Source organism: Mesorhizobium sp. CO1-1-11 (genome assembly GCF_020164995.1).
Taxonomy (GTDB): Bacteria; Pseudomonadota; Alphaproteobacteria; order Rhizobiales; family Rhizobiaceae; genus Mesorhizobium; species Mesorhizobium australicum.
Genome location: NZ_JAIUHE010000012.1, coordinates 56,133 through 112,260 on the forward strand (window position 1 = coordinate 56,133; position 56,128 = coordinate 112,260).

Consider the following 56,128-nt stretch of genomic DNA (forward strand, 5'->3'; position numbering starts at 1 on the left):
TCGGTGGCTGCATGACTCAATTCTGAGTTGACACGACCACGCGCCGCGCCGTCTCGGAGGGATTTGATGTGACGCTCGTCCGAGATGGGCACACTACGGCGGATTTCGGTTCCCTCTTGGCCGAGCAGATCGTCGATCACCATAATCGGGTGCTTTCGGGGTTTCGACGCAGGCCTGAAGAAAGTAGGCCTTCTGCATGCAGATGAGATGCGCTTTTGACGATTTCGCGCTGATGTGTGGCCCCGACGCTCTGGAATTGAAACTCCATTGCGGTGCCGGCGGCAAACAGGACAGCAAGGATCACCCAGCGACTGCGCGCGGCTTCCCCAACAAATATTCGGAATTTATGCAGGCCTAATATTCTGGTTCAACCGGAAGAAGTTGGTCGGGTCGTACTGCTTCTTGATGGCGGCGAGACGCGCATAATTTCCGCCGTACGCTTCGCGTACGCGCTCGTCACCCTCATCACCAAGATTGTTGGAATAGACACCGCCGGTAGAGAATGGCCTGACGGCATTCCACAAATCGCGCGCCCAACGCATATTTGCCTCGTCATCGGCCGGATCGTCCCAGATGGCGACGGGAAAGCAGTCAAGCGCCGCATCGCGATTGCCGTAGGGTGAGTGCGATGCAGGCACGCGAGCGATCGCGCCGCCGACCTGCTGGAAAACCAGCAGGGAGTAGCGATTGGGAGCTCTTGCGTAAGTGTCCAGCAGCGCGTCAATCGCACCATCACTAATCTCCCGCAGGAACTGCGCTTTCCAGTAATAGCGTCGTCCGCGTGGAAAGAGGCTGTCGCCGGCCGATTGAATCTGAAGATAAGGAACGGCTTGAAGTCGGCTTTCGATGGGAGATCCGAACTTCATCAGCGGTGCGATGACGGGTTCGCCCGCTTCGGGTGATCCGATATAGCAAGCCGAGATGCTGAACGCGAAGTCGCCCGAGGGCAGCGTGACAAGTGCTGCGTCGACGCTCGCCTCGTCCGGAGCGTCACGGGAGAATTCGTGGTAAAACCGCATGGCCTCGCGCGCTTGATCGTAGGCGTACAGCACCGACCCCACCAGAAGAGCCGGGCCAAGCGCGTGTAGCCGGTATTCGAACGCCGTAACTATGCCGAAATTGCCGCCGCCGCCACGCAAGGCCCAGAACAGCTCGGGATGCTCGCCGGCGCTGGTTCGCAACAGTCGTCCGTCGGCCGTGACGATCTCAGCCGCGATCAAATTGTCGCAGCTCAGACCGTGCTTTCGTCCGAGCTTGCCGAAGCCTCCGCCAAGCGTGAGACCGGCAATACCGGTGTCGCTGTTGACACCCATGGTCGTCGCAAGACCGAAGGCTTGTGTGGCTGCGTCGAACTCGCCGAGGTTCACACCGGCTTCGGCTCTGGCGATGCGGCGCTCAGGATCGACGACAATCTTCTTCATGTGGGAAAGATCGATCACCATCCCATAGTCGCAGACGGACAACCCGGCGACGTTATGGCCGCCGCTGCGAATTGCGACGAGAAAGCCATGTGACCTGGCAAATGCCACGGCATGCACGACATCTTCAGGAGTAGCGCAATAGACGATTGCCGCAGGGCGTTTGTCGATGGCTCCGTTCCAAACCGCGCGCGCTTGGTCGTAGCCGGGGTCTCCCGGCAAGATCACATCGCCCAGTAGGCCCTTCCGTAGCTGTTCCATCGCCGTACTCGAAAGATGGGATGGTTCCAACAGCACATCGGTCTGTCGTGGCATCTCCATTCCGCCGCCCTCGTTCCAAGAGGATTAGGGTCGCACAGGGTCCACCCTTCTGCAAAAGCGAAATTCTTAGCTGCTAGATGAGGGGAATTCATCTAGACTGACGGCATGACAAACGGCCCGCCTCTACGCGCTTTACACGCCTTCGAGGCGGCCGCTCGGCACGGCAGCTTCAAGGCGGCAGCGGTGGAACTCGGCGTGGTGCCAACAGCGATCAGCCACCAAGTCCGCCTGTTGGAAGAGATATGCGGTCGCAAGCTGTTCCAGCGCCGACCGCGCCCGCTCGTGCTGACGAGCGCGGGAGCGCGACTGTTTCCTATCCTCCGCAACGGCTTTGATCTGCTCGCCGGCTCCCTTACCGCAGTCGCCGAGCCGGATCCTCAAGCACCATTGCGGGTGACAAGCCCGAATGCTTTCGCGAGCCGATGGCTGGTTCCTAGGCTCGAGAAGTGGCGAGAGGCCAACCCGGCGGCAGTGCCGCTGGAGATCATCGGGACGGACACAGTTCTCGACCTGCGCGCCGGCGCCGCGGATGTGGCGATCCGCTACACACGAAGCCCGCCTTTGGGCCTCGCGGCGCAAGAGATCTGCCGCGATTCCTTCTTTCCCGTTTGCAGCCCCCGTTTGCTGGCAGGCGATAAGCGGGAAAATAAGCGTGCCGCCGATCTCCTGCGTTATCCGTTGATCCATTTTGACTGGATGAACCGGGATCCGGAGGCTCCCACCTGGCGCCGATGGCTAGCGACGGCCCGTTCAATAGACCCGGAGCTAACTGCCGACAAAGCCTGGGATTTGAGTTTCCGCGAGGAACTGCATGCGATCGATGCGGTTGTGGCCGGGCAAGGAATAGCGATCTGTAGTGACGTCGTGGTCGGTCGTGAACTGGACAACGGCACGCTCGTCAAAGCGCATCCATTGTCCTTGCCGGGCTACAGTTTCTATGTCGTATGGATGCAGCACAGTCCGCGATCCGCCGTGATAGAGTCGTTTCTGGCGTGGATGAGAACCGTCGCATGATACTGGCGGACCGGGTGGGCAGCGCGACTTTGTGATCTGACCCGGGCGAGCAGCACCCATTGCCTGAGGGGCCCCGGGCAGAGCGGGGAGCCTATGCCTCAATCGCCGACATAAGGCGCGGGAAGCGAACCTTGCCTACGTTTGCCTGAGGAGGCTGGCACTCGCGGGGCGGTCCGCTTCGCGCCCTCATCTCGGACGTTCGGCAAACTTTACCTCGCTCGAAAGCGACGGTCTGCCCAACGCAACATGAGTGCGTTGCTCGATGATGGGCCTGATCCAGCAATGACCCCGCATGTCGGGTTCCAACATGGAGGTTCTCATGTCGATGATCATTGCCGTCGTCCTTTTTACTGCTCACATGCATCCAAATGCAGCGATGAGTTTCTCGGACCGACTGAATCCTAGAAAAAGCCGGCCTTTCTGAAACCGGAGAGGAAGAGCTCGAAGGATGACGGGTCTGCGAAGGGAAGGTGGGCAATGTAGCCAAGCGAGAGGTCCGGTTGCCGGCTCAGTGTGGCCTCGACTGCGACATGCGCGTTTTCCATCTCGCCCAGATGTGCGTAGGCCGCCGCAAGAAAGGCATGGATGAAGAACTGGTCGCCGGCCTTCCGATAGGCGTCGATGGCCTCGGCATATCGGCCGAGCAGGAACAGCGCGCTGCCCTTCACCTCCCAGAACCAGACCGGGGGCAATGGGTCGAGCAGTATGGCCCTTTCGAGGACCGCCAAGGACTGCTGCGGCTGGCCGCCGTAGTTGAGCCAGCTTGCATAGTCTCCGGCAATGTTGACGTCGTGCGGATTGAGCGTCCGGGCCTGCTGGAAATACAGTCCGGCATCCCCATGCTGGCGCATATGTACAAGCACGAGACCCATGCTCTGGTTGCAGATGCCGTCATTCCGGTCGAGCAGGAGCGCCGTGCGCGCAGACTGCAAGGCACTTTGCAGCGTACCAGGATCGCGGTCGTACCAGAAGCGCGCAACCAGGCACTGCGCCAGATAGGCATGACCTTGAGCAAAAGCCGGATCGAGTTCGGCGCTCCGGGCGAACATGGATTCGCCCTTGTCCATTTCATACTGATGGTAGTGCGCGCGACCCTGCAAGTAGTAGTCGTAGGCGGCCCAATCGGCCGGCGGCGTTCGCCGCGAGCGGGTAGTCGCATCTGCCTCGGCGGCGCCTTGGACAGTTGAAGCCACGAGGGCCGCCACCTCCTCCTGAACCGAAAAGATGTCCTCAAGGGCCCTGTCGTAGCGTTGAGCCCACAAATGGAAGCCGCTGGCGCCGTCGATCAGTTGCGCCGTAATCCGGATGCGGTCCCCCAGCCGTCGCACGCTGCCCTCGACGAGGCAGTGCGCGCCGAGTTGCCGGTGGACTTCCGCAGGGTCCGGCGCTGGCCCACGAAACTGAAAAGATGAATTGCGCGCGATCACCAAGAGCGACCGGTATCGAGCAAGTTCAGTGATGATATCTTCGGTGATGCCGTCGCTCAGATATTGTTGGTCCTGATCGCCGCTCAAATTGGCGAAGGGCAGCACCGCAATGGCGGGTTTACCGGATGGCGCGATCGGTCGCTGCGCTGAACCTTCCACGCGCTCGACAGGCGCGGTGAAGCGGTAGCCGACGCGAGGCACGGTGGCGATCCAATCGCCACCTTGGCCGGTAGGGCCGAGCGCCTTCCTCAGCGTCGCAATCTGGACGGTGAGATTGCTTTCCTCGACCGCCAGGCCCGGCCAGGCAGCTTCCATCAGCTCGGCCTTGGTCAGGATGTCGCCGGGCCGGGCCGCAAGCGCGGCGAGCAGCGTGATGCCGCGATGCCCGATGGAGATCGGTATGTCCTGCCGCAGGAGCGTCCCCTTCTCAGGGTCGAGCACGAACGGACCAAAGGTAAGGTGAACCCGTTGCATCGCGCCATATTAGACGTTTCGGAATTTTTCGGAACAGTTTCGGCCGCGCTTTAGTACGCAGCTCCGCTCATCCGCCACAGTAACGTCGTCGTTAGCAGCACCAAGAAAGGATGAGCCAAATGAGCACGCAGCTTTTTCTTACCTCAAGATTATGCCAGTCTTTCTGGAGCGAACAGCCGACGTGGACGACTGGACCGGCATCGGTCTGGGCGAGACTCATCGCCCTGCGCGGCCTGGTCGCGGTCTGGCGCGAGCGCATGTACTATCGCGAGGAGCTGAAGCGACTGGCCGAAGATGGGCCTCAGCGGATCGACGACGTCGGTCTTACCCTGGCTGCCGTCGAGGCGGATCTTCAAAAGCCGTTCTGGCAGGCGTGATTTGGATCCATAGCTGTGAACTATTATCTGCCTGACTAGCAAAGTACTTGGGACTTCAAACTCAGGGTGCCGCACTCGAAAGTGTAAGCTTATTACCGCTGCAAATGAGCCGCTGAGCAGCGGCTTTCGGGGAGTGCGGTGGGGCTTGGAGAATCCGCGATGGGGGTGATGGCGGCCATTTCGCTTGCATCGGCTAACGTCTGCTCCGCTATTATCGTCACATTGAAGGGCCCAGTCCGCACGCGACCCCGCCGCAGTTAGCTCCATCTAGTTACCCTCCCGGCCAGTCAAGGCCGAGGAGAAATGAGATGGGTCACTCTCACTATCATGCTGCAGCTCGTGACCGCCGCCTGGAAGGCGGGAAAGACCGTCGGAAGAAACGCCCTTTGACACTGAAGCAGATATGGTCAACCGCTTCTTCTTGGATCGAGAAGGGAGGGTTCGCGATTGCGCTCTTTTTGATCTAGCCGTCGACAGCAGGCTTCGTGGCTGTGATCTGGTTAAGATCAAGACGGGAGACTTCGAGCCCGATAAGCGCGGCGATGAGACCACATTCGACGGGCGCACCAGAACCGCCGCGGATGAACTTATCAATGTGCTTCTGCATGTTTCATTTCTAGTTTCTCCTCATGGCATAGGCATCGACATTTGCCGCTCCGTTAGGTTCGTCTACCTCTTACACTGCAGCGCTTTTCAGCAGCCGGATCTTTCGTCGATCGTAAGAAATTTAATGATCGCTTTGAGACTTCGGAAGCCTTCTTCTGAATTAAGCCTTCCTGCTCCGCACCCGAGACGCTCGGCGGCTCTTTGCTATTGACACAGTCAACTTGCGGCTGGTGCAAAGCAACAGGAGAGTGTCATGAATTCTTTCGTGAAAACCTTCGCCAACATTCTTGCGAGCAGCGCAGTCATGCTTTCATTGTCGCTTCCGGCAACGGCTGCTGGTGGCGTCGGTGCTGGTTCCTCGGTCGGCGGCGGCGGCATCAATGCCGGAGCTGGTGCATCGATCGGCGGCATCGGCGCTGGGGATGGCACGTCGATTGGCGGCGCTGGTGGCGTAAACGCGGGTGCTGGAGCCAAAGCCGGTGGCCCCAGCGGCGTCGGCTTAGTGCCAATGTTGGTGGGACGGGCGGCATCAACGCCGGGCGTGGCGCCAATGTCGGCGGCACAGGCGGTGTCGGCGCAGGCGTGGCCATTGGAAACGAAACGAATCCCAGCAATCCGTCGAACCCGAGCACCCTCTCGAGCGCCAACATTCGGGGTGCAGTGGCTCAGATGTCAGGCTCGCAGGTAACGCGCATGAAGAAGCGGTGCTCCGACGTCCTCAGCGATGAGGGGACTTATGACCGGGACCTGCGCCAGCTCTGCCTGGTGATAGCACGCCGCCGAGGCTGAAGGGGAACCAGCCGTGAGGTTTTGGCCGCACTCTCCTGGCCTCCGGCCGGTCGGAAAGCCCGCCGTCCAGGCGGGCTTTCTGTTGCCGTTTCACTGCGGCACATTTGGACGGGCACCGAAAATTGCGTTCTTATCCTCAATGTATGGAAGCCATCCGCCGGCACGGCGACCGTCAGAAGCCTTGCGGATGACAGAGACCGTTGTCTCGTTCCTAAGCCGCCTCGGCAGCGACGTTCACCGCTGACTCGGCGAGCTGCGTGAGGGTTTCGTCGGTGTCCTTTTCCTCGCCAAGGGTAAGCTCAAGAAGCTTAACCGCTTCGGCCATGCCGAGCTCGCTAGCCCAGGTGCGCATCGTACCATAGCGGGAGATCTCATAGTGTTCGACTGCCTGAGCCGCCGCAAGGAGACCAGCATCGAGAGCCGGAGAGCCCTTGTACTCGTCCATGATCTCGGCGCCTTCCTCCGTTATACCCATGATGGCGGCGCAGGTCTTGCCCTGGGGTTTCTTGCCGAGAGCGCCGAATATTTTTTCCAGTCGCGCTACGTGCTCCTGGGTCTGGCCGCGGTGCTTTTCGAAGGCTGCCTTAAGGTCAGGGCTTTGTGCCGCCTTGGCCATCTTGGGAAGTGTTGCCAGGATCTTCTTCTCGGCGAAATAAATGTCCTTCAAAGTGTCGATGAAGAGTTCGTTCAGGCCTTTCGTCGAGGCCTTTTTGGCGGTGCCATGACTGTCTCCCTTTTTTCACTGCCTCACAAAACGGGGGCGGACGAGAAACAAAATTGCGGCAATCCAGTTCCATCGGGATTAGACTAGCGTGCCGAACGGCTTTTGCCGGCTGCGCGCGCAGATCCGGGCATCAACTGCAAGGAGCCGAGTTGAATGCGCCTGGCGTTAGCCGGCGCCCGTTCGCGGGAGGGCATCTGGAGAGCCTTTGGGTGCGAAGCGCCATCACCAGCCAGGTGAACCCCGAGCGCGTAGATACCAACGCGAGCCATGCAGCCGATAGCGAACACAATCGCCGATCGGCCGGTTCACAACAGACCCCGGCCAGTCAAGTACAGACCGTCTCGCACCGCAATATCATGCCGCGTGCACCATGTAGCCTGTCCGACGCCCGATGAACCGCGCCTTCTGCCGGGTACGGCCCCCTCCGTACCCATTTAGGATGACCGGAGGTCCGGCTCGGTGGTACTCATTGAGGGACCGCTGGGGGAGAAATATTGTGCTATCGCGAATGCTTTGAGGTTATCCTCGCGAAGTTGGTGCGAACCTGTTAGCCCTAGTCGATGCATATCGCGCACGCTCAGCACGAACATGGTCCTTTCTTCGTCGCTATCGGCGCATCTGGATCGGATGGCCTCAGCGACATCAAAGACCTCCTTAGCAACCTGCCCAATGACCTGCAGGCCATCGTCCTCGTGGTCTTGCATCGGCCCAGCGATAAAGTGAGTCACCTGAGAGAGGTTTTGAGTAAGAGGTCACTAATGCCGGTTATGGTCGCCGATGAAGATGACGTCTTCCACGTCCGACGCTGCTACATCGGCCAGCCAGACGCGCACCTGTCATTAGCCGCTAGAAGCAATGTGAAACTTGTTGAGGGCGCTGGACACATACATCGCGGGCAGACCGTCGACATCCTCTTCAATTCTGTGGCCGTTCACGCCAAGACGTGCGCAATCGGCATCGTGTTATCGGGCTCGCTGAGTGATGGCTCACGTGGACTTGCCGCAATAGCCCACGCCGGCGGTGCAACGATGGTCCTTACCGAGGCCGGCGAGATCAAAGCCGGGATGCCGATGAACGCGGCAATGTATGATGGGCCGCTCGACTTCACCGGTTCTGCCGATCAGATCGCCGGTGAGGTCATCCGAAGAGTGCGGCGAGCTCAGCCCCAGCCACTAATTGTTTAGATCCAAGACGAGGGGCAATTGAACCTGATATTTCGGCTGGTTCGACGGTCGGCAGCTCGCGTGCTGCTGGTCAGGGTCCCCGAGACCCGGCCGGGCTCGCTTTCCCGCCAGTGAGGGGGGCCGACTGGCGATCGGCCAAGGCGGCCGGCGCGTATGCTGGGTTTGGACCAGCGCAGCGCACTCCGACGTCCTTCGCGCTGCTGGCCAAGGGCAAACTTGGTCGGCCCGCGCTTTTTTTTGAGGGCGCGGGCTTCCAGGTCGCAGGACGCGCTTGTTGGTTAAATCGAGCGCGGCATGCGATCCTGGGCATAGATGGAGCGTGCCAGCACGTCTAGGCGCTTCAGGGCCTCACTCGGTTGATCTGAAACAATCATGTCCTGATCTCTTGCGGCTTTGACAAAGGCTGCGAAAGCGATGGATTGCCGGCAGGTTCCTGCCTGAGCCTCCTCCAGCAAACGCAGTGCCTGTCGATAGGAATGCAAGTGCTTGTTCTTCCATGCGGCCGCATTCATTGCCGCTCGGGCTTCGACCACTGACTGGATGGCCGTCGCCGCTTGGAGGTTCGTAAACCTAATCTTCACAGGCAGGAAAGCACTCAAGTCAGACCCTCCTCCTTGACGGTGATAAGGCCTTCCAAACTTTTCAGGCTGAAATTGGTTGCAGTAGCCGCTCCTTTTGTGCAGAACGGGTCTTGCTCGTCGCGATCTGGTGATCGCAGCGGCGCGGCTTTTTTACTTGCGCCACGTGCCGGTGGTGCGTGCTTCGGGGCGGGTGAGCGACTTCCTGCGGGCCTGCATTCAACCCTTTTGCCTAGGCGATTTCCCACCGGCTCCCTGGCGCGTTCAATCAGCTTCGTATGGCTGTCGCGACGATCCTTGCCGTTTCCGAGGTCGGTCTGCGAATCTCGAATTCCTTGAACCCGGCATTTCGTAGCGCAGCAATTACGTCATCTGGGTCGCGCGGAGTAAAGATATCCGCCGGCATGTTCAGCCGGTCCATATGGACCTTGGGGAGGAAGCCCAACACGATGCGCCCGCCTGGCACCAAAACGCGCGCAAGCTCCGCTGATCCAGCTTCAAGGCTTTGCCAAAAGTATACCGTATGAACGCTTAGTGTCTTGTCGAATGTCGAATCCCGCAACGGCAGTTTTTCTACTGTACCGACGTGGAACTCGGCTCGTCCGGCGCTCACAGCATCGGCAAACCGGCGACGGGCGGTTTTTACCACGTCTTGAGAGCGATCAACACCGCAGACCAATGTTGCGCCACGGAGAAGGCGAGGCAGTGCTGTGCCGCCCCCGAACCCGACCTCTAAAACTCGATCTTCTGGCACCAACTGAAGTTGATCGAGAGCGTAGCTGTTCAGCCTTGCGTTGCCGCGATTCATTCCTGCGCGGACAAGCCAGCCGCCGATCCCCGACGGCCAAGAGAGCTGCTTAGCGATGAACCTTGGCGCCAATAGAGTCTACCCCCCGGTGACGATCATAGAACGGTTCGCCGGGGACGAGCAACCGTCGACGAGCTTCGGCAGGGCTTCGGTGCCGTGCAACGAACTGATTTAGAGGGCGCAGCAATGGCAGCTTCGATGCAGAACATTGGAAACTTACCGCCAGCCTCCAGGCATTCTCGAAGGCTTGAGGAATTGCGAGATTCTGCCGCTGAAATCCGGAAGCGACATGTCGACGTTAAAATTTCGGGACTTGAGGCTGCGAAAGAGCTCGACAATCTGGTTAAACATACTCGAGCTTCCTAGAACGGTTGCTCGATATCTAGCAACCGACCCTGCCACCGCTCACACTCCAGAACCTGCCCGCTACCAAGACCTCTCCGGTGGCGGGCCCTTTTTTGAGCCCCACAGAATTAGAACCGGTGTTGCCGTTGGCTTCTTGTGGGCTGCGGAACATCTGGCTGCGACCATGGTTCGGGAGCTGGCCGCACCACTCCCGCGGCCTTCCCAAGTGGCTTGCCCGCTGGCTTCGGTCAGCGGGCTCTTTCATGCCCGGAACATTGTCCCGTAGGGGAGGTTAACCATACGGTGGTCGATTCCCTCTGGGATGTAGCCACTCCATAAGGAGGCCCGTCGTCGGAGCGCGCGCGGCGGGCTTTCCTCATGCTGTTTCACTACGGCACGGATCCACGGCACCGAATTTGCATCCTATGCTCCGCCAAGGCCACCAACGCCCGAGCAGTCGCTTTTACTCATCTCCAGGGACGCCCGCCGCTGCCGTGAATGAGGCGGCGGGCAAATGAGGGCGGTCCGTTAACAGAAACATTAGTCATCGCTGATATCCCAATCAGGCAGTTGAGGTGACGAGCGGTCGGAAAGATACCCGGGGACATCAGCCGACGAGGCACGATGAATAAGCAGAACTACTCTGAACCGTTTGCCGAACACGCCGGGGCGACATCAGTCGATGTGGCCATTGTCGGCGCCGGACTGGCCGGCACCACCCTGGCAACGGTGTTAGGCAAAGCCGGGCGCAAGGTCGCGCTCATTGATCCGCACCGCGTACACCACGACGAGTTCCGGGCAGAGAAGACCCGCTTGGAGCAGATGCAGTTGTCGACAAGCTGGGGCTCGGCCCTGTCATAAAAACCCTGGTCACCCCGACAAACGAAATCCAGGTCTTCCGCTTCGGACAGCTCTTTGAGCGTAAGGAGAACGCCGAGTTCGGATTCTCCTACGGTCCGCTGGTGAACGGCCTGCGCGAGGCCCTGCCGCCACAGGTGCTTCTGATGGTCGGGAAGGTTGCGGAGGTCTCTACCGCGCCGGACTGGCAGCGCCTTGTGCTCACGGACGGCACCACTATCGCTGCCCGGTTGTTGGTGGTCGCTACCGGTTATAGCGAGGCGATACGGCGCGCCATCGGTGTGGAGCGCGTTGAGCTATCGAAGGCGCATTCACTGGCGATCGGGTTCGACCTTGCGGTCTCGCCCCAGCAATTCGGCCCTCGCTCGCTGACCTTCTATCCTCGGAGAGTTAGAGACCGCATTCCCTTTTTGACCGTGTTCCGAATAGGCAACCGGATGCGGGCAAACATGTTTGTCTACAGAACTGTTGCTGATCCGTGGACCCAAGCATTCCGCGCGAGTCCGCAACAAATGCTTCTCCAGTTGATGCCCGTGATTGCTGCTCATTGCGGCAACTTCGCTATCGCTAGCCCGGTCGAGCTGAGGCAGGTCAGCCTGACGGCCACGAGCGGACACCGGCGCAATGGTGTCGTCTTCATCGGCGACGCGTTCTCCACGACATGCCCGGCGCAAGGAGACGGCATCCATCGGGCGCTTACTGACGTCGATCGCCTGTGTTCGACGTACATTCCGCGCCTTGGTTGGCCACACCGGGGATGGGATCAGAAAAGATTTCTGCTTTTTACGATGACCCGATCAAGATTGCGGCGGACGAAAAGGCGATGCGTTCAAGCCTCTATGCCAAGGCGATCGCCACCGAGACGGCATTGGAATGGCGCATCCGCCGGCTGCGCAACAACACCGCTCGCAAACTGATGATCATCGGGCGCAAAACGCACCGTTTTGGACAGCGGCGGCCAGGGGCCGGTATTAGCGAGGTGACCTAAACCAGTCGGCAAGCCCCCTCGCGACCGCGCCGGCGGAGCGAGGCGTTCTGGCTTCTGGCTGGCGGCACTCGTGGTTAGCCGTTCTGCGCTTATCCTTTGCAGGCCGCTGCCACGACACATCAGCGGCATAGAATGGTTTCACCGGCTGATCCACGTCCGAGATTTTGCCGTTCGTGAGGTGCGTCTCGATCTTGCTGAGCGCCTTCCGAATGACATCGACCGCCTGCTGGTTGATGGCGAAATCGAAATTACCTTTCGCCGTCTCGAAAATCAGGACGCCGATCTTCGTTTCGTCGTCCCCCAGCATGCCCATGCCGATGCCTGTGGGCATATACGGTGGTCTATCTGCCATGGTTTCCTCTTTCAGAGATAGCGTTCGACGTCGCCTCGGTGCTCGAAACAGAACCAATGCGGCTGATGGCGATGCCGAGCAAAGCCGGACCCTCCGTGCTTCGCGCAACCCGTGTGCTCGCACAGGTGCCCTAGCACTCTGGCGCGCTCGCGCGGCACGGGCGTTATGCCGTCGGGAAGCCTGATTGGTTCGTCGCTCATCTGCGCAAAGATTCCATAAGGCCGCTGGACGGGCAAGGAATTTGTTCCTTTTCTGTTCTCATGGCGCACGACCCGATCGACACGCTGGGGAAGGCGACCCGGCACAACATGCTTGTGAACGGCGTTGACCCTCCGAAGCTGAAATTCGATTGCAACCGGTGCAAGCCCTCGGTCGAGATTACGCTCCTCGAGGTCCATCCCGACCACCTTCCCAAGAGGCTGATGATCTACAAGCCGATGAAGGTGGACGGCAAGATCACCCTGGTACACCGAAAGCTTTCGGGGATGAGCGAGCGCCTGAGGGTCCGTCTCGCGTATCATCGCGGCTGGCAGGTCGTCGACGGCAGCACCATCGTGGACACCTTTGCGACTAAGGAAGACGCGTTCTGCTGCCTGGTCGACCGCGGCGGTCGCGTACTTCTGGCGTGGCGGCGAACAATCCTAGGCGGTCAATCAAAGCCGTGTGATTTCTCAGCGGAATTCCAGACTGACAACGCCGGCCGTATTATGAAGGAATTCCAAGGGCCGTCGGCTGGCCGATGGTTCTGGTTTAGTGGCTCCTCGAGCGGGAGCGTTGAGACCAAGAATGAAGCCGTGTTCTGTGTTGAGCGCCTACACCCGCAAGGTCGCCGGGGCGGATTTGCCGCGCTAGATCCAGCCCATCGCCCAGGCACCCCACCATGACGGCGCCGGCGCGTTGGTCGACAACACGGCCGTCAAGGCCCTCGCCGCCGCGATCGAGGGCTACACCTTGGAAGCATCGCCCATCGTGTTGAAGCCGAGAAACAGCGACAGGTCGGCTACCGCATCATCGAGGTCGCCAACCGCGCAGCCGATGAGATTGCCGAGCTGCGCCGCGAGATCGGCGACTTGGCCAAGCAAGTGGCTCGGGGGAAGTGACGCCGCGCCCGTGTTCCGGTGAGACCTATCCCGACTGAGATGGTGCGGACGCGGCACCTCGCCTGAGCTTGACCCGACCGAGTAATGCCCCCATCACCCGCTCGAACCGCACCGCGCCCTCGTGGTGGCTACCATACTCTTGACGCTCGGAATATGTTCGCATGGTAAAATGCCGGTGAACGATGACCGCAACCGCCAGACGGCCGTCCGTTTATCTATGCTGGTTGATCCCAGCGCACTCCTGCACCTGCCCGCTACCAAGACCTCTCCGGTGGCGGGCCCTTTTTGGGCCCCCACCAGAACCATCAGAATATGAGCCGGTGTTCGCCGTAGGCTTATCGAGGATGCGTTGGGCCTCCTCACGGGTGAGGCCGCACTTCGATCTCGTCGCAATCGGTAGCTGTTAACAGGCTTTAGAACGTCTGTAATATTCTGCACTGCAAGACAGGGCAGAGCGATGATCCTATTTGGAGAACGGTGAGATGCGTTTTGAAGACAAGGTCGTAATCGTCACTGGGGGCAATTCCGGAATCGGACGTGGAATAGCGCGGTACTTCGCCAACGAAGGGGCCAGACTTGCTCTTGTCGGTCGTGACGGCACCAAGGGCTCGGAAGTGGAATCGGAGATCGCGTCTGCCGGGGGCAGAGCTAAGTTCTTTCAATGTGATCTGGCAAGCGAAGCGGCAGCGGCGGAAATGGTGGACAAGGTTGCTCAATGGGGCAGCCTGGACGTCGTCGTCAACAATGCCGGGGTCGGCTCCCGCAGGTCAGGCATCGAGGGTGATGAATCGCCGGGTCAGCGCTGGTCGAAGTTGCGCGGCCCCAATCTCGATTCGACCTACTTCGTCTCCTCCTACGCGCTTCCGGTGATGCGCGACTGCGGCGGTGGGTCGATCGTAAACATCTCGTCGACGGCCACACTGCACGGAAACTGGGGACTGTACGGTGTTGCGAAGGCGGGAGTGGAGGCGCTCACACGCTCGCTGGCGGTGGAAGGTGCGCTATTCGGAATTCGGGCAAATTGTGTCAGCCCCGGCTGGATAGCCACAGAGCTCGATGAAAAAGAACCTGCGTCGAGCACGAACTCCTCGGGCGAATGGGAAGTCCCGCCGGGTGTCTTCAACCGCATGGGAACCCCTAGCGAGATTGCTGCAGCGGTGGCCTTCCTCGCAAGTGATGAAGCATCCTTCATCACCGGCCAGACGCTTGTGGTCGATGGCGGATTGTCGATCCTCGATTACACGTCCTTGTCGCTGCTCAAGACGCGCGGTCCTGCGCTGTTTTCGGGAAAATTGGCAGACACGTCCAACCAGCAAGGACCAAACTAAGAAAGTTGAAACCGCCCATCACCCGTGCGGCGAAAGATGGATTGGTTTTGCCAGTCTCACGGTTGCGCTCTCCGCCACCACAGGCGCGTCGCCGCTGGCGTGACATGCGAGCCTAATGAGTTGATGGCGAGGACCCATGAACCCGGTGCTCCTGGCGCCGGCCGATTACATGCGCCGGCTTGGCCCAGACCCGCCTGCGTGAAGCCATTCAGCTCTGAACTGATGAAGATATCACCGATCGACAGCAAGGTCGGATCGCCGCGTCACAACACGCCCGACACCATCGACGAGATCGGCGTGGGGCCGAGCGATCTTTTCGATGTCTGATCAGTCGACCAATTCCAGTAAAAGATAGTTTCCTGGCACGGCATCGGCCGGCCAATCGGCGCAACACGCTTCAATCGCAGCCTTATTTGCCTGCATCCACAAGCTCGCCGCCTCATCCTCGTCTTCATCCGGCTCCATGTCATCGCGAAAACTGGCGTCGTCCCAGCCTTCCAGCGCGAACATTCCATCCGCTCCCTGTTCAGGCGATATCCCCGCCGCGGCAAAGACCGCGCTTGCTGCGTCGATGCCGCGCTGCTTCTCTTCCGGGGAAGCTCCTTTGATTTCCAGCCGAAGCCTCATGGCGCGCCTCCTGTGGCTATCTTGCCGACAGTGAACAAAATGGGAACGCTTGTGTCAAGAGACTCCTGATCAGAGAGGAATATGGTCCCTCTCCGAAAGCACTGTGCTCGGGCCTACCCCGCGGCGAGAGCTTCGCTGGAGATTTCTACGATTCCCCTCCAGGGGTGTCGTCACTGTCTACCGCGGGATCGACCTCAGACGCGGAATTCACGCGCATGGTGCAGACCAGTCCCGATTTCTGAAACTTCAGAGTGACGCGCCCTGACGTGCCGGACGCAAACACGCGCTCGAGGAGCTGCGTGCCGAAGCCCTTTCGCTCGACCGGTTCAACAGGCGGACCTCCCGTTCGCGCCATTCCAGATTGAGCCAGCGATGCTGTTTTTGCCCGAGGAGCCTCCACTGAATCGACACCGTGCCGGTCTCGTTCGACAGTGCTCCATACTTGAGCGCATTCGTCGTAAGCTCATGAAAAGCCAGAGCGGCCGAAAGAGCGACGTTCGGCGGTAGCCAGACCGACTCGCCGCTAATCTTGAAGCGGTCGATCGGCGCGTGTGAGCTGACCGATGTGGCAACCAGATCCTTGACGTCGGCGCCACTCCAGTTCTGCTGGATAAGCAGGTCGTTGGCCCGGGCCAGCGAGACGAGACGGCTGGAGAGCGTGCGTCCTGCTTCAGGCAAACTTGTGGCGTTGCGCAGTGTCTGGGAGGCAATGGACTGAACCACGGCAAGGATATTCTTCACGCGATGGTTCAGCTCGTTGGTCAACAATTTGAGCTGCTCCTCGCCGCGTTTGCGTTCTGTGATGTCGAGACTGATTTGTACGGCCCCTATGATGCGGCCACCGGGGTTGCGAATTGGACGTGCGCTGGAAAGTAGAAAGCGCTCCACACCTGACGGCAGCGTGTAGGCGAACTCTTCATGATCCGTCAGCTGCCCGCGCATGGCGCGGCTAAGAGGGCGGTCTTCGCGGCTCACTATGTGCCCGTCCTTGACGGCCACGGTCTCGATGACGAGGTCGGGTCTGCCGAAGGATTTGTGCGCGTCGGTTGGCAAGCCCATGAGTTCGGCCGCGAAGCGGTTGCGGATAACCTGAAGAGCCTTCGGATCATAGGTAAACCAGACTGCCGCCGGCGCTGTCTCCAACACCGCCTCCAACTCGTAGCGCCGTTCGGCGATCGCCCGCTCTGCATCCACCATCGCCTGGGCGATGCCAGCGAACTCCGTAACCGAGGTCGACAGGGGTTCGACGCTGCGACCATGACCCAGCGCTTCGGCCCGTGTCGCCAGTTCAGCGGTGGCCTGGGTAAATCTCTTGCCGACGAAATACCCCAGAGCAACGGAAACAACAAGCGAAAGAAGACCTATCCCGGAGATCGCGGCAAGCGAGCGCCAGAGCGGCGCCTGCGCTGCTGAAAGCGGCACGTTTGCGGTGTAGAACCAATCAGAGTGCGGAGACCTGTAGTAGCCTGCCAGCAGCGTCGCCCCTTCGAAGTTGCGGGACGTGAATGAGCCCGAGCGCCCAACTATCTTTTCCACGTATTCGGGCAATCCGGGCTTTCCGGTCCATTCGTCGTGCAACTTGGAACGGGCAACGTAATTTCCGTCGCGATCTCCCACACCCACCGTCCATCCTTCCGGGACGGCCCGCATCAAAACATCGCGGATCCGGGCAGTCGGTACAGAAAGTGCAAGAAGCAGGTCCTCCCCCTTAGGAGCGGGCACCCGAATGGCAACAGCCACGCGGTATTCGCCTGAGCTTTTGTCGGTGAAGACATCGCTGACGAAAACTCCGGAATGGTTGAGTTTCTCGCGGTCGACAGCTCCTATCGGTGCGACCGACGGCAAGGCGGCACCGTATCCGATTTCAGTGTTCATCAGCTGATTGCGGCCAAGATCACGCAGGATGATGGTCCGGTCCGTCCCGTGGACAAGATCGAGCGCCTCGCGGTGGAAGCCTTGCAGATCGCCACTGGCGAGCGCGGGGGATTTGGAAAGGCCGTCGAGGATGGTTTGGAGATTTGCCAGCTCGCCCTCTACAACAAGCGACACCTGGCGAGCCGTTTGCACGGCGTCCTGCTCAAAACGATATCGTTCCTGCAGTGCATATTGGCCTAGCAAATAGCCGGCAAACAGCCACACCGGGACAACTGCGGCGGCGATCAATCCAAGCAGATGCGATCGAACTGATCGACGAGGCAAGTCCATATCCCGTGCCGGCTCAGGAACGCTCAACCATAATCGGCGGACCAGGAACAGCAAGCGTTAGTTCAAGCGAATATAATGCTTCCGCTCGTCGCGGGAACCACAAGGATGGAAGCATCACGTGGTGCGGCATAGCGCCAGCGCTCCCCGCTCCAGCCACAGCCGTCCCCTTCGCGACCGCTGTGCGCGGTGGCGCACGCCATAAGGAGCCACGCCGCCGGCTACTGCCGTGGGCTACTCTTTGATCGCGCCGGTCATTGACGACACGTAGTGCTCGACGAAGAAGGAATAAAGGATCACCACCGGCAGCGAGCCGATCAGGGCGCCGGCCATGAGCGAACCCCATTCGTAAACGTCGGAGCGGACGAGCTCGGTCAGCACGCCCACCGGCACGGTTTTGTTCTCGGACGACTGGATGAAGGTGAGGGCGTAGATGAACTCATTCCACGACAGCGTGAAGGCGAAGATACCCGCGCTGATCAGCCCTGGCACCGACAGCGGCAGCACGATCTTGGTCAGCACTTGCCAGCGGCTGGCGCCATCGATGAGGGCGCACTCCTCCAGTTCGAAGGGAATGGAACGGAAATAGCCCATCAGCAACCAGGTGCAGAAGGGCACCAGGAAAGTCGGATAGGTCAGGATCAGGGCAAAGGGCGTGTCATAAAGCCCGAGATTGAACACCATCACCGACAGCGGAATGAACAGGATGGATGGTGGGACGAGATAGGCGAGGAACACGGCCAGCCCGACCTGGCGCGAGCCGGAAAAGCGCAGACGCTCGATCGCGTACGCAGCCAAGACTGCAGCGATCAGCGACAGCACGGTAGCGGCGACCGAAATAATCGTGGTGTTGAGTAGCCAGCCGGGGTAGGAGGTCTCGAAAAGCAGGTAGCGGATGTTCTGCAAGGTCGGGTGGACTACCCAGAACGGGCTCGATGTGTCGTAACTGGTCATTTCCGCGTTGGGTTTGATCGCGGTGATCGTCATCCAGTAGAAGGGAAAGAGCAGCACGATGACGAAAATGGCCAACGGGACATAGATCGTCACTACGCGACGCGGCATGCTTTGCAGATAGGTCATGCCACCTTCGTCGTCGCCGGCTGCATTTGCCTTGGGATCGATCAGAGCCATCTCAATCTCCGCCGCCTTGCTGCCACCTGCGTCGCTGCAGGCCGAAATAGCTGAACAGGATCGCGCCCAGCAGGAACGGGATCATCGCAACGGCGATGGCTGCGCCTTCGCCGAGCTGCCCGCCCGAAATGCCACGTTGGAAAGAAAGCGTCGCCATGAGATGTGTGGCGTTCACCGGGCCGCCGCGCGTCAGCACATAGATGAGCTGGAAATCGGTGAAGGTGAACAGCACCGAAAAGGTCATGGTGATGGCGATGATCGGCGTCAGCAGCGGCAAGGTGACATAGCGAAACAGCTGCCATCGACCGGCGCCGTCCAGCGTGGCGGCTTCGTAGAGTGATTGCGGGATCGTCTGCAGGCCGGCAAGCAGCGTTATGGCGACGAAGGGAATGCCGCGCCAGACATTAGCGGCGATCACCGAAGCGCGCGCGTTTTGCGGATCGCCAAGAAAGTTGATGTTGTGGTCGATGAGGCCCATTTGTTTGAGAGCCCAGGAGATGATCGAGAATTGCGAATCGTAGATCCACCAGAAGGCGATCGCCGACAGCACCGTCGGCACCACCCAGGGAAGAAGCACCACGGCGCGGAAAAAGGATTTGAACGGCAGGTTCTCATTCAGCAGCAACGCCAGCCAAAGGCCGAGGGCGAACTTCAGGATAGACGCGCTCACTGTGTAGAGAAGCGTGTTGAACACGGACAGCCAGAACACGCTGTCGTCCCAGAGGTATTCATAATTCTCCAGGCCGATGAAGACGCCCGGCCTGCCGATGCGGGCGTCGGTAAAGCCGAGCCAGACGCCGAGCCCCAGCGGATAGGTGAGAAAGACCAGCAGCAGCACCACTGTCGGCAGCATAAAGCCAAAGCTGAGCAGCCCACGGCTTTCGGCAATGCGCGACAAGAAGGAGGGGCGGGGCGGGGCGGCGGTTGTCACGGCCATGAAAAGGCTCCTGTGGCGGTATCGAGTGGCAAGCAGTCCTCCGACTTTCGTGGACTGCTGGCGCGCGGGCCCATTGGTCCGCGCTCTCTCCTTGTGGGCGCGTGCCTTTTGGCGGCACGTCGCGACGCCTGCTGGGGCGACCGGAAAAACAACAGGCGTCTTCCCCCCTCGAATGGAAGAAGACGTCCAGACTACACCCGGTAATACCTGTTGGCGCGCTTTTCGGCCTCTTCCATTGCCTCCTGCGGTGTCGCCCGACCAGTCACCGCCTTGGCGAACATGTCGACCAGCACGTAGTCGGCCATGGTCGCTGCGGACGCGTAGCCGAGCGGCCCTGCATAGCCGTTGTTGCGCAGCGTCGCTGACGCCTTGGCATAGGGCGCATAGTTTGGATCGGCCTTCCAGATCGGATTGTCGTCGTAGGCCTTCAAAGTCTGGCAGCAATAGCCGGAAGAGCCCTTGATCCATTCCGACATCTGCGGTTCCTCGAACATGAACTGCAGATAGGCCTTGGCCGCGTTCGGATAGGGCGTGTAATTGAAGATCACCGCCGAGGTGACTTGGTAAAGCTCTACCGCCTTGCCGATCGGACCGATCGGCAAGCTGGCCGTGCGGATGTCCTTGGCCATTTCAGCCAGCTTGGGATCCTTGTCCTTGTTGATCCGGGCTGTTTCATAGGCCGAGATACCGTTGGCGATGACCGACAGCTCGCCGGCCAGGAAGGCACGATTGTTGTTCACGTCGAGCCAGCTTTCGGTGCCAGGGATGAAGGTCTTGTAGAGGGCCTGGGCATATTTGATCGCCTTCAGCGTCTCGGGACTGTTGATCACCACCTTGCTGTTCTCGTCGACCATCTGGCCGCCATGGCTCCATAAGAGCCAGTGGGCGTAGTTGTTGCCGTCGCCGACGCCGTGGCCATGGGTGAAGCCGGCGGGGTGGCCTTTGGCTTGCAGAGCCTTGCACAATTCGAGGAAGCTGTCGGTGTCCTTCGGGAACTCGGAAAAGCCGGCCTCCTTGACCCAGCTCTCGCGGTGGACGATCGCGTTTCCTATGGTCGCCAGCGGCAGCCCGATGAACTTGCCGTCCTTGGTGGCGTAGCTCTTTGGGCCCTCGTGCCAGCCGCCATATTTCTTGCCCAGATAATCTCCGAGATCGGTCACATCGAGGAGCTTGTCGGGATATTGGAACGGATCGTCGAACCAGACGAACATCAGGTCGGGACCCGAGCCGACATTGGCGGCGACCGCCGCCTTGGGACGAATGTCCTCCCAGCTCTCCTTGTCGACGCGCACCTCGACACCGGTGGCGTCGGTGAATTTCTTCGTCTGCGCCAGCCAGGCGTTCTCATCGCCCTGGACGAATGGTGACCAGCGAAGGAGCCTGAGCTTGGCGCCCTTTTCGGGCGTGAATTTCGGCCCATCCTGGGCAAGAGCTGGCGTGCCAAGCAGCCGGCTACCGATTGCCCCGGCCGCCGCAGCACCGGCACTGGTGCGGATCACGTCTCTTCTGGTGTATCTCATGGCCATTTCCTCCTGTTTGATTGGCTGACCTCGGCATGTTCAAAGCCGGCGACCCGTATCTGCGTCAAAGAGATGGACCAGGCCTGGCTCGGCGGCGAGCCTGACAGTTTGGCCCGGCTGGAACGGGTGGCGCTCCCGAAAATTCGCGACGATCTCTTCGCCACCGGGCGCGCGGCCGATGATCTGCAACTCCGACCCGGTCGGTTCGATGACGGAGATGGTGACGGGAAAGCCTTGGTCGCAGAGGCGCAGATGCTCTGGCCGGATGCCAAGCACTACTGGACCTCCACTCAGGCCTTTCGGCGTCCGCGGCAAGTGTACGGCGACGCCGCCGCTGCCTTCAAAGCCACTGGCACCAATGCGCCCTGTCAGCATGTTCATGGCTGGAGAGCCGATGAACATCGCGACGAAAAGATTGTCCGGGCGGTCATAAAGATCGAGCGGGCGCCCGATCTGCTCCACATTGCCGTCATGCATGACGACGATCTTGTCGGCCATCGTCATCGCCTCGATCTGGTCGTGAGTGACATAGACAGTCGTGGTCTTCAGGCGCTGGTGGAGTTCCTTGATCTCAGCGCGCATCTGTACGCGCAGCTTGGCATCGAGATTGGAGAGGGGCTCGTCAAACAAGAACACCTGCGGGTCGCGAACGATCGCCCGGCCCATCGCCACGCGCTGCCGCTGCCCGCCCGAAAGCTGCCGGGGATAGCGCGACAGAAGCGGCGTGAGGTTGAGAATTTCCGCGGCACGTGCAACCTTGGCATCGCTCTCCTGCTTCGAGGCACGCTTCAACATCAGGGAGAACGCCATATTCTCTCGCACCGTCATATGTGGATAGAGCGCGTAGTTCTGGAACACCATGGCAATGTCGCGCTCCTTGGGGGCGACCGCGTTGACAACGCGCCCACCAATGGCGATCTCGCCGCGCGTGATGCCCTCTAGCCCCGCGATCATGCGCAACAGCGTCGACTTCCCACAGCCCGACGGGCCGACGAGCGTGACGAACTCGCCATCTTCTATGTCGATGCCGACGCCATGGAGAATCTCGGCGGCGCCGAAGGACTTATAGACATCGCGGATCGCAACGGACGCCATCGATTACCTCCCGGCGATGAGACGCCTGCAGGAAGACGTCCACTTACATACGCAGCCTCTGGTCTTGCCGCGCCCCTCCATCTGAAGTGGTAGCGCTACCAGCAGTGCGTGTAAAGCACGGCCAGATCTCCCCCGGACTGAGTGATCTAGATCGGGTTTCCAATATTTCGAGAGGCACTCGGTCGGCCGCTCGGGACAGCGCAGGATTCCATCGGACATCGCGGTCTCACCTTGTGCACTCCGATTCTCCAAGTATCGCGGAACGAGGCGGCGGCTAGGGGCGGCACCCTCAAAGCAATCGAATGGCCGCTGATGGTCGGCGACAAGTTGGTTCGGCCGGCGAGACTCCTAACGAGGGCGCTCGCGGTCGACTGCAGAGCCCGGTCGTCCTCATCCATGCCGCCCGTCGCGCCTCTCGTGATCGCCTTCGCCGCATTGGTCCGCATCGCCGCCGCTGTCCGGAGATGCCCGCCGGAGCGCTCGCGCGGTGGAATCGGGGCCGTCCAGCCTGATGCAAATTCTCGAGCCTTTCTCCAGCCGAACCAGTGGCAATGTGATTGTTTTCCAGCCCCCGAGCGCGGGACCGTTCCCTGTCGACGCGCGCGCTGTCGACGCCGGTGCGGGTGATCCATGCGCGACTTGGCCTTCGCAGTGCCGCAGCAAACCGCTTGCACGTCTAGAGCCGTGCCAACCGGCCGCCATCCACGTTGAGCGCCGCGCCGTTGACAAAGGCGGCGTCGTCTGAAGCCAGGAAAGCGGCGGCCGCGGCAATCTGCTCCGGCTTGCCGACATCTTCCGGGCTGATAGATTCGACGCCTGACTTGATGTTCGGATTTTCCCAGAGCATCGGTGTGTCGATGGCCCCAGGCAGGATAGCATTGGCGCGTATGCCACGCGCCCGGCCTTCGATCGCAGTGGACCGGGTGAGCGACAGTAGCGCCGCTTTCGCCGCTGCGTAGGGGGCGACATGCGGCGTCGTTTCAAGCGCGTGCACGCTCGAGATGTTCACGATCGACCCGCCATGGGTCATGTGCGCGAATGCCTCACGCGTGAAATGGACTGCCCCCAGCAAGTCAACACTCAGCACCTTCAGCCAGTCGGCGCTGGTGAACGCCTCGATGGGCTTGAACATTATCAGGCCGGCGTTGTTGACGACGATGTCCAACCTGCCAAATCGCGCGAGGGCCAGTCCACAGCACTGCCCGACGGCAATCTCGTCTGAAACGTCGCAAACCGAGACGGCGGTGTCCGGCGCGCCGGCTTTTCGGACTGCCTGTGCGGCCGCCTGCGCACTGCCTCCATCCAGGTCGGCGATGATAACGCGGGCGCCTTCGGCGCCTAAGCGGGTCGCGATGGCCAGCCCAATGCCGCTTGCGGCGCCAGTCACAATCGCGCTCTTGTCAGCCAGGCGCATCGGGTTTCACCTTGTCCTTGGAGGGTTCCAGCGGTTCGGCCCCAGCTTCGGCGATCCGGTCCACATGCAAAAGGCCCCCCGCATAGTCCTGCTGCGCGCGAACACTTGGGTCGTCCTGCTCGGACGGCAAAAAGATGGGCAAAGCGAGGCAGACACTTTGGGTGGCGAGCAGCTTGTTCCAGTTGGCGATGAGCGCCTTGTATGCGGTTCCCACCGCCCTGGGGTTGCGGTCCAGATCATAGAGGCCGACCGCATTGACCCTTCCGTTGTTCTCGCGCAGGGCGCTATCCCAGTCCACCTGATCGGTCAGCGAGTACCAAGTGAAGCCCACGATAGGTATACCATCGTTGCGGATCCTAAGCACGTTGGCCCACTCCTTCCACAACCAGTAAACGGCTTCGTCCCCGTTCGGCCCTTCGCGGATGTTTGTCTCTGTATGCATCACAGGCAGGCGGTAACGGTTGAAATACTGGCGCGTAATTTCGTCATAGCCGAACACCTCGCCGGAAGCCGACGTGGTTCCGTCCGCCCAAACCCGGTGCTCGTTGGTCTGGTAATAGTCAGTGCCCATCACGCAATGCCTGCGCAAATGGTTTTCCAGGAAAAAGCTGTACTCCTGCGCGGTCATCCCGTTTTCGAGCAGGTAGCGATAAGTGCGCGCGTCGACGTCATGCCCGTAATTGAGGTCGAGCGATAGGAAACGCTGGCTATTGAAGCGCTCCGCCTTGCCGATGGCCTCGGGGGAGTCGGCGTGGAAGTATTCCGAGGATTCACTTTGAATGAAGATAGCGTCGGGCCTCACTTGCAGGATTGCCCGCATCGCCACCACGTTGCCCTTCACGATATGCTTGAGGGCGGTGACGAAGGCCGTATCGGTGCTCAGTTGCTCGTTCCACCAACCCCAGCGCGCTGAAAAGGTGGCGCAGATGAACATCTCATTGACCGGCGTGTAGAGCTGGATCCAAGGAAAGCGGGTTGCGAAGTCGTGCGCGTAACGTTCAAACAGCCGCGGAAAATCCGGGTTCTGGAAATTGCCCACCCAGTCTGGAACGCCGAAATGGCAGAGGTCGACGATCGGAAGAACATCCCTGGCCTTCAGGTCAGCGAAGGTCTCATCGGCGAAGGTCCAGTCATAGTGTCCGTCGCCCAACCAGGTCTTGTGAATTGGAGGCCCGTAGCGGAGAAAGCGAAGATCCAGTTCCTGGAGCAGCTCGAAGTCGGTGCGCCATTGCTGGTAGAAGCGACATTTCTCCATTTCGTCGACCCGCTCCCGTCCTCCATTGATCGTGGGAGCGCTGTTTTCAATGCCGGTGGCAAAGACGAAATTGAACATCAAAGGTCCTGAGCAGCCAAGCTGCAGCAATTTCGTAACGTCCAGCTTGCAACGCAGTTCCGGGCCGGCAGGTCAGCACGACTTTCGGCGATACGCGACTACGGTACCGGACGGACGGCGGGTCTCGCCAGCTATATGCGACCTGCGTGTTCAGTTCCTGCCGTTCGAGCCCGGGTGAAGCGGATTGCCGCCGAAGGTGATTGCGTCACATATCCACGCGACGAGATCGCCAGGCGATGTGGGATTGCGATCGTTGATTTTTCCGCCTGGATGGACGGGCGCCAAGGGGAATGCCAAGCGAGGCAGGCATTTATAGGACCAATCTCCCGTTCGATCGAATGATGGCAACTGAGGAACCACCAGTTAGGTTCCAACTGATGCTTTGGCGCGCGCGGTGGTGTTTCGCTCGCTTCGCGCTTTTGCTCGGCACCGGAAATTTCGACAGGTGGAGATGCAATGCGGTGAGGCCGCAGTCTCGAGGTTCAGCGATGGGTCATGTGCAGAGCACGAGGGCGAATTGTCTCCTCGATGCGTTCAGCTCGATTGGACGATGGACTTCTTTTTTGCCGCACGAGACGCGCGGAAGGCGGGCCGAGGCCATCGTCACCCTCTTTCCGTTATGCCTTGTTTTGCTGTTCGCATCTCCCGCACACAGTCAGCGGGCGCCTGACGCCTCAGCGCCTCTCCCAGCCAGCGACAGTTCGTCCGATGCATTTACGGAACACGTCGATGTCGGCAAAGAGCCGGGCAAGGCACCGGCAAGGGCATTCGGATCCCACGCAGTTGGAGAGCTGGTGCCCAGCGAAGCACAGGCACCCGACGCAGAGGCACAAACGCCGCCAGGCGAAAATCAGGAGATGTTACGACGCGAATTGGCTGCCGCGCGAGCGGAGCTAGCCAAGCAAGCACAAGCTCTAAAAGAGCAGCAGCGAAAGGACGAAGCCCTTTCGCTCGATCTGCAGACGGCGCAACGGGCCATCGAAAGCTTCAGGGCCGAAGCCACTCTCTGGGGCGGTGACAAGCCCGCCGCCGGTGCAGCCCAGCCCTCCAAGGACGTCCCCGAGACTGCGGTGACGCAAGCTCTTGACGACGAACGGCACAAGGTTGAGCTCTTGGGACAAGAGCTCACAACGGCTCACCGAACCATCGAGGCCCTCAAGACAGCCGCAAATGCGGCCGCGGTCGAGCTGGCCAACGCCAATAACAACCGTGAGGCGGCCGAAGCAGGTCTACGGCAAACTGGAGAAGCGCTCGAGCTGGAACGCAACCGAGCCGATTCAGCTGCCCGTGACCTCGACGTCGTTCGCAAGGAGCGCGACGCTGCAAACCGGACCTCGGTAGGGTTAAGCGCGGCGCTGGAAGAAGAACGTGAACGGGCGACCGGTCTGGCTCTGAGCCTGAGTGCCGCGCGCGAGGCAATCGACGACCTCGCGACCAGGAACCGGCCTGCGGCTGCAGCGCACTCGCGAATGATCCATAAGCCGGCAGGTGTGGTTGCACGTGCACCACCCAGATCAGGTGTTGAACCGAGGCGCAAACCGGGCTCGCGAGAAAAACAGAAACAGGCTGCTGTCTTGGCCCCGCTCTCTCTTCCCCTCGCATTGCTGCCGACCCGACCACCGAAAGGGCTCGACCCGCGCCAGTGAACAGACCGTGGAGCCGAATATATGCCGAGGTCAACATAGCAATGAAACAGTACGTCGCCGCCGCCCTGATGATCGGGATTGAAATCGGACCTGCCTGCGCTCTCGACAAAGGGGTAGGCGCCAGCGTCGGCGGAATCGGAGTCGGCGCCGGAGTAAACGCCGGTTCGCAAGGCGCTTCGGTCGGGGTGGGAGCGAGGGTCGGCGATGCAGGGGGATCACATGTCGGAGCTTCGGTTGGCGCGGGCAAGGGAGCAGTCGGCGTTGGCGTTGGTGCCAGCGGCAATGTCGGCGACGCAGGCGCAAGCGTTTCGACCAGTATTGGTACGGGCGATGATCCGGCGGCCGACGACGGGTCGCCTACCGGCAGCGGCAGTCCAGCCACCACACCCGAAGGAACGGCTGGGCCCACCGCCGCTGCGGCCGCCAGGAGTGGTAAGCAATCGATTGTCTTGCCACCGATTCTTAAGCCATCCATATCTGCTGAAGGCCGCTTCACCGACGGCTATCCTGTCAAGCCTCAGAGACCCCTGAGATCGAAGCCCGGTATACCAGCTGCTGTTGTGCAAGCCTGCCGCTCCGCGATCACATCCGCCGCTACACCGCTTGGCGCCGTCCGCGTCAGGGCCTTAAGCGCAGGGTTGTTGCATCGACGTGGGGGTACACTCACGGCACCAATCAAGGTGCAAATAGATTATGCAGGGCAAGGGGGCGTCGAGGTTCGGCAGGCCGAGGTCGATTGTCGACTGGACATGGCGGGCAGGGTCACGGCGATAAAATGAGAACTGGTTGGCCACGTTCGAACGCCGCGCCGTTCGGCTGAATGGGAACTACCGCATTTTGCGATGCTTGTTGCAAAGCCAGTGAACATCGTGATTTCTAAGTGACCACCGGGGGCGGGCCATGGGGCATGTCAGGTACTTCATTTCAAAGACCGGTGACCAATGGCTGGTCCGGTTTGACGGCAAGGACTATCCCTATTCAGCGTATACGGAGGCCGTGCGTGCGGCTGTCAAGGCAGCCAGCAGTGTCTCGGCCACTGGCTACGGTGCCGAGGTATTGGTTCAAGGCGTCGACGGGAAGTGGCGAACGGAATGGCCCATTGATTGAGTCGGAGCGTCCTGCGCTGACGGCTGTGCTGCGCGTTGGCGCTCATCTGTTCGTGTTTGCGGCCGCGCCTTTGTGGCGACCTTTTGATCGGCTCACCTTCGATGGGAAGCTATAGGTCAAGCTGTCGACCAACATAGCTATCCTCCTGACACACGCCGGCGATGCTTGGTCTGCCCGGTAGGCTGCACAATTCAGCTGCGGCACAAGCGCCGTGTGCCTCGTCTCAACCAATATTTCGAAGAACCGATGCGCGGCTTTACTGCGGTAACCAGCCCGGTTCGAAAACATCACATTGGAAACCTTGTAGGAAGTCGGGCGTTATGGCTGACCTCTATCAAGTGAGCCCTCTATCAAGTGAGCAAAGAGTGCCTGACCACGCCAAATCATCGTCAGCCCTCCATGGCGATCCCCCGGCGGCGGCAGCCACCACCGCATGGGCGGATCGCAAGGAGTTGGCGTCGGCGGCGTTCGAGCGCACGCGCATGCCCATCGTCATCACCGATGCTCGGCAGGCTGACAATCCCATCGTGCTGGCCAACAGGGCCTTCCTGGATCTGACCGGCTTTACATCCGATGAAGTCCTGGGTCGAAATTGCCGCTTCCTACAAGGGGAGGGAACATCGCCTACGGCCGTTGCGGAAATTCGAGCGGCGATAGAGCGTCAACGCGAGGCGAATGTAGAGATACTGAACTTCCGCAAGGACGGTTCGCCGTTCTGGAACCAGCTCCATCTGAGCCCCATCAAGGACGATGAAGGCGGCCTCCTCTACTACTTCGCCTCGCAGATCGACGTAACCAAACATCGTATGATCCAGAGCCTGGAGGCGTCGGAGCACCGCCTCCTCATGGAGGTCGATCATCGCGCAAAGAACGTTCTAGCGGTTGTCGATGGTATCGTTCGGCTGAGCAAGGCAGACAGTGCACCGCTCTATGCAGCGGCCGTTCAACGCCGGGTCCAGGCTTTGGCGGTCGCGCACGCCCTATTGGCCGAGCGCGGCTGGCGCGATGTGCCGCTGGACGAAATCGTCTCCAGGCAGGTCGCCCATTTCGCGTCTGGCAGGACAGCAATGACTGGTCCTGAAGTTCTGATCCCAGCGGTGGTCGTTCAACCACTGGCTCTCGTCGCCCATGAATTGATCGTCAACGCCGCCACCCATGGAGCTCTCGCCCAGGATACGGGGCGGCTGCAGGTCAGCTGGCAGGCGGCCGGCCATCATGGCGGCTTTTACCTGCGGTGGGAAGAAAGCGGCAGACGTAAAGCTGGATCTCCGCCAGGGGAGCCCGGCTTCGGAACGACCATGGTCAATGCAATTGTCCAGAAGCAGCTTCAGGGTGAGATCCTGCGGGATTGGACATCGGACGGTTTGAAAATCAACATAAGCATCCCGGGCACGGCTGCCCTTTCGACAGCCAAGGGTGCCTGAGACGCTCGTTGATCTCAGCCCATTTTCCCATAGCGACATGGCAGGCCGGGCCCCGCTAGACGAACGTTTATCAACAAGTCTGGCCGTGAACTATTTCATCAAGCCGGCAGCGCGAAGGGCGCTTTCGATATGCTGACCAGGCAAAGCCGTTGGACCGCTGCGTGGTTCGAAGGGCGCGTGCGCGACCACCAAAGGGGAGTGTCCAACCGACGTTGCCGGTAAACGCGCATCTGGGGAGGGGCCCGCAGAGCCCGCATCTTCAAGTCCCCAGAATCGGGAGATGAGCGAGGTGGACGATATGCCAGTGTCGATCATAAAGGATCCAGCCTGACTCAATCCGTCCGCGGAGTCCACGGGTGTCCCGTGCGCCATGCCCGAGATCAGGTACGACTCGATGACTTCCTCATTTGCGGCGTTCTTCCAGACATCGCGGCGGTAGCCCTGATGCACCTGTGTCTCGCATTGCCCTCTACTTTGCCCGAACAATGTGAGCCACTGCCCGACGAGCTGATCGGAGTTGATCGGACTGACTGTTGTGTCGGCGCTTCCATGCCACACGGAGAGTTTCGGCCATGGTCCGCAGTGACCGGAAGCTTGCTGGACGGTCGTCGCCAATCGCCTTGCGGTGGGGGCGCCTTGACCTCGCATGCGGTCGAAAGCCTCCGCCAGGTTGTTGGCGCTGCCATAGGGTAGACCGGCTACGATGGCCCCGGCCGCAAAGACTTCAGGGTAAGTCGCCAGCATAGCGGCGGCCATTGCCCCGCCGGCGGAGAGTCCGGTGATAAAAATCCTGGTGCGGTCGATGTCGTGAGCGGTGACCACGGCCTCTATCATTTGGCGGATCGAAAGCGCCTCACCGGAGCCCCGTCGGGTGTCGGCCGGGACAAACCAGTTGAAACAAAGATTGGCATTGTTGCTGCGCTGCTGTTCTGGAAAGAGGACGGCAAAGCCCATGCGATCTGCCGTCCTCGACCAGCCGGCGCCGCGGTCATAGGATGCAGCCGACTGTGTACAGCCATGCAGGACAATCACCAGAGGGGCCTTCGCCGCAAGGTCCTTGGGGCGGTATGTCCAGGCCCGCAACTTTCCGGGGTTTGACCCGAACACCTGGAGTTCGGAAATGCGCTCGTTTTCGTCAGGACCATTCAAGACGCCATCCATCTGTTTTCGCCGAGCTGCCAAGCGTGCAATGGTATCGGCGAGACTTCTCATGTCGGTATCCTTTGGCGGGCGGGTCCAACAAGCGGAACGCCGTGTTTCCAGGTTGGTAGCTGCAGTGCAGCATAATTGCTTGCAACCACGATCCGCATGGGGTGGTGGGGGGCCTCTGCCTCCGCGAGATAAAAGCCCCGCGCCTTTCTCAAACCGTGCTGCGTCAGGCCTTCCACAAGTCCGGACAACTTTGCCTCAACGGGCCATCATCCGGGCTAGACATTGCGCCGAGGCCGCCGTCCGACGATCGCCAAAACGGCTTTGCCGCGCCGGCAATGATTCCGGCTTCGGTCGAAGCAAGTCGAAACGGGTTGACACGGGGCATGCCGTCTCGCCGTGGACGACGGCCAGAAGTGCCACGCGGGAGCGGAACATCAGAGCTTGCTAACGGTTCTACTTGGTGGATTTCCAATTGAGAGGACGATCGTGTCAGCCTTTGAATTCGTCTATTTTTCTGGTCTCACGGGGAATGATCTCCTGGGCGGTGTCGTCTCGTTGTTGGCGTGCTGTGTTCTCTACAACGTTATCGCGGAGGATCGCCCGCACCGGTGAGCCCGGACCGCAACAGGTGGATCCTAGATCGGCCGCTCTCCACATTCGAGGTCGCATGCGGATGATTTCTATTTCCCATCGTGGGACCCACTCCGTCAGCTCTCGTCGGCCGATGCCAGCACTTGCGGACTACCGCAGCCACCCGCCCGCAGTTTCTCTCCGCATTGAGGACCCCCCCGCTGCAGCCCGTGAGGAAGACTTACGAGGGACGCGTTCTGAGCAAACCTGCACGCCTGTCTGCCTTGTGAGCACGACATCTCCGGCCATGATCGTGACCAACCGGCTGACACAAACAAGACCGTGGCATTCCGCCAATCAAGCCCGCTGGCGGCCTGCGGAACTTTCCTGCGCGGAGCGAATTGAGCCACGGCGGCCGATTCCCTATCAGAATCCGCCGCTGACCAAAGACCCAATCTTGGTCGGCCCGCGACTCCTCAGGAAGGCGCGGGCCAATACTTTGGCACTTTGGCAGGATTCGGGTGCGCGGCCTCGGGGTGATTTGAGTACCATGTGAGACAGCGGCTCGCGGAAATCAAAGCTGGTCTTGCCCTTCGCAGAGACCCGCGAGCGAAGGGTAGGACTTCGCCAGGGCAGGGCAGTTGGCGCGTTGCCTCAGGGCTGCCGAGCAGGCGCGGAGCCCGGAGATCTGCCGTGCTCTCGCGAAAACAGAACCGTCATGAGATCAAGATTGTGTAGGACGAGGTGCGCTTGCAGGAACTTTTCGCACCCATTTCTGAACTACAAGACCGATATGCTCATTCTGGATGATGAACTAGCCGGCGGCGGCCGCAGGGCCGTCGGCGTCACAGGACAGGATGACGGTCACACGACCGAGCGCAGGCGCATGGATTAGGCGTGGCTGTCCGGGGAGGATCGCGACGATGATGAGTCCCGCTCCTCCTCGACGTTGAAAACGATGCTTGCTCGAAGGCAAGATCGCCGCCCTCGTCTCGTACGACGATCGCCAATTTGTGGTGATCACCGTCTGGAAGGGCGTCTTTGGTCATCTCCGCCAAAGCTTTGATCGCCTCATATTTGACCGCGGCAAGGTCTTGGCATTCCGTTCCCTCATCGTCAGGGAATATCGTTCCGTTGTCGTCGAAGTCGAAATAGTAGAGCGCCATCGCCGACCGAACTGGAGGGCTCGGCGTTTGTTCCTCGCTCTGGCCCTGATGATCCATTACAGGAGACAGCGTCAACCACTCTCGCACGCGTGAAAAGCGCAACACCAGCCCTCGGCGAGGCTCCGCGCCCATTACGCTCCAGTGCCTTCATTTGTGCGACTATGAGAAGCGGGTGCGCGGCCAAGTTCAGCCCAGTGCAATGCCTGTGCGGACAATCCCGAGCTTCAGTGTCGCGAAAGATGGTATCGTGCCAAATTGCCCGTAGCGGCGTCGAACTTCTCCGGCCAATCAGCTGGACCCCGTGTCTGGTTCGGTTTGGCCGACCGTGCGGATGCTCCGACTAACCGATCGAACATTCGACGTCCGCTGAAATATCCCCGAGATGAGGGCGATCGATGGCCGATTGACTGCGGGGCTGGCAAGCAGAGTTTCGTCGGCTCGGCGCCCAGAAGGAGAGTTGCCTGAAGACGCCGAGCCTAGCCAGCGAGATTAGCGGGGGGCCGCGTCCTCTCGCCGGCTAAGAGGTTATGCGCTCTCTTAGGCACTCGTGAAGCATTCGAATGCACTAAGAGGCCGGGACATTTCTGCCTGAAATCCGACTTGCTTAGCCATTTCATCTCGGGAGGAATAAACTGGGCTGTTCAATCGTCTGCTCGAGAAGGACCTGACCCTATAGTCTCGGCACTGCATAGCCCAGCTGGCCCGGACGGGCTTGGATTAAGGCCGTTACGACGTTCACCTGCAGTCGCTTTACCAAAGGGTAGGCTTCTCTCACCAGCGAGAAGCCTGCGATGTTGCCAGGGGGGCAGCGATTTCTGATCTCTCCTGGAACATTGTGGGGGTCGAAGCACTTCGGCAGTTGCACTGTTCTCCATTCTCAGTGCGTATTCCCATGGTGTTTGTCTCGCCCGCTGCTGAAAGGTGGCGGGCCTTTTTTATTTTCGGCCGAGAAATGCTTGAGCGTCTTTCTGAGGACTCCTGGTCAACCCTCTGGCCACACCAGACCGTCATAGTAATGTTGCAGGGCGGATGATGCCGCCCGTCGCGCGACATGAGTTTCCATCCTGATCGCGTTGCGCTCGATGTCGATAACATCCCGCAGCCTGAGTGCGGCCGCTGGACCCGAGCTTCGACACGTGCGTAACTGCCAACCCTGCGGTGCATGAGATTGGTGCCGCAGGCGACCTCCTGAACATGCGCAGCCGCGGCCCAGTTCACGGCAATGCGGCCACCGAGCTCGTTTCTGGAACATGTGTCGGGACATCCCGGAGCCTGACGCTTATCCTGCTGCGGCGCCTTCCCCATCTGCCGCGGGCCAAGCCGCTGCCTTTTATGCAACATGTGGGAACCTGATATTCGTCGGCTGGTTCGAGAGGCGGCAGCTCCCGTGCTGCTGGTCAGGTCCCCAATACTTGGCCGGGCCCGCTTCCCTCGCCAGTGAGGCGGGCCCACTGCATCGGCAAAGGCGTCCGGCGCCATCGTTTGGAACCTAGATGACCATAACTGGTTGGGCGCCCGTGGGCGCGGGTGACGATTTTTAAGGGACCGATATGCGTCGCAAGATCGACAAGCTAAAGCACGAACGGACTGACCGGGAATCTCGCGTCGTCATCGATGCGGAGCATAAAGCTAGCGAAGCGAAGACGACAAACGGGTCGGTTCTGACGTTGAAGAGGAGCCAATGGTACTGCTCGATCTAGAAGAAGGTCTCGAAGAAGCTGGCTTCCCGTCTGCTGGTATGAGTAGCGCCACGTAAGATCTGTCTTCGATTCCGACCCGGACTTGATCAGCGCTCTTATCTCGGACATCCGGCTGGGTGATGGACAATCCGGTTGGGAAGTTGCCCGGCATGTGCAGCAATCCAATGCGATGATCCCGGTTGTCTATATAAGCGGGGACAGTGTTCCTGGCATTGGGGCGCCGAGGGTGTCCTAGAAAGTATCATCACGAAGCCGTTTTGCTTTGCCTCAGGCCATCACCGCCCTTTCCATGCTGCTCAACCAGCAACATCCGCACCAAACGAGCCAGGCGCGTAGGCGCTCTCGATTGCCTCACGCGCGTACGCGCCAAAAGGTCGAGGCGGTGCCTTCTGCTAATCTGGCAATGCCTTACCAGTTGTTTGGTGAGTAGCCCGGGGTCTCACCGCGCAATACGGCCCACAGCCCACCCGAGCGAGATAGCCACGACGAACCCCAGAAGTACGGCCGTAAAGAACCACATGAGGCGTTCCTTCGCTCGTTGTACGAGCATCAACGCGGCAAGCGATTTATAGTTGCAGGTCCGCGGGGCAGCGGTCCGCTCGGGCGCCCGCCGACGCCGTGGAGCCGCATATCTGGTGGTCGGTCTCTCAGTGGGTCCTTGTTGGACGTAGTTGCCACCCCTCGATGGACCGTTCCAGGTCGGTGGATCTCGATTGCGTGGTGGTAGGCGTCGCCCAGGAAAGCAGGGCAAGGCTGACCGAGAAGGAGATCAGCAAGGCGAAGGCGGTCGCGAGCAAGACATGGTCCCTGTTGAAAGCGGGTACAACCACCGCCAATCCGGTTCGTTCATTCGCAGTCTGCTTGCTCGTGAGTCATGGTTACCGCGCCGTTAAGAACGGCCGCGCGCCTTTGCAACTTGGAGGCAGCCTAGGGCTGGGCGGCGAGCCCCTTCAGCAGCTTTCTAAACGCCGCCGGATTGCCAATAACCGCTCTGCCTCACTTGGAACCTTTTTTCGCCGCGCGGATTGCTGTGCATGACAAAAACCCCAGAAGTTGCTCCGCCCATCCTAGCCGAGACCAGCCCGGACCGTCCTGTCAATTGCGAGGTCGCTCTGGAATCCGCCTTCGCGGCCCTTGTCGCCACCTCCATCGGCCAGGGATGGACCCCGGAAGAGACGGCCGAAACGCTGCACAAGCTGGCCATGGAGCATCTCGAACAGCTCAAGGCCATAACGGCCTAATCGCTCCGGCGTGGCTCCGGAATTTTGACACGCCACATGTCGAATTATTTGCATTCAAATGAATTTCACGACGCTATAGATGCTGCCTCAACGTTCTGGGAGGAGAGCATGGCTCCGCATGAGCAGCATGCCGTTGAAATTATCCGCGAGAAGAAATGGACCGTGCGTGTAACCGCCTATGGCAGCGCCATCACGTTCACTTTCGAATCTGAAGAGTACGCTCGCTCATACGCGGACGGGCAGGCGTTCCGCCTCGGAGTCGACGTTGTCGAATTCAAGAAATGCGCCTAGCTGCAGATCAGCGAACTTTTTCCCGCAGTTCCTGTTGGCCCTGAGGGGGAACTTCGGACGCAACGGCTTCAGATCGCCACCCTGCTCAGGCCCAGCCTGCGCAGGCAGTCGGCCGGCGCCAGGATGCGGGCAGGCGGTCGTAACGGTCGCCATCTGTCGTTGGGCTCACAGCTCGCGATCGCCAGCGCGCGCACGAGTTCGCCGGTTGCGTTATCGGAATACTTCCTCTCAAACTAGACTTCGGGAAACTGTCATGGACTTCATGGCCCTGGGAGGGTGTTTCCTTTTATACCGGCTCCAAAATTCTGCCGTTTGAAGTCGCCGTCGACGGTACCAGAGAACCCGGGCTTTATCGCGGGGAAGTATGCCATTGCTGCCGATGGGCTCACGGCGAGCATTGACGGCTAGTTGGCCAGCCCCTTCCCGAGTTCAGCCCCGCGCCGGACTCAGCCCGCCGAGGCGAAGCGGCATGCTGTGCAACAAAGCGAAGCGAACCACGTTGCCCCCTCAGGAGTGGAGGAACGAAGATGGCAGACGACAAGAGCAAGAGAGACTCTCGGGATCGGAACCGCGTCTCGGTCGAAGAAGACTACGAGGTGCGATATCTCGCTGAGAAAGCCGCGATTACGGCCCAGCAGGTCCGCGACCTCATTAAGCAAAACGGTAATAACCGCGGCACGCTGGAACGCGGAGCGAAGAACTCAAAGGCTCGCTGAGGCCAAGATGGCAAGGTACCAGGTGGAAGAGATCTACGGTGACACCGTCGTGTCGTCTGGCGTCGTCGTGGAGGACGATCCGATGAAAGCAGCCGAACAGGCTGCCGGGCAAAGAGTGTCCCTAAGGGCACTGCAGGAACATTGGTTCCGTGTGGTTGATGAAGAGCAAGCCGCCGTCTACGAGTACAGTCTGGCCGCACATGACGAGCAAGATGCCCAAGTCTGAACTCGCGGACGAGCACAACCATTTCCACAATTGTCCAGTATGCGGTCGGCAAGTCGATCAGCGGGACTTGCGTCAACCCTTATGGCATGAGGTGCCTGAGCATGACCCCCTGGAGAAGGAGCCCGCTCCGATCCTCGACTTGCCACCCCGAAACTGGCAAGCCCGCCGACCGGGGGCGTCGATGAGTTTCTTCGCGGCTTGGACGAGCCGGACGCAATAAGTTTGTACGGCAGAAAACCAGACCTTCACACAGGCGCTCAACGACGCACCGCGCGACGTTCTACACCGACTTGCCCAAGATTGACCAGCGGCGACGGGCTGCGCTTGAAAGTTGTTCAAACAACTCTCCAGCGCCTCGATCCGGTAACGCATCAAAAGGGCGCAAGACTTGGGCCGGCGGCACAAAAAGCTTGACGCACCTTCGATGCGGGCGAGGTCTGCCGGCGCGCTCGACCTAGCCACCAGCGGGGCAGGATGCCGCCGCCGAGTTCCTGCTTGGTCGTGTACCCGGACTTAACTATGCGGGCCTCTTCCCAGATGCTCTTCGACAACTGCATGACACGCCTGCTGAATGGGTAAGCGCAGTCAATCCGGCTCCCGCGTTAGACGCATGGAGCCGGACCAAAGAGCGATCAGTCCTCCTGCTGGATAACGACGGGCCGATTGTGGTGGTGACGGTGCATCGAGCGAGTGATGACGACGGTATCACGGCGGTGATGCCGATGGCGCCACGAGCGATGGCCGTTGTCATAGAATGCTTCCTGGCCGTGATGTCGGTGGTGAAGACGGCCACCTTCGTCATTGTATATGACGGTGGCACCATGGTGATGTCGGTGATGTGTTGAAACCACCACGTCAGCCTCGGCAGCAGAAGCGACCACCGGAGCCGCAAGCGAAAGAGCCAAAGCGCTCAGAATCAAGACCTTCATTTTGCTATTCCTGTATGCCTGAAACACGTCCCTTCACGAAGCCAACGAGGCAGGGGTGTCTTTGTTCCGGTCTGTCCCCCGGGTTCGTAGGGGCCATCCCTCCAAAGCTGACTCGCGTCGATGCGCACCGTTTGATCGGTTAGGCCACGTGTGGACGAAGCCGATGCGGGGGACTGGAACAGGTGTGAAGGTGATCCCGGTTTGCGGCTTGGGTTCACCGGTCTGGCGATGCGGCGGGCGTTTCTTGTCAGCCCGCGGCAGGCGAAGCGGGCCCGGGTGCGTTGCCGCCTTGGTTCTGCTCGGGGGCAACCTGCGGTGTCGGTTGCCGCGAAGCGTTTGACAAGGGTGCGAATATAAAGAAGGCGAGAAGGCCTAGAAAAACCAGGGCGATCACGACCACGGCCCAGCTCGCGATCCGAGCTGTACCTCGCCGTTCCTGATTGCGTGAGAGATCGTTGGTCATTGAGTGTCCTTTCGGGATCGAATGGTCGGATCCCATCGGCGCCCGAACTTCAATTGAGCGCTGATGTTCCTTTCATTCGGAAAGACCAATGCTAATGTCAGGCTGATCCCGAAGGATCACTTGCCAAGGGAGAGAGCAGCGCGCCGCGCCGAGCAAGAGGTCGACGTGAAGGCTTCCCGCGGAAGCGGCTGCATGGAACAATCCATCATGCCCAGATTTCTCGGAGCCGCCGGCCACAGCGTGGAGAATGCTCCAAGCCATTGGATGGCCCCAAAAGTGACGGCGCTGCTGCGCCGCGAACTCCCGCCAGCCACATCCGCCTCACCTGGCATCGTCAACACCCCTGATTTGCGCCGGGTTGCCCGGTGTTCTTTCGGCGATTTGAATCGGCACACCAGTCCACTGCCAAACGGTCGTAGCTGGTGTGCGAAAGAACTGGATGTGGCCACGGGTGCCGGCAACCTCTATCCGCGGCCATGACTCTGCGATGCTGTTCCGGTCAGTGCCGTAGGACCGTATTGCCTGAGCAAGGACGACGATCGTGTCGTATCCTTCCAGAGCAACGAAGGAGGGCGCCTCGCCCAACTTCTCCCGCAGGGCCCTTTCGACGCGTGAGCCTAGCGGGTCGAGGTGTCCGGGTCGATAGCGCAGGAAGGGGATCGCAGCGCTATCTTCGCCTAGCAATGTGGCCCATTCAGCGAATTCTGGTTGCCCAGCTGGAGCGCCGATCTTGATCGTGGACAGGCGACCGTCATTGCGAACTGACTTGACGATTGAGATTGCTGGCTCTGGCTGGCCTACAAGAAGAAGAAGCACTGTCGCGCGATGGTGGATGAGTTGGTCGCACAACATTGACGGGTCCAGCGAGCTCATGCTGATGTCCGATAACGTCGCGCCGTTGGCTTCAAGGTGATCACGCAGAATGTGAACGCCAGATGCCCAGTAGACGCTCTGCTGCGATGCAACGGCGATCCGATCGTGACCAGCGCGCGACAGGAAGTCGGCATATGTTTGCCAGCCGCGAGACTGCGGCGGGGCAAGACGTGCGACCCACTTGGTTGCTTGATCCGTTAGCCTGTCGAGTACCGCCGACGAACAGAGAAAAGGGAGTCCGAGCTCGTCGGCCCTGACAGCCGCCGCGCGAGCAACGACACTGTGATACTCTCCCGCTATCGCTACCACGCCCAAACGGGCCAGTTCATCCACTGCCGCGACGGCCTTCTGTGGATCGGCTGCAGTGTCTCGCACGAGCAGCTCAAGCGCCTTGCCGCCGACGCCACCAGCGCTATTGATTTCGCTGACAGCTAGCTGAAGGCCCGCAAGCAAATGTCTGCCTGCCTCAACCCAGCCGGGGCGAGTCAAAGGGACGAGTGCTCCGATTGTGGTCGTTTCTTCGGAGCCCGGATCAGTCGATGCCATTCAGTATCTCCTGGTTACGCAATCCTCACCGCGTGCCCAGCTACAGCGCACATGCCTCGACCGATAGAGACAGTCGGACCTAACTCCAACGATCTGTACCATCGCCACTACCGACACAGTTCCGATGCGGCAGGTCTTAGTGGACTGGCTACCGGCGTCGACAATCCCGCCGCCACCGACACGAGGCAAAGTTCGATGGCCACTGCTCGCAGATCCTAAACGCTTGTACTGAGTGACGCTTAGCGGGTTGTGAGGCAGAGGGTGTGCCAAATTCACCGTCTGAGCAGTAAATGCCCGAAAAACACTTGGTCGTTGACGCCTGTTTGGGCATCTGGTCCGGGCTGATTTGCGGCCAATTCCAGGCAGCTAGTGGAGACTAGGTGTTGAGACCCCCGGAACGGTGAGTGTGTTGTGTTTGCTTGGGGCGCGGCGGTCGATTGGCCTTCATCCTGCCAAAGGAGACGGTCCGGAACCTTGCTACCCCGATTACGTTTTGACTTCATATCAGACGAAGGAGGCCACACATGGACTGGAACCGCGTCGAAGGGAACTGGAAGCAGGTCAAAGGCAAGGTCAAGGAACAGTGGGGCAAACTCACCGACGACGATCTCGACCGCATCGCCGGCAAGCGCGATCAGCTCGAAGGCAAGATTAAGGAACGTTACGGCCTGGAGAAGGATCGCGTCCGCCGTGACGTAGACGATTGGTACGGCATGCAGGGCTGGTAACCATTCGCCAAAGAAGCCCCACAGCCCGCGGCTCTGGCGGACGATCTGCGCCGATGGGATAGCGCGGGCTCTTCGCCTTTAGCATTTTTTACTCGTCCACGAGGCCGGGCTTCAGCCATTCGGCCTTGTCACTCACCGGGTCACCAGCCTTGCCTTGCACGCAATTGTGGAAGCGATTGCGCTTGTCTGACGAACGCACCGCAGGCTGAGCGGCTGCTCAAGAGCTTATGCGAAATTCCGCGCAGGCCGCTTTCAGCGGCTCGATGACCATCAGTCATACTGCCGCTCGGCAGCGCCCCCTGTGTCCTTCCAGCACACGCACTCTGGCATTCGTCTTGCAAAGCCGCTTCATCTTGGGAGAAGATGAAATGGCTCTATCCAATCAGCTGCTTGAGGAAGACCTGACCTTTCAGTGTCCGAGCTGCAAAACCCCACTGGTCAGGAAAGGCTCCTGGGTCAAGTCCGTAACGACGTTCACCTGCAAGCGATGCGGCGAAAGGGTACGGCTCTCGTACAGCGAGAAGCTTGAAATTTTTCGGTTGGGTGCCGCTGCGCGCGACACTGGAAGCTAACGTCGCGTTGTCTTCGTTGCGCATGTGTTTAAACGACGCCGGCCGATGGCCACGATGCTAATTTCAATAAGCTGGCAAAGGTCAGTTAGCTCGGCGGTTTGCCCCTGCGAGAGAAGCCACCGAGCTGCCTGTCAGACAGGCCTCCCACGCGGGCTGCAACATCCGGCCCTGCGGAAGTTCCGGAAACGGCGGACCGGTTGTGTGCTCGCAGGTGCTCATCGCCCAGGTGCCGGGTGCGGTGGAATGAGCCGTTCAACGGGAGTTAATCAGCGTCGATAATGCCGTGACAATCTGTGCCATGAAAAACGGTTTCCAGATGATGATGCTATTCGACGCCCCTTCCGCGCCCCAGTGTGAGGCAGTGTCGCCGGTCGCGTAAACGACTGGCAAGTTTGGATTTGCCTGCCGAATATGTCGAGCGACGTCCCAACCTCGCTTTCCCGGCCCAGACGGATGTCCGCGACGAGAACCCGGATTCTTGAGGGGTCGACATCAAACGCCTCAATCGCGCTCGCGGCGTTGCAGGCAGCAACGACGTTGAAGCCGGCCTTGGTCAGCGCGACATCGAGGCCAAGCAATATGACAGGCTCGTCTTCAACCACCAGGACTTTGCCGTCATGCATCATGGGCCATCCCTTCATGTCGGCTTGTCCGCCAGCGGCGCCTTTCTGATCGGCGCCTTGTACGCGCTCACCAGCCTGACGACGGCGGCATCGATTGTGACTGGTACGCCCAGATTCACCGTCACGCGGTTTTCGTCGATGTGGGTGACGTTGCCAATCAACTCGATATGCTGCCCCTTCTGTACCTTCGTTGTATGGTCGATCACCGAGTGGGGTTGCCCATAGGAAGGGATGGAAACGCTCACCCGGTCCTCAGTGACCCGCTTGCGCACGGTTGCCGTGATCACGACCTCGTCGCCGATATTGATGCCCTTTGCCATAGCCGTGAGTCTGGGGCGAATAACGGCTTCGTCAAGCAGATGCTAATATGAATTGTCTGGCGAGGCCGAACCGCCCGCTTGCCGGCCGTCCAGTATGTCGCTCCAGCACACGCGCTCTGGCATCGTCTTGCACGGACGCATTCGCCGGCTGCGCAACAACACCGCTCGCCAAACTGATGATCATCGGGCGCAAAACGCACCATTTGGGAGGCGGCGGCCGACGACTGGCATGAGTCAGGCTACCTAGCCAGCCAGAGGAACAACTGTGTCCAGCCCGCGAACGACCCGCGCGAGGCGCGCGTCTCTCAAGTCCTTCTCCAAGCAACAACAAGGCGGCTACCCTAGCTTGGAGGGCCGAGGGATTCGTAATGAAGCCGACGCTACCTGGCCGCGCCTGGAGGGGGGCTCAGCAACCGACCCAGTGGAGAAGGATCGACCCTGCCGACCAAGTGCACGAGACATTTGTCACATCACTTCCTATCCAACAATCGACCGATATGCTCTAGCGACGTCAGTTTGTTCATCAGGCCAGCCTTTGAAAGCCTAGGTGCATGGTCGAGACGCGGTCCGTGTTGGGGTCGCCTCGATGAGAGCGAGTTGATCTTGGCACCGAGCGTTTCCTCAAGCGTGCGGGCAACGCCGTCGGCCCCCAGCAGAAGCATAGGCAGACGGTAGGCCACGGCCCAGGCACGCCAGTCGGTGGCAACAAGCTCGAGCTCGTCGGACACCAGTAGCGGCACCGTCAGCATCGGATCATTGTGCAGAAGCTTGAGCTCCGCTGTGAATCTTCCATTTGGATCCTCCATTGCGCAGGCGGCCACTCCGCGGAAAACCTTGGCGGGGAGGGCAATGATTGCCGGCACGCTGCTCACATTTTGCGTGCGGCGGACCACCACACCACGCTGGTTGAGCGTAAAGGTCACGTCGCCATAGTTGTCACTTGTGGTGTAGCTCACCTGCTCCGGCAGGCGCGACGGGTCGAGACGCCTGTTGCGGCCGGTCCAAGAACTCTTCTCCGGTTCAGTATGAGTCCGCTCACCGTCGTCCATCATTTTCACCTGGAGAGAGAAGGCGCCGGAAGCACAGCAGCCAACCAATGCCCAGAGTGAGCCCCCCTGCGGCGCCGCCGTCTTCGGCTTGCATCCAGCAACGGCAGCGTGCCTTGGCCATCTGTGCCTCCTATTGAGGCGGAACCGGACGTACCCGGCTCGAACGCTCAGCACATGTCCTAGTGCCAGATAAATAGGAGCGGATTCTGTATTAGCCACTACTAATTCATGTCAATTTTTTGGTAACTCTCGGCGTCGGCCCGGTGACGGCGCTCTCCTTCCAGACGCGATCGACCATCGGTCGCGCTTCCGCCTTCGCGTGATATCGCGGCCTCACGTTGAAGGTCAGCTGTCGTGCTTCCCTGGTCACAAGCGAACCGACCGCTTCGGCCCCCAAGCTGTCGGTCGGCAACGCGGCGATGTCGGCCGTTGAGGCCCGCTGCGCCGATTCTCAAAAGCGGACATCATCAACGACAGCGCAAGGATGCAGCGCAAGGATCACATCGCTGCTTCCTGCTCCATTTCTTTCACGTCCTGAAAGCGGTCTGCAATCCGTGGGTGAACCCGTCCGCCGTCCGCCGCGCCGATGGCCACGACGATCTCGTCGGCTGCCGGGCCGTCGGCGATCTGGAAGTTGGCGGTGATGAAATGCGAGCGGCGGCCGTTCTCGCTCTTGTGCATCATCGGCAAGGACAGCAGCGCGCCTGGCGCGTTGCGCGTGTTGCAGAATTCGAGATAGGTCGTGCCGCCGACCGCGTCGCGAAACACATTGCCGAACCGCAGCGTATGGATCATGGCGGAGGCGTGTTCGATCTCGCCTGCGACGCCCACGGCGGCGGCCTTGCCGTAGCTCTCGATGCGCTCGGCAGGCATGAGCTCGAGCAGGCGCCGCGTGAGCTCATGCCCCAGGCGCGGTGCGATGGCGACAATCTCCGGCCGCAGGTTCTCGACGAAGCCGCGCCCCGCCCATGGATTGCGTAGCACGGCCGCGACGACGATCGACTTTACAGGCTTAGCGCCCGCCTTGCCGCCTTCAATGTGCACTTCCTCGATGAAGGTGCAGACTTTTCGCAATTCCATGATCTCAGGCCCTGTTGGTGGAAGCCCAGCCTAATCAGGCCCGGTGAGCTGGTATTCCTCCGGTTCGTAGGAAGAATCGGCGTGCACCCCGCTTGGAAGCGGTGTAGCATTCGTATATCCGCGACGGCTTAAATGGCCCCTTCGCGAGGCGGAAGACCGGGCGTGGACCACGAGTCGCAAATTCTCTCTTTGCGGGACGCCGCCAGCCTCATCAATTCGGGTGGCGATCTCCAGTCCGTGCTGCGCGACCTCGTGCTGGCAGCCTGCCGCCATGCCAAATGGACGCTGGGCTCGATCATGAGCATCGATGCGCCGCATGGCCACGCCTATGTCATCGTGCGCCATGATCCGACGCTCATCCAACGCGCGCTGCCGGACCGCTGGGAACTGGCGACCAGTCCTTCGATCGTCGCGCTCAACCGCAATGAGCCGGTCTATATCAGGGATGCGCGGGTGTCGGAGGAGTTTCCGGGTTATCGCCGCGAGGCGTTCGAACGCGACTATCGCAGCGTGCTCGTCATGCCGATGAGCTGTGTCGATGAAGACGGCCGGCCGATGGTGCTGACCGTGGTCTCGCGCGAGATCACCGAAGTGAGTGCCGAGGATATCGCCTTCATCGGCATGATCGTGCATTTGGGCGAGATCGCGGTGGAGAAACAGCATCGGCTGCGCCAGGAAAAACAGGCGGGCGAGCGTCTGCAGCGCGCCTTGCAGGCGCATACCTCGCTTCTGCAGCAGGCGCTGTCGGAAGGATCGGTGGTCTCGCTCGCCGACAAGGTCGGCGAGCTGTTGCCCAACCCCGTGGTGGTCATCGATTTCCACGCCAATCTGGTCGTGGCCGGTCGCTCGCCGAGCCAAGCGCATTTCGATGCCGCGACCTGGCGCCAGGCAGTTGGCGGAGTGCTCAACCGGCAGATCGTCAAGGTCGCGCGCGGCGCGTCGGAAGCGCGCCAGGACGAGACTTTGTTCGTCGACGACGGCAAGCATCGCCTCAAGCTTTCGGTGCGCGTAGAGCCGTTGACAATCGACGACGAAGTGGTTGGCGCGCTGATGATTTTTCCGACGCCGCAGCAATCCGGACAGCTCGACCAGATGCTGATCGACAGCGCCAAATTTGCGCTCAGCGTGCAAATGATGCGCAGCTTCGTCCGCTTCCGTTTCGAGACCAGATCGCTGACCGAGCTTTTCCTGGAAGTCGTGGAACGCCGCTGGCGCGATGAGGCCGACATAGTCAACCGGGCACGGCGGCTGGGGCTCGACCTGACCGTGCCGCAAAGACTTATTGTCGTCGACTACGCCGATACGGCAAAGGACGGCGGCGGGCTTGCCGATCCCCATCATGCCCTTGTCCGCCTTCTGGAACAGGCAGGCGTGGCGGGCACGGTTGTCGCCGTGGAGGGCGGTCTTGTCTGTCTCGTCGCGGGCGATGCCAGGGAGAGCATGCGCCTGGCGAAATTGCCGAACACAATCGCCACGGAGTTTGGTCGCCATCTCGGCCGTGAGCCGGCGGTGCTGGTTTCCGAGGTCTGTGCCTTGCTGGCCGATTATCCCACCGCCTGGGAGCGTTCCCGACGCATGATCCGCATCGGCCGGTCTTTTGGGCGCACCGGCGTTTTCGCCGGCCAGGATTTCGGTCCGCTGCCGATGCTGGTCGCGGCCGCCGATGTGCCCGATGTGCGCAACTTCGTCGACAAGAGCGTCGGCGCCTTGATCGCGCATGATCGCGAGCACGGCACGCCTTATCTGGACACGTTGTTTGCCTTTCTGCGTGAAGGTTGCCGCAGCCAGGCTTGCGCCGACGTGATGGGGCTGCATGTCACCACCTTGCGCTATCGCCTGTCGCGCATGGAAGAGCTGTTCGGGATCAAGCTCGACACGCCAGAACAACGTTTCGCGGCCGAGCTGGCGATCCGCCTCAGCGGCATCATCGACAGCCGCGTGCCTGAAACCCGCTAGTACCACTCCATCCCGACATTGCCGTCGCTATCCGCCGCCAGGCGCGGGCTTATCGCGCTCCTGCTTGCTCGGGATGGCAGCAGCCAGTCGCGAACTCTTTCCTACAGATCCGAGGAAGAACCGGTGCCGCCTCCTGCCTAGCCTTCGTCCGACGATGTGGAGGAAGATAATGGCGGACGCGGTGGCACAAAGGATGATCGACCCGTTCGCTTTGCGTCGCGCCTTCGGCACCTTCGTGACCGGGGTTACGGTGATCACCACGCGTGACAGCGACGGCAATCCACGCGGCATGACGGCCAATTCCTTCACCTCCGTCTCGCTCGATCCGCCGCTACTACTGGTCTGTGTTGGCAAATCGGCGGCGAGCTTTGCGGCCTTCAGTGAAAGCCGGTCCTTTGCTGTCAATTTCCTACATGAGGGGCAGGCCGATGTCTCATCGGTGTTCGCATCGAAGGCTGCGGACAAGTTCCAGTCAGTGAACCATGATCGCGCCCACACCGGCGCGCCGATCCTCACCGACAGCCTGACTTGGTTCGATTGCACCGTTCACAATCGCGTCGAGGCCGGCGACCACGTCATCCTGATCGGTCAGGTGCAGGCGTTCGGAACCAGCCCGTCAGCGCCGCTCGGGTTTTGCCGCGGCCGCTACGCCAGCGTGAAGGATCCCCTGCCGGCCGGTTGGCTGGCCTCGCAAGACATGATCATCGGCTATCTGGTTGAGGCTGGCGATCGCATCCTCTTGCGCAACGACGGTAGAGGCGGCTGGATGTTGCCGACGGCATGGCGCCGCAAAGCGGATAGCAACCTGATCCTAGATGGCGGCGAGGCGCTGAGCCTCGTTCCCGAAAACACCTTCCTCTATTCGGTTTTCGACGTCGCCGACAGCGATCCCGGCTATCTGATCTACCGTGCCGAGCTGAGCCCCGAGAGTGCTGAAGCCGCCCTGCCGGATGGTCACGCCTTCTTTCCAGTCGACATGCTGCCGTACGAGCAGATCGCTACGCATGAAGTGCGCGTTATGCTGCGCCGCTATGCGCGCGAGCGGCAGGACAAGCGCTTCGGCATCTACATGGATACCGGCGACGGCGGCCGTGTCGCAATGATCGACGGAAAGTCGCAATTGTGGACGCAGGCCGCGTCCAAATGACGAGACACGCGGGACAGACATGAAAACGACGGTCGCATCGCTCGAAGGCTCGCGCCAGAACCTGTTCATCAACGGCGCGTTCACGGCGCCGAGGAGCGGACAGTATATCGACAGTTTCGACCCGACCACCGGCAGGCCCTGGTACCAGTTTGCCGAGGCTGGGGCCGAGGATGTCGGCGCGGCTGTGGACGCGGCGCGCTCTGCTTTCGCAAATCCGGCCTGGCGGCGCATGACCCAGACTGATCGCGGCAGGCTGGTGCGCCGCCTGGCGGAACTGGTCCTCGACAACGCCGACGCGCTGGCGCTGATCGAGACGCGCGACAATGGCAAGCTGCTCAAGGAGATGAGGGCGCAGATGCGCGCCATGCCCGACAGCTACACCTACTTCGCCGGCATGGCCGACAAGCTGCTCGGTGACACGATTCCCGTTAACAAGCTCGACATGCTCAACTTCAATGTGCGCGAGCCGATCGGTGTCGTAGGCATGATCACGCCGTGGAACTCGCCGCTGATGCTGCTCACCGGCACGCTGGCGCCGTGCCTGGCGCTCGGCAATACAGTGGTCGTCAAGCCATCGGAGCATGCCACGGCCTCGACGCTGGCGCTGGCTGAACTGATCATGGAGGCCGGCTTCCCCGCCGGGGTCGTCAACGTGGTAACCGGCACCGGCGCTGTCGCCGGCGACGCGCTGACCAGGCATCCAGGCATCGCCAAATTTGTCTTTACCGGCTCGACCGGAACCGGGCGGCGCATTGCAGCCAATGCGGCGCAGAACCTCATCCCCTGCTCGATGGAGCTTGGCGGCAAGTCCCCTCACGTCGTCTTCGGCGACGTAGACATCGAGCATGCCGTGAACGGCGTTGTGTCCGGTGTCTTCGCGGCCGCGGGCCAGACCTGCGTCGCGGGCTCGCGCTGTTTCGTTGAGGCGAGCGTCTATGAGCTTTTCATCGAGGCTCTGGTCGAACGCACAAGGCGGGTGCGGGTCGGGCTGCCGATGCTGGAGGACACCGACATCGGCCCCCTCGCGCTCTCGGCACAGCTCACCAAAGTGGAAGGCTATGTCGCTTCCGGTGTGCGCCAAGGCGCGCGGATCGCGGCCGGCGGCAAGCGTCCGCAGGCGGACGAGCTTGCCGGCGGCTGGTATTTCGAGCCGACGGTGATGACCCGCGCTGAGAATGGCATGGAGTTCATGCAGGAGGAATTGTTCGGTCCCATCGTCGGCGTCATCCCGTTCTCGTCGGAAGACGAGATGATCCGGCTCGCCAACGACACGCGCTACGGGCTCGCCTCCGGCATCTGGACACGCGACATCAACCGCGCACTGCGCTTCGCCCGCGATGTCGAGGCGGGCACCGTCTGGATCAACACCTATCGCGCCTCCTCCTTCATGTCCGCCAACGGCGGCTTCAAGGAGAGCGGCTATGGGCGGCGCGGCGGCTTCGACGCCATGGAGGAGTTCTCGCGCCTGAAGAACGTCGTCATCGACTATTCGGGTGCCATGCAGGACCCGTTCGTCATCCGCCTTCGCTGACCAAGACCCCGACCCAACGACCGGGAGACCGACATGAAATTCGCCGTATCGCTCACCATGGAGCGCTTCTCGCCCGATATCCCGATGGAGCGGGTGAAGACCAATCTCCTGGACCTCGCGCGGATGGCTGACGAGGGCGGTTTCGAAACGCTATGGACTGCGGAGCATCACACGATCGAATGCACGATCTCGCCCAACCCGCTGATGACGCTGACCTGGCTTGCCCAGCACACCGAACGGATCCGGCTCGGCACCTCGACGCTGGTCGCGCCCTACTGGAGCCCGATCCGGCTGGCCGGCGAGGCCGCGCTTTGCGACCACCTGACCGGCGGACGGCTGGAATTCGGCATCGCGCGCGGCTCCTATCAGTACGAATTCGACCGCATGGCCGGCGGCATGCCGCAGCAGGAAGGGGTCGCTTATCTCAAAGAGCTGGTGCCGGCGGTGACGAGGCTGTGGGCCGATGACTATGCCCATGACGGTCACTACTGGAAGTTCCCTGCGGCCGCCGGCGTACCGAAGCCGCTGCAGAAGCCGCACCCGCCGATCTGGGTGGCCGCTCGAGACCCGGGCACATTCGACTGGGCGGTCGGCATCGGCGCCTCGATCCTGTCGACGCCGCTCTCGGCACCGGCGGCGGAGATCGCCGTGCTGGGCGAGAAGTTCCGCAAGGCCGTCGCCGATCATCCGGAGGTGCCGCGGCCGCGCCTGATGATGCAGCGTCGCACCTGCGTCTACGAACGGGCGCAGGACTGGGAGGTCGCGGTCGGGCATGCCATCGACTATGGCCGCGCCTTCGAGAACCTGTTCCAGAACATCGGCACGGTGCGCAGCGGCTTTCCCGAAGCCGTGCCCTACGACAGCGTCAAGGGCAAGGACAACTACAATCCCGAAAACATCCGCCGCAACCTCATGTTCGGCACGCCGGACGAGGTGATCGAGAAGCTGCTCGACTATGAGGCGGCGGGCGTCGACCAATATTGCCTCGGCCTGACGTTCAACCTGCCGTTCGAGCTGCAGAAGAAGACGATCAAGCTTTGGGTGGACGAGGTGATGCCGGTCTTTGCCGCGCGCGAGCGCGACAAAAAGCGCCATATGGCGAGGGCGTGAGGATGGCACGTTCCGGCCAGCTCGATGTCGAAGGCGTGCTGCTCAACTGGCGCCTCGAGGGCGAGGGCGGCGCGCCGTTGGTCTGCATCCATGGCGTCGGCTCGTATCTCGAAGCTTGGAATGGCGTGGCCGAGCGGCTGAGAGACCGTTTCGCGGTTCTTACCTTCGATTTGCGCGGCCACGGCCGCTCAAGCCGGGTCAAGGGCCGCTACGAGATCGATGCTTTCGTCGCCGAGACGCTCGCGCTGGCCGATCATGTCGGGTTTGCCACTTTCAATCTGGCTGGGTTTTCCTTGGGCGGTTTGATCGCGCAGCGCCTCGCGTTGACGCATGCCGAACGCCTGCAAAAACTGGTGCTGCTGTCGACGGTCGCAGGCCGGACGCCAGAGGAGCGACACGCCGTGCGCGGCCGGCTGGCGGAGCTGATGGCGAGCGATGCCTCGGCGCATCACGCCGCCTCGCTGTCGCGTTGGCTGACGGAAGATTTTCAGAACAGGAACCCTGAGATCATCGCAGAACTGCGCCGGCGCGACGCCGAAAACGACCGTGACTGCTATGTCGCTGCGTATCGCGTTCTCGCCGAAACCGATTTCGGCGGCATCCTCGACCGCATTACCTGCCAAACCCTGATCGTGACGGGCGCGGACGACCAAGGGGCCAGTCCGCGCATGGCGCGGCTGATGCACGAACAGGTGCAAGGTTCACAAATCGCCATCCTGCCCAGGCTTCGCCACTCGATCCTGATCGAGGCGCCGGCTCTCGTCGCCGACACGATGGCCGATTTCCTGCTGGGCGTCGATCGCGCGAGAGCGGCCGTCGCCTATGCGTAGCGATCTTCGCGGGGCAGGAGAGGGCGTTTTGGCCAAGGCGCCGGGCGACACGCGTCGGCAACAGGCCAAGGCTTTCCCCGTGAGCGAGGGAATGACGGCCGCAGACATCCTCCGCGGCAGCGGAAGACCGGCTAGGCCCGGGCGTCGCTAAATCCGCGAGCCAATCTCGTCGGCGAGGGATTGGGAAGTCATGACCGCCTGAACGGCCATGAGCGCATGGGACTGAACAAACAACAGGGGAATACGCACATGACATTCTGGAACAGACGACAAGTGGCGATGGCCGCGCTGGCGCTTGCGCTTGGCGCATATCCTGCCCACGCCGGCGCGGTGCTCGACCGCGTGACCGCGGCCGGCACGCTCAAGGTGGCGACCGATGCCAACTGGGCCCCGCAGTCCTTCGTGAACGCCAACAATGAACTCGACGGTTTCGACGTCGATGTGGCCAAGGCGATAGGCAAGCATCTCGGCGTCAAGGTCGACTTCGTAACGCCTGGCTGGGACATCATCACCGCCGGCAACTGGGCGGGCCGCTGGGACATGCATGTCGGCTCGATGACGCCGACCAAGAAGCGCGCCGAGATCTTCGATTTTCCGGCTGTGTACTACTACACGCCCGCGGCGGTCGCCGTGCACAAGGACAGCAAGGCCAAGACCCTGGCCGATCTCAATGGCAAGGTGGTTGGCGCCACCAGCACCTCCACCTTCGAAGCCTATGCCAAGAAAGATCTGGCGCTCGACGCCGCCGGCGCACCGGCCTTCGAGTACAAGCTCAACCCGAAGGAGGTCCACTCCTACGAGAATTCGACGACCGCCTTCGACGACCTTCGCCTCGGTGACGGCGTGCGCCTGGACGCCGTGGTGTCGTCGCTGCCGTCGATCCTCGATGCCGTGAAGGCCGGCTATCCGATCAAGCAGGTCGGCGATCCGGTGTTCTACGAGCCCCTGGCGATCGCCATCGAGCACGGCGATCCGGAATTGTCGGCCAAGATCGCCGACGCCGTCAAATCGATGAAGGCGGACGGCACTCTGAGCAAGCTCTCGGAAAAATGGTACGGCCAGGATTATTCGAAGACGAACTAATCTCTCAAAAGGCGGCCTGCCACTGCAGGCCGCCGAACCGCCGGTGCTCAAATATGCTCTACCCGGATACCGTCGAGGCCGAACGCCTCGTTCACAAGCCCTGGTTCGTGGCGACGATGTTCGGCATCGTCCTGCTGGTCTTCATGGCGTTCAACATGTCTGGCACCGGCTTTGCCGAACTCATGCGTCCGGTAATCGGTGAGCCGTCGATCAGCGGCCTCTACGGCCGCTTCGCCATCGGCTTCGCCATAGCGGTGATCTTCACGCTGAACGTCGTCCTGATCGGCTTCGCACCGCTCAAGCTGCAGATCGGCATCGTCTGGCTGGAACTGCTGCTCCTGTTCATCGCGTTCTTCGAAACGTTCCACCTAAGCCTGCCATTCATCCGCGAGAAGCTGCCGTTCCTGATCAGCCAGGGCGTCGTCACGACGCTCTACGTCTCGGCGATCTCCATCGTCATCGCTTCGCTCATCGCGGTGGCGGGCGCTGTCGCCAAGCTCTCCAACAATGGCTTCGCCTACGCGATCGCCAGCTTCTACACGTCCTTCTTCCGTGGCCTGCCGCTGCTGATGCAGGTCTACCTGATCTATCTAGGGCTGCCGCAGCTCGGCTTCGTGATCAATGCCGTTCCCGCCGGCATCCTTGCGCTGTCGCTGTGCTACGGCGCCTACATGACCGAGATCTTCCGCTCCGGAATCCAGAGCATCGATCGCGGTCAGTGGGAAGCATCGCGCTCCATGGGTTTCGGCTTCGCGCTGACCATGCGCCGCATCATCCTGCCGCAGGCGTTGCCGGTCATCATTCCGCCGACGGGCAACCAGTTCATCTCGATGCTGAAGGATTCCTCGCTGGTCTCCGTCATCGGCGTCTGGGAATTGATGTTCCTGGCCCGCACGCTCGGCCAGAAGACCTTCCAGCACATGGAGACACTGATTTCGGCCGCCATGATCTACTGGGTGCTGTCGATCTGCCTTGAGCTGATCCAGTCGCGCATCGAGCACCACTTCCGCAGGAGCAAGGTGCGATGAGCGCTCAGGCCATAATCGAAGCCAGGACCGTATCCAAATGGTACGGCCAGTTCCAAGCGCTGAAGGACATCAACCTGACGGTCCACAAGGGCGAACGCATCGTCATCTGCGGGCCGTCCGGCTCGGGCAAATCGACATTGATCCGTTGCTTCAACCGCCTTGAGGCGCATCAAGCCGGCGACATCGTCGTCAACGGCGTTGCCCTGCATGGCAGGATGAGCAACGTCGCGGCCGTCCGCTCCAACGTCGGCATGGTCTTCCAGCACTTCAACCTGTTTCCGCATATGACGGTGCTGATGAACTGCATGGCCGGGCCGATGTGGGTCAAGGGCGTTTCGGTGGCCGAGGCGCGCAAGACCGCTCTCCAGTTCCTCGAACGGGTCCGCATTCCCGAGCAGGCGAACAAGTTCCCGGTCCAGCTTTCCGGCGGCCAGCAGCAGCGCGTGGCGATCGCCCGCAGCCTGTGCATGAAGCCCGATGTCATGCTGTTCGACGAGCCCACATCCGCGCTCGATCCTGAAATGGTCTCCGAGGTGCTGGAGACGATGACCGGACTGGCGCGCGACGGGATGACCATGGTGTGCGTGACGCATGAGATGGGCTTTGCGCGGGCAGTCGCCGACCGCGTCATCTTCATGGACGCCGGACAGATCGTCGAGGAGGGCACGCCCGACGCGTTCTTCGGCAACCCGCGCCACGACCGAACCAAGCTGTTCCTTAGCCAGATTTTGAAGCATTAGCCATCTTGGAACTGGCTGCGTTTCGATTTGAAATGCGGGAGACGGAAAGTCCACTGCCGGCCCCGGAGCGGAATGTCAACTTTCTGGCCCATTCATCAGACAATCGGACAGTCCGCTATCGACCCCGTTCCAGCCGTCAAGGGTTCGTCTTATCTTGCCCGCCCTATACCCTCGACTGGCCGGGGGCTCTCGTGCGCCGAGCCGGAGCACTATCCGGCGGACAAGGACGCCAGGGGCGGTCACAGCCCCAGTGCCGCAGCGACCCGTTCCTGGAAATACTGCACTCCCCGCTCATGCCGCCCCGAGAGTGGGCCGGAGCTATAGGCCCCTGCGGCATAGTTGCGATGCGTATCGGCGCAGATGGAGTAGTCCTCGCGTACCACGGCCAGGGTGCCTTGCACGGATTTCGCCCTGCTCTCGGTTGCTTCTGCAGAGGTGTCGGCAAAGAAGAAATGGTAGTGCTGGTCTGTGTGATGCGGTGAGGTCGGGTTGATCCGGCTAACGTTCATGCCGCCATCGAAAAGCGACAGCGTCCAGTTCGGCCACATCCAAAGCCATTTACCGCGATAGAATAGACCGTCTTTCGGCGGTGCGGTCATCCGGACATAACCGGGATGGGCAGTGGTCTGGAAAGCTTCGAAGTCGATGGCAGCGTAGAACGAGGGATGCGTGCCAGGGATGTGGTAGCCTTCGACGAAATTGTCGGTGTAGATCTTCCAGTTCGCCGCAAAGCTGACGGTGGCCTGATCGGTGGCGGCATAGGTCTCCAACGGCTCGTCCGCCAGTTCGGCGGGCAGAGAGCCAAGTTGCTCCAGAAGACTTTCCTTCGGGTCGAGTGCCGCGAAGAGCAGCCCGCGCCACTCGGACAATTGCACCGTCTCCAGCGGCCAGTCCTCGGCGATGATCGCGGGATCCTTGCCATACCATGGGGCCTGCACCAGCCGTCCGGTGTCGGCAAAGGACCATTTGTGATAGGGACAAACGATCAGCCCACATTTGCCCTCGCCATCGGCCAGAAGTTTCGCCCCCCGGTGGCGGCAGACGTTCTTAAATCCGCGCAAGGTCCCGTCCCGGCCCCGGATGGCGAAGATCGGCGTACCGGCGATGTCGATGGCAAGGTATTGACCGGACGTCGCGACCGAGGCGACTGGCCCCATGAACTGCCAGGTGTGCGCGAAAATGTTGCCCCGTTCCTGCTGCCAGATATCATCCCGGACATAAAGCGAAGGGTCCAGATTAAGGTATTGCACGGGCGGAGTGTCGAGTGGCAGGTGGTTGGGCCGCAAGGTGTCTGGCGTCATAGGCTAACCCTCGAATTGCTGCAATCCTGTCGTAAGTGGGGCGACATCGCAAGGGAATTGGCTCTGCTGCGCACAGCCTGCGCGGTCCCAACTCGGCTGCTCTAAAATCATGCTGATATCTGCCCCTAAAGCGGGCTTCAAACCCGCTTTTTGGAGAAGGTCCACACCATCAGCGGATATTCGTCGTCGTTGGTTAAGTCTCGCCATAGCCCATACGCCCTAACAGGACCGCCAATATGGGCTCTGGCGCAGGCTTTGTTGCCCCAACCAAAGGCCTGCACGTCGTCCGGGGCGAAGCCGCCTTCGACCATTAGCTGCTTAAGCCCCGCTGGCGTCCAACGGTTGTAGTCATGCGGGCGCGCATGCACGCGGAACAGGAAGGGTGTGGCCACCATCGCCCAGCCGCCGGGCTTGGTCATGGCGTGGATGTTGGCTGCGGCCGCTTGCGGGCGCTGCACATGTTCCAACACCTGGTCAGCGATGACGATCGAATATTGCTCCTCGGTCCGATCCCGGCAGATGTCGAAGTCTGGAAAGTCCACCGCGCGATAGTCCGGGCACAGCGCCCGCCAATAGCGGTTCCAGCCTGGCGAGATCTCGATCACATCTCGCGACTTGCGGTTGGCCGCTTCGATGAACGCGGTAAAGGCCTCGATCTGGCGTATGCGCAGCCAGTTGCGGCTGTCGTAGCGAAGCAACCGCTTGGCAACGTGTTTGCCGCGATTCCTCAGGGCGCCAGCAAAGCTAGTCATTATCGACCTCCTCCTGTCCGCCTAAGCAAAATATAGCAGCACGAAGTGCGGAAAAGATGACGTCCTCAATCTTTCACGGTCGCGGAGCTGAAGGAGATGCTGCCCCCTCCAGCCAAGCAATCTCGTAATCAGTAATTGCGGTTGTAATGGCGCGGTCGTCACAGGGTGCGGTGCCGATGCGCCCGTAGCACTCCTGGTGGCGGCAGAGCTGGTCTTCGCGCCGCTGCGGCGTTGCGGCGGAGCCGACCACCGCACTGATCAGGGCGCCGCCAGCGGCACCGATCACCGTGCTCTGTGTCGCCGCCGATCGCCTGTCCGAGCAGCGCGCCTCCCCGGGACCAACACGGGGGAGAACGAAGCCGAGTGCGGTTGCATAGCGCTGAACGGCCGCGCGCCGGCTCACGAGGTGAGACAGGTTTTCCGATGGTTGAAGGCAATGGCTTCCAAAGCGGAAAGCGTCGCCCGGATATTATCGGCTGGTCTTCAAGGCCTACGATGGTGGCAAGCGCGCCATGAGCACCGGTGGTGGCGCATGATCCAGCGACGACGGCGCGGAATAGCCTCGTCATCCCAACCAGGCCGGTTGCGTGCAGCGCAAGTACCCGCACAGCGAGCCTGCGTGCTCCTGCGATGTCGGAGTCGGCGGTGACCACCCGGAAGTCGCGAAAGGACACGAGTAGTGGATGGCTTGTGCCCTCGTTGTGAATCCATTCGAAAGTGGGGAAACGATGCGGCTGCATGCTCGGGCTCTGCGCTCATGACGGCCGCAACAAGCAGGTGGAACAAAACAAGATCAAATGCATTCCCCATGCCAAGACAGGAGATCGCAATGGAAGACTCGCGCGCAAAACCCGATGCAAACGTCGAGAAAGAACCCGACGAATGGGTGAGTGGTGACGACCCGATGACCCCATCCCAAGCGTCTTATCTGAAAACCCTGTGTGAGCAGGCTGAGGATCAGGAAAGCATTGCAGACAACCTCAGCAAGGCAGAGGCCTCCAAGCGCATAGATGCACTAAGGGCAAAGCTGAAACTTTAAGCACCAGCTCGGGCGCTCTGTCTTTACCGCCTCGACCTTCCATCTCGCGCGGGCAGGCCTCATAGTCGGCTGGGGAGCGGGTCGGGATTGCCAAGCCCTTCCTGATATTGCTGGCAATCGCGGAACTTTTGGCAAGGCGAGACCTTCTCCATATTCGAAACCACAGGAGGAACGAGTGGCCAATCTAGGAAGACTTGCGATCGCTATGCTGGGGGTTCTGGCTTATCAAAACCGCGACA

54 protein-coding genes and 2 pseudogenes (3 of these 56 cut by a window edge) are annotated in these 56,128 nt (G+C 60.8%); 28 read left to right on the forward strand and 28 right to left on the reverse strand.

What is annotated here, in order from left to right:
• Positions 1-26, forward strand: the final stretch of a protein-coding gene (locus LB554_RS15730) for an isochorismatase family protein (protein ID WP_224585472.1). Its footprint begins 346 nt before the window's first position; 26 of the gene's 372 nt are visible here — the last part of the coding sequence; its start codon lies off the left edge, out of view; it ends in the stop codon at positions 24-26.
• Here LB554_RS15730 and LB554_RS15735 read toward each other — a convergent pair.
• On the reverse strand, positions 1-143 hold the 5' portion of the coding sequence (locus LB554_RS15735) for a hypothetical protein (RefSeq protein WP_224585644.1). It extends 43 nt beyond the left edge of the window; 143 of the gene's 186 nt are visible here — the first part of the coding sequence; the start codon lies at positions 141-143; its stop codon lies beyond the left edge, outside the window. The two genes, LB554_RS15730 and LB554_RS15735, sit on opposite strands and share 69 nt — an antisense overlap.
• A 201-nt stretch (positions 144-344) precedes the next feature.
• Positions 345-1,733, reverse strand: a complete 1,389-nt coding sequence (locus LB554_RS15740; RefSeq protein WP_224585474.1) for an FAD-binding oxidoreductase — start codon at positions 1,731-1,733, stop codon at positions 345-347.
• Positions 1,734-1,844: 111 nt separating this feature from the next.
• On the opposite strand from LB554_RS15740, the gene LB554_RS15745 reads away from it, so the two are divergent.
• Complete coding sequence (locus LB554_RS15745; protein ID WP_224585475.1) at positions 1,845-2,753, forward strand: LysR substrate-binding domain-containing protein; 909 nt, start codon at positions 1,845-1,847, stop codon at positions 2,751-2,753.
• A gap of 401 nt (positions 2,754-3,154) precedes the next feature.
• Here the strand turns inward: LB554_RS15745 and LB554_RS15750 are convergent, their stop codons facing one another.
• A complete protein-coding gene (locus tag LB554_RS15750) occupies positions 3,155-4,654 on the reverse strand; it encodes a winged helix-turn-helix domain-containing tetratricopeptide repeat protein (RefSeq protein ID WP_224585477.1) in 1,500 nt (499 codons plus the stop codon).
• A gap of 119 nt (positions 4,655-4,773) precedes the next feature.
• On the opposite strand from LB554_RS15750, the gene LB554_RS15755 reads away from it, so the two are divergent.
• Positions 4,774-5,031 (forward strand): hypothetical protein, encoded by a 258-nt coding sequence (locus LB554_RS15755; protein WP_140792142.1) that lies wholly within the window; start codon positions 4,774-4,776, stop codon positions 5,029-5,031.
• A gap of 463 nt (positions 5,032-5,494) precedes the next feature.
• Here the strand turns inward: LB554_RS15755 and LB554_RS15760 are convergent, their stop codons facing one another.
• Positions 5,495-5,638 (reverse strand): hypothetical protein, encoded by a 144-nt coding sequence (locus LB554_RS15760; protein WP_181171421.1) that lies wholly within the window; start codon positions 5,636-5,638, stop codon positions 5,495-5,497.
• A 999-nt stretch (positions 5,639-6,637) separates the two neighbouring features.
• A complete protein-coding gene (locus LB554_RS15765; protein ID WP_224585621.1) occupies positions 6,638-7,117 on the reverse strand; it encodes a ferritin-like domain-containing protein in 480 nt (159 codons plus the stop codon).
• Positions 7,118-7,710: 593 nt separating this feature from the next.
• On the opposite strand from LB554_RS15765, the gene LB554_RS15770 reads away from it, so the two are divergent.
• Positions 7,711-8,334, forward strand: coding sequence for a chemotaxis protein CheB (locus LB554_RS15770; RefSeq protein WP_224585479.1), 624 nt, complete (start codon positions 7,711-7,713; stop codon positions 8,332-8,334).
• 278 nt (positions 8,335-8,612) lie between these two features.
• Here the strand turns inward: LB554_RS15770 and LB554_RS15775 are convergent, their stop codons facing one another.
• A complete protein-coding gene (locus LB554_RS15775; RefSeq protein ID WP_224585480.1) occupies positions 8,613-8,933 on the reverse strand; it encodes a DUF982 domain-containing protein in 321 nt (106 codons plus the stop codon).
• Between the two features lie 247 nt (positions 8,934-9,180).
• On the reverse strand, positions 9,181-9,720 hold the full coding sequence (locus LB554_RS15780) for a class I SAM-dependent methyltransferase (RefSeq protein WP_140792150.1): 540 nt from the start codon (positions 9,718-9,720) through the stop codon (positions 9,181-9,183).
• Positions 9,721-10,689: 969 nt separating this feature from the next.
• Here LB554_RS15780 and LB554_RS15785 point away from each other — a divergent pair.
• The 3 genes and pseudogenes from LB554_RS15785 to LB554_RS15790 all read left to right on the forward strand — a co-directional run bounded on the left by LB554_RS15785 (position 10,690) and on the right by LB554_RS15790 (position 11,911).
• The gene (locus LB554_RS15785; protein WP_224528343.1) at positions 10,690-10,926 is read left to right on the forward strand and encodes an FAD-dependent monooxygenase; all 237 of its coding nucleotides are present in this window, start codon (positions 10,690-10,692) and stop codon (positions 10,924-10,926) included.
• A 143-nt stretch (positions 10,927-11,069) separates the two neighbouring features.
• Positions 11,070-11,588 (forward strand): annotated as a pseudogene (locus LB554_RS29600) (FAD-dependent monooxygenase); the annotation flags it as partial.
• A gap of 92 nt (positions 11,589-11,680) precedes the next feature.
• On the forward strand, positions 11,681-11,911 hold the full coding sequence (locus LB554_RS15790) for a hypothetical protein (protein WP_224585483.1): 231 nt from the start codon (positions 11,681-11,683) through the stop codon (positions 11,909-11,911).
• Here the strand turns inward: LB554_RS15790 and LB554_RS15795 are convergent.
• Positions 11,895-12,263 (reverse strand): hypothetical protein, encoded by a 369-nt coding sequence (locus LB554_RS15795; RefSeq protein ID WP_224585485.1) that lies wholly within the window; start codon positions 12,261-12,263, stop codon positions 11,895-11,897. The genes LB554_RS15790 and LB554_RS15795 overlap by 17 nt on opposite strands.
• Before the next feature lie 260 nt (positions 12,264-12,523).
• Between LB554_RS15795 and LB554_RS15800 the strand changes: the two genes are divergently transcribed.
• Positions 12,524-13,147: a hypothetical protein gene (locus LB554_RS15800; protein WP_224585645.1), complete on the forward strand. Its 624-nt coding sequence runs from the start codon at positions 12,524-12,526 to the stop codon at positions 13,145-13,147.
• A gap of 60 nt (positions 13,148-13,207) precedes the next feature.
• Here LB554_RS15800 and LB554_RS15805 read toward each other — a convergent pair whose 3' ends face one another.
• Positions 13,208-13,345: a hypothetical protein gene (locus tag LB554_RS15805; protein WP_181763202.1), complete on the reverse strand. Its 138-nt coding sequence runs from the start codon at positions 13,343-13,345 to the stop codon at positions 13,208-13,210.
• A gap of 500 nt (positions 13,346-13,845) precedes the next feature.
• Here LB554_RS15805 and LB554_RS15810 point away from each other — a divergent pair, with 500 nt between their 5' ends.
• A complete protein-coding gene (locus LB554_RS15810) occupies positions 13,846-14,691 on the forward strand; it encodes an SDR family NAD(P)-dependent oxidoreductase (RefSeq protein ID WP_141907413.1) in 846 nt (281 codons plus the stop codon).
• A gap of 327 nt (positions 14,692-15,018) precedes the next feature.
• Here LB554_RS15810 and LB554_RS15815 read toward each other — a convergent pair whose 3' ends face one another.
• The 8 genes from LB554_RS15815 to LB554_RS15850 all read right to left on the reverse strand — a co-directional run bounded on the left by LB554_RS15815 (position 15,019) and on the right by LB554_RS15850 (position 24,950).
• The gene (locus LB554_RS15815; RefSeq protein WP_140792156.1) at positions 15,019-15,318 is read right to left on the reverse strand and encodes a hypothetical protein; all 300 of its coding nucleotides are present in this window, start codon (positions 15,316-15,318) and stop codon (positions 15,019-15,021) included.
• A gap of 246 nt (positions 15,319-15,564) precedes the next feature.
• The gene (locus tag LB554_RS15820) at positions 15,565-17,577 is read right to left on the reverse strand and encodes a sensor histidine kinase (RefSeq protein WP_224585487.1); all 2,013 of its coding nucleotides are present in this window, start codon (positions 17,575-17,577) and stop codon (positions 15,565-15,567) included.
• Positions 17,578-17,754: 177 nt separating this feature from the next.
• Positions 17,755-18,651 carry a carbohydrate ABC transporter permease gene (locus LB554_RS15825; protein WP_224585489.1) on the reverse strand — a complete coding sequence of 299 codons (897 nt, stop codon included), beginning with the start codon at positions 18,649-18,651 and terminating at the stop codon, positions 17,755-17,757.
• Position 18,652: 1 nt separating this feature from the next.
• On the reverse strand, positions 18,653-19,504 hold the full coding sequence (locus tag LB554_RS15830; protein ID WP_411908769.1) for a carbohydrate ABC transporter permease: 852 nt from the start codon (positions 19,502-19,504) through the stop codon (positions 18,653-18,655).
• Positions 19,505-19,779: 275 nt separating this feature from the next.
• A complete protein-coding gene (locus tag LB554_RS15835) occupies positions 19,780-21,108 on the reverse strand; it encodes an ABC transporter substrate-binding protein (protein WP_224585491.1) in 1,329 nt (442 codons plus the stop codon).
• A 39-nt stretch (positions 21,109-21,147) separates the two neighbouring features.
• Entirely contained in the window at positions 21,148-22,203 is a 1,056-nt protein-coding gene (locus LB554_RS15840; protein WP_140792162.1) for an ABC transporter ATP-binding protein, read from the reverse strand.
• Positions 22,204-22,879: 676 nt separating this feature from the next.
• Positions 22,880-23,617, reverse strand: a complete 738-nt coding sequence (locus tag LB554_RS15845) for an SDR family NAD(P)-dependent oxidoreductase (RefSeq protein WP_224585493.1) — start codon at positions 23,615-23,617, stop codon at positions 22,880-22,882.
• Entirely contained in the window at positions 23,604-24,950 is a 1,347-nt protein-coding gene (locus tag LB554_RS15850; protein WP_224585495.1) for a family 1 glycosylhydrolase, read from the reverse strand. The genes LB554_RS15845 and LB554_RS15850 overlap by 14 nt, the downstream gene beginning before the upstream one ends.
• A gap of 794 nt (positions 24,951-25,744) precedes the next feature.
• Between LB554_RS15850 and LB554_RS15855 the strand changes: the two genes are divergently transcribed.
• The 3 genes from LB554_RS15855 (at position 25,745) to LB554_RS15870 (ending at position 29,127) form a co-directional block, all read left to right on the forward strand.
• Positions 25,745-26,596 (forward strand): hypothetical protein, encoded by an 852-nt coding sequence (locus LB554_RS15855; RefSeq protein ID WP_224585497.1) that lies wholly within the window; start codon positions 25,745-25,747, stop codon positions 26,594-26,596.
• Between the two features lie 900 nt (positions 26,597-27,496).
• Positions 27,497-27,703, forward strand: coding sequence for a DUF2188 domain-containing protein (locus LB554_RS29605; RefSeq protein ID WP_015316648.1), 207 nt, complete (start codon positions 27,497-27,499; stop codon positions 27,701-27,703).
• A 320-nt stretch (positions 27,704-28,023) separates the two neighbouring features.
• Entirely contained in the window at positions 28,024-29,127 is a 1,104-nt protein-coding gene (locus LB554_RS15870) for a PAS domain-containing protein (RefSeq protein WP_015316649.1), read from the forward strand.
• A gap of 90 nt (positions 29,128-29,217) precedes the next feature.
• On the opposite strand, the gene LB554_RS15875 is transcribed toward LB554_RS15870, so the two are convergent.
• Together LB554_RS15875 and LB554_RS29610 are read right to left on the reverse strand one after the other, a co-directional pair.
• Positions 29,218-30,339 (reverse strand): alpha/beta hydrolase family esterase, encoded by a 1,122-nt coding sequence (locus LB554_RS15875; protein WP_015316650.1) that lies wholly within the window; start codon positions 30,337-30,339, stop codon positions 29,218-29,220.
• Between the two features lie 1,355 nt (positions 30,340-31,694).
• On the reverse strand, positions 31,695-32,147 hold the full coding sequence (locus tag LB554_RS29610) for a DUF6894 family protein (RefSeq protein ID WP_411962629.1): 453 nt from the start codon (positions 32,145-32,147) through the stop codon (positions 31,695-31,697).
• Positions 32,148-34,399: 2,252 nt separating this feature from the next.
• Between LB554_RS29610 and LB554_RS15885 the strand changes: the two genes are divergently transcribed.
• The 5 genes from LB554_RS15885 (at position 34,400) to LB554_RS15905 (ending at position 36,189) form a co-directional block, all read left to right on the forward strand.
• Positions 34,400-34,753, forward strand: coding sequence for a hypothetical protein (locus LB554_RS15885; RefSeq protein WP_224585503.1), 354 nt, complete (start codon positions 34,400-34,402; stop codon positions 34,751-34,753).
• The gene (locus LB554_RS15890) at positions 34,750-34,956 is read left to right on the forward strand and encodes a hypothetical protein (RefSeq protein ID WP_015316653.1); all 207 of its coding nucleotides are present in this window, start codon (positions 34,750-34,752) and stop codon (positions 34,954-34,956) included. Before LB554_RS15885 ends, LB554_RS15890 begins: the two co-directional genes overlap by 4 nt.
• A 108-nt stretch (positions 34,957-35,064) precedes the next feature.
• A complete protein-coding gene (locus tag LB554_RS15895; RefSeq protein ID WP_015316654.1) occupies positions 35,065-35,247 on the forward strand; it encodes a hypothetical protein in 183 nt (60 codons plus the stop codon).
• A gap of 527 nt (positions 35,248-35,774) precedes the next feature.
• Positions 35,775-35,963 carry a DUF3606 domain-containing protein gene (locus LB554_RS15900; RefSeq protein ID WP_015316656.1) on the forward strand — a complete coding sequence of 63 codons (189 nt, stop codon included), beginning with the start codon at positions 35,775-35,777 and terminating at the stop codon, positions 35,961-35,963.
• Between the two features lie 22 nt (positions 35,964-35,985).
• Entirely contained in the window at positions 35,986-36,189 is a 204-nt protein-coding gene (locus tag LB554_RS15905; protein ID WP_224585506.1) for a hypothetical protein, read from the forward strand.
• Positions 36,190-36,821: 632 nt separating this feature from the next.
• On the opposite strand, the gene LB554_RS15910 is transcribed toward LB554_RS15905, so the two are convergent.
• Together LB554_RS15910 and LB554_RS15915 are read right to left on the reverse strand one after the other, a co-directional pair.
• Positions 36,822-37,118 carry a hypothetical protein gene (locus LB554_RS15910; protein WP_083882993.1) on the reverse strand — a complete coding sequence of 99 codons (297 nt, stop codon included), beginning with the start codon at positions 37,116-37,118 and terminating at the stop codon, positions 36,822-36,824.
• Between the two features lie 784 nt (positions 37,119-37,902).
• The gene (locus LB554_RS15915) at positions 37,903-39,000 is read right to left on the reverse strand and encodes an ABC transporter substrate-binding protein (RefSeq protein ID WP_015316661.1); all 1,098 of its coding nucleotides are present in this window, start codon (positions 38,998-39,000) and stop codon (positions 37,903-37,905) included.
• Between the two features lie 524 nt (positions 39,001-39,524).
• Here LB554_RS15915 and LB554_RS15920 point away from each other — a divergent pair.
• Complete coding sequence (locus tag LB554_RS15920) at positions 39,525-39,728, forward strand: CsbD family protein (RefSeq protein ID WP_224585508.1); 204 nt, start codon at positions 39,525-39,527, stop codon at positions 39,726-39,728.
• 838 nt (positions 39,729-40,566) lie between these two features.
• On the opposite strand, the gene LB554_RS15925 is transcribed toward LB554_RS15920, so the two are convergent.
• The 4 genes from LB554_RS15925 to LB554_RS15940 form a co-directional block, all read right to left on the reverse strand.
• The gene (locus tag LB554_RS15925; RefSeq protein ID WP_224585510.1) at positions 40,567-40,926 is read right to left on the reverse strand and encodes a response regulator; all 360 of its coding nucleotides are present in this window, start codon (positions 40,924-40,926) and stop codon (positions 40,567-40,569) included.
• A gap of 11 nt (positions 40,927-40,937) precedes the next feature.
• Complete coding sequence (locus LB554_RS15930) at positions 40,938-41,243, reverse strand: hypothetical protein (protein ID WP_015316664.1); 306 nt, start codon at positions 41,241-41,243, stop codon at positions 40,938-40,940.
• 470 nt (positions 41,244-41,713) lie between these two features.
• Positions 41,714-42,292: a DUF6101 family protein gene (locus LB554_RS15935; protein WP_224585513.1), complete on the reverse strand. Its 579-nt coding sequence runs from the start codon at positions 42,290-42,292 to the stop codon at positions 41,714-41,716.
• A gap of 498 nt (positions 42,293-42,790) precedes the next feature.
• Positions 42,791-43,372 carry an amino acid synthesis family protein gene (locus LB554_RS15940; protein ID WP_224585515.1) on the reverse strand — a complete coding sequence of 194 codons (582 nt, stop codon included), beginning with the start codon at positions 43,370-43,372 and terminating at the stop codon, positions 42,791-42,793.
• A 162-nt stretch (positions 43,373-43,534) separates the two neighbouring features.
• Here LB554_RS15940 and LB554_RS15945 point away from each other — a divergent pair, with 162 nt between their 5' ends.
• From LB554_RS15945 to LB554_RS15980, 8 genes are all read left to right on the forward strand, one after another.
• Positions 43,535-45,328: a helix-turn-helix domain-containing protein gene (locus LB554_RS15945; protein ID WP_224585517.1), complete on the forward strand. Its 1,794-nt coding sequence runs from the start codon at positions 43,535-43,537 to the stop codon at positions 45,326-45,328.
• A 169-nt stretch (positions 45,329-45,497) separates the two neighbouring features.
• On the forward strand, positions 45,498-46,475 hold the full coding sequence (locus LB554_RS15950; protein ID WP_224585519.1) for a flavin reductase family protein: 978 nt from the start codon (positions 45,498-45,500) through the stop codon (positions 46,473-46,475).
• 19 nt (positions 46,476-46,494) lie between these two features.
• The gene (locus LB554_RS15955) at positions 46,495-48,006 is read left to right on the forward strand and encodes an aldehyde dehydrogenase (protein ID WP_140792752.1); all 1,512 of its coding nucleotides are present in this window, start codon (positions 46,495-46,497) and stop codon (positions 48,004-48,006) included.
• A 33-nt stretch (positions 48,007-48,039) separates the two neighbouring features.
• Complete coding sequence (locus tag LB554_RS15960) at positions 48,040-49,116, forward strand: LLM class flavin-dependent oxidoreductase (RefSeq protein WP_015316670.1); 1,077 nt, start codon at positions 48,040-48,042, stop codon at positions 49,114-49,116.
• A 2-nt stretch (positions 49,117-49,118) separates the two neighbouring features.
• Positions 49,119-49,946, forward strand: coding sequence for an alpha/beta fold hydrolase (locus LB554_RS15965; RefSeq protein WP_224585521.1), 828 nt, complete (start codon positions 49,119-49,121; stop codon positions 49,944-49,946).
• A 249-nt stretch (positions 49,947-50,195) separates the two neighbouring features.
• Entirely contained in the window at positions 50,196-51,029 is an 834-nt protein-coding gene (locus tag LB554_RS15970; protein WP_224585523.1) for a transporter substrate-binding domain-containing protein, read from the forward strand.
• A 53-nt stretch (positions 51,030-51,082) separates the two neighbouring features.
• Entirely contained in the window at positions 51,083-52,057 is a 975-nt protein-coding gene (locus LB554_RS15975) for an amino acid ABC transporter permease (protein ID WP_015316673.1), read from the forward strand.
• On the forward strand, positions 52,054-52,797 hold the full coding sequence (locus tag LB554_RS15980; RefSeq protein WP_140792742.1) for an amino acid ABC transporter ATP-binding protein: 744 nt from the start codon (positions 52,054-52,056) through the stop codon (positions 52,795-52,797). The genes LB554_RS15975 and LB554_RS15980 overlap by 4 nt, the downstream gene beginning before the upstream one ends.
• 239 nt (positions 52,798-53,036) lie before the next feature.
• On the opposite strand, the gene LB554_RS15985 is transcribed toward LB554_RS15980, so the two are convergent.
• From LB554_RS15985 to LB554_RS15995, 3 genes and pseudogenes are all read right to left on the reverse strand, one after another.
• Positions 53,037-54,098, reverse strand: a complete 1,062-nt coding sequence (locus LB554_RS15985) for an aromatic ring-hydroxylating oxygenase subunit alpha (protein ID WP_015316675.1) — start codon at positions 54,096-54,098, stop codon at positions 53,037-53,039.
• Positions 54,099-54,235: 137 nt separating this feature from the next.
• The gene (locus LB554_RS15990) at positions 54,236-54,850 is read right to left on the reverse strand and encodes a class I SAM-dependent methyltransferase (RefSeq protein WP_015316676.1); all 615 of its coding nucleotides are present in this window, start codon (positions 54,848-54,850) and stop codon (positions 54,236-54,238) included.
• Between the two features lie 128 nt (positions 54,851-54,978).
• A pseudogene (locus LB554_RS15995) lies at positions 54,979-55,182 on the reverse strand (hypothetical protein); the annotation flags it as partial.
• 497 nt (positions 55,183-55,679) lie between these two features.
• Between LB554_RS15995 and LB554_RS16000 the strand changes: the two are divergent.
• Together LB554_RS16000 and LB554_RS16005 are read left to right on the forward strand one after the other, a co-directional pair.
• Positions 55,680-55,889, forward strand: coding sequence for a DUF3072 domain-containing protein (locus tag LB554_RS16000; RefSeq protein ID WP_224585524.1), 210 nt, complete (start codon positions 55,680-55,682; stop codon positions 55,887-55,889).
• Between the two features lie 175 nt (positions 55,890-56,064).
• Positions 56,065-56,128, forward strand: the beginning of a protein-coding gene (locus LB554_RS16005) for a YidB family protein (RefSeq protein WP_015316679.1). Its footprint extends 404 nt past the window's final position; 64 of the gene's 468 nt are visible here — the first part of the coding sequence; the start codon lies at positions 56,065-56,067; its stop codon lies off the right edge, out of view.

Excerpts from the sequence above, each read along its gene's own strand:
- LB554_RS15740 (WP_224585474.1), bottom strand. The coding sequence starts at position 1,733 with ATGCCACGACAGACCGATGTGCTGTTGGAACCATCCCATCTTTCGAGT.
- LB554_RS15745 (WP_224585475.1), top strand. The coding sequence starts at position 1,845 with ATGACAAACGGCCCGCCTCTACGCGCTTTACACGCCTTCGAGGCGGCC.
- LB554_RS15750 (WP_224585477.1), bottom strand. The coding sequence starts at position 4,654 with ATGCAACGGGTTCACCTTACCTTTGGTCCGTTCGTGCTCGACCCTGAG.
- LB554_RS15755 (WP_140792142.1), top strand. The coding sequence starts at position 4,774 with ATGAGCACGCAGCTTTTTCTTACCTCAAGATTATGCCAGTCTTTCTGG.
- LB554_RS15760 (WP_181171421.1), bottom strand. The coding sequence starts at position 5,638 with ATGCAGAAGCACATTGATAAGTTCATCCGCGGCGGTTCTGGTGCGCCC.
- LB554_RS15770 (WP_224585479.1), top strand. The coding sequence starts at position 7,711 with ATGCATATCGCGCACGCTCAGCACGAACATGGTCCTTTCTTCGTCGCT.
- LB554_RS15780 (WP_140792150.1), bottom strand. The coding sequence starts at position 9,720 with ATGAATCGCGGCAACGCAAGGCTGAACAGCTACGCTCTCGATCAACTT.
- LB554_RS15785 (WP_224528343.1), top strand. The coding sequence starts at position 10,690 with ATGAATAAGCAGAACTACTCTGAACCGTTTGCCGAACACGCCGGGGCG.
- LB554_RS15790 (WP_224585483.1), top strand. The coding sequence starts at position 11,681 with ATGGGATCAGAAAAGATTTCTGCTTTTTACGATGACCCGATCAAGATT.
- LB554_RS15795 (WP_224585485.1), bottom strand. The coding sequence starts at position 12,263 with ATGGCAGATAGACCACCGTATATGCCCACAGGCATCGGCATGGGCATG.
- LB554_RS15800 (WP_224585645.1), top strand. The coding sequence starts at position 12,524 with ATGGCGCACGACCCGATCGACACGCTGGGGAAGGCGACCCGGCACAAC.
- LB554_RS15810 (WP_141907413.1), top strand. The coding sequence starts at position 13,846 with ATGCGTTTTGAAGACAAGGTCGTAATCGTCACTGGGGGCAATTCCGGA.
- LB554_RS15815 (WP_140792156.1), bottom strand. The coding sequence starts at position 15,318 with ATGAGGCTTCGGCTGGAAATCAAAGGAGCTTCCCCGGAAGAGAAGCAG.
- LB554_RS15825 (WP_224585489.1), bottom strand. The coding sequence starts at position 18,651 with ATGGCTCTGATCGATCCCAAGGCAAATGCAGCCGGCGACGACGAAGGT.
- LB554_RS15830 (WP_411908769.1), bottom strand. The coding sequence starts at position 19,504 with ATGCTGCCGACAGTGGTGCTGCTGCTGGTCTTTCTCACCTATCCGCTG.
- LB554_RS15835 (WP_224585491.1), bottom strand. The coding sequence starts at position 21,108 with ATGAGATACACCAGAAGAGACGTGATCCGCACCAGTGCCGGTGCTGCG.
- LB554_RS15840 (WP_140792162.1), bottom strand. The coding sequence starts at position 22,203 with ATGGCGTCCGTTGCGATCCGCGATGTCTATAAGTCCTTCGGCGCCGCC.
- LB554_RS15845 (WP_224585493.1), bottom strand. The coding sequence starts at position 23,617 with ATGCGCCTGGCTGACAAGAGCGCGATTGTGACTGGCGCCGCAAGCGGC.
- LB554_RS15850 (WP_224585495.1), bottom strand. The coding sequence starts at position 24,950 with ATGTTCAATTTCGTCTTTGCCACCGGCATTGAAAACAGCGCTCCCACG.
- LB554_RS29605 (WP_015316648.1), top strand. The coding sequence starts at position 27,497 with ATGGGGCATGTCAGGTACTTCATTTCAAAGACCGGTGACCAATGGCTG.
- LB554_RS15870 (WP_015316649.1), top strand. The coding sequence starts at position 28,024 with ATGGCTGACCTCTATCAAGTGAGCCCTCTATCAAGTGAGCAAAGAGTG.
- LB554_RS15875 (WP_015316650.1), bottom strand. The coding sequence starts at position 30,339 with ATGAGAAGTCTCGCCGATACCATTGCACGCTTGGCAGCTCGGCGAAAA.
- LB554_RS29610 (WP_411962629.1), bottom strand. The coding sequence starts at position 32,147 with ATGGGCGCGGAGCCTCGCCGAGGGCTGGTGTTGCGCTTTTCACGCGTG.
- LB554_RS15885 (WP_224585503.1), top strand. The coding sequence starts at position 34,400 with ATGGACCGTTCCAGGTCGGTGGATCTCGATTGCGTGGTGGTAGGCGTC.
- LB554_RS15890 (WP_015316653.1), top strand. The coding sequence starts at position 34,750 with ATGACAAAAACCCCAGAAGTTGCTCCGCCCATCCTAGCCGAGACCAGC.
- LB554_RS15895 (WP_015316654.1), top strand. The coding sequence starts at position 35,065 with ATGGCTCCGCATGAGCAGCATGCCGTTGAAATTATCCGCGAGAAGAAA.
- LB554_RS15900 (WP_015316656.1), top strand. The coding sequence starts at position 35,775 with ATGGCAGACGACAAGAGCAAGAGAGACTCTCGGGATCGGAACCGCGTC.
- LB554_RS15910 (WP_083882993.1), bottom strand. The coding sequence starts at position 37,118 with ATGAAGGTCTTGATTCTGAGCGCTTTGGCTCTTTCGCTTGCGGCTCCG.
- LB554_RS15915 (WP_015316661.1), bottom strand. The coding sequence starts at position 39,000 with ATGGCATCGACTGATCCGGGCTCCGAAGAAACGACCACAATCGGAGCA.
- LB554_RS15920 (WP_224585508.1), top strand. The coding sequence starts at position 39,525 with ATGGACTGGAACCGCGTCGAAGGGAACTGGAAGCAGGTCAAAGGCAAG.
- LB554_RS15925 (WP_224585510.1), bottom strand. The coding sequence starts at position 40,926 with ATGATGCATGACGGCAAAGTCCTGGTGGTTGAAGACGAGCCTGTCATA.
- LB554_RS15930 (WP_015316664.1), bottom strand. The coding sequence starts at position 41,243 with ATGGCAAAGGGCATCAATATCGGCGACGAGGTCGTGATCACGGCAACC.
- LB554_RS15935 (WP_224585513.1), bottom strand. The coding sequence starts at position 42,292 with ATGGACGACGGTGAGCGGACTCATACTGAACCGGAGAAGAGTTCTTGG.
- LB554_RS15940 (WP_224585515.1), bottom strand. The coding sequence starts at position 43,372 with ATGGAATTGCGAAAAGTCTGCACCTTCATCGAGGAAGTGCACATTGAA.
- LB554_RS15950 (WP_224585519.1), top strand. The coding sequence starts at position 45,498 with ATGGCGGACGCGGTGGCACAAAGGATGATCGACCCGTTCGCTTTGCGT.
- LB554_RS15955 (WP_140792752.1), top strand. The coding sequence starts at position 46,495 with ATGAAAACGACGGTCGCATCGCTCGAAGGCTCGCGCCAGAACCTGTTC.
- LB554_RS15960 (WP_015316670.1), top strand. The coding sequence starts at position 48,040 with ATGAAATTCGCCGTATCGCTCACCATGGAGCGCTTCTCGCCCGATATC.
- LB554_RS15965 (WP_224585521.1), top strand. The coding sequence starts at position 49,119 with ATGGCACGTTCCGGCCAGCTCGATGTCGAAGGCGTGCTGCTCAACTGG.
- LB554_RS15970 (WP_224585523.1), top strand. The coding sequence starts at position 50,196 with ATGACATTCTGGAACAGACGACAAGTGGCGATGGCCGCGCTGGCGCTT.
- LB554_RS15975 (WP_015316673.1), top strand. The coding sequence starts at position 51,083 with ATGCTCTACCCGGATACCGTCGAGGCCGAACGCCTCGTTCACAAGCCC.
- LB554_RS15980 (WP_140792742.1), top strand. The coding sequence starts at position 52,054 with ATGAGCGCTCAGGCCATAATCGAAGCCAGGACCGTATCCAAATGGTAC.
- LB554_RS15985 (WP_015316675.1), bottom strand. The coding sequence starts at position 54,098 with ATGACGCCAGACACCTTGCGGCCCAACCACCTGCCACTCGACACTCCG.
- LB554_RS15990 (WP_015316676.1), bottom strand. The coding sequence starts at position 54,850 with ATGACTAGCTTTGCTGGCGCCCTGAGGAATCGCGGCAAACACGTTGCC.
- LB554_RS16000 (WP_224585524.1), top strand. The coding sequence starts at position 55,680 with ATGGAAGACTCGCGCGCAAAACCCGATGCAAACGTCGAGAAAGAACCC.